Source organism: Virgibacillus sp. DJP39, assembly GCF_049310925.1.
Lineage (GTDB): Bacteria > Bacillota > Bacilli > Bacillales > Amphibacillaceae > Virgibacillus_F.
In genome coordinates, this window is sequence record NZ_JBMERP010000025.1 from 1 (window position 1) to 49,108 (window position 49,108).

The following is a 49,108-nucleotide window of genomic DNA, read 5'->3' on the forward strand; positions in this document are numbered from 1 at the left end:
CTATCATGCATCTGAGACCATGCAAAAAGCAAAGAAGGAATAGTAGACTCATAATTACACTAGTAAACTCATTTTTCAACACTAAATGGCGAAGAGCCAAGTTATATCGCCTAACGATACGAAACACATTAAGTTTAACCCGTCCTCATCTATGGGGAATTAATAAGTGATTACGCCTGATTTTAACTTTGGCTCTCAACTGTTCAATTTCCATTTCATAACTATATCGCGTACCACTTTAAGCGATACGTGTAAGATTGAACAACGATACCCAGTCCCGTGTTTTGTTCTATAATTCAGCCTAAAAGTTCAGGCATTGCGTATTTCAATCCCAGTTATATTAGCACATAAATCGATGTATCTTGTCTATTAAATATGAAGGTTTTTCGATGACTTTGCAAGTTATATCGCGTAGCAATATGAATCAAAAAGAAATGCAAATTTGTCTCTTCCCGTATCGCTTACCGCTATACACAATTCGAAAGTTTAAAGATCATATCGCTCTCTTTAAAAACTCAATCTATTTCATTCTAATACTAGCATACTTTCTAACAGTAAGTGTTTCAATCCTACTACTTTACCATTTCTCCTTGGTGAAAAGAAATCGTTCATATAGTTGTATCGTTTTTCATATCGCATTGAAAATGAAGGCTTTCGATATTTGTATTGACCCATATCGCCCGGCGATACGGATTAAAAATAGTGGCGCAAGTCCTTCTATATCGCTATTTTGTATCAGATTTAATACAAACTCACTAAGTGAATTGCCTCTTACTCTCCCTTTAAACTATTTAAAATACCCTCTGCTTCTTCAAGATTCATCCTTTTAGCCTTCCAGTTGATTCCACCTTCAATACCCTCAAGATGATTCTGGTCAATAAGTTTAATAGTCATTACACTGTCATTTTCGCCAGTAGTATAATTCACAGTAACCTCAAAACGGTCGTCAATCTTATCTGCAGCATAGGTCCCTTCAGAAACAAATCCTGCATTTTGTTCAATATAGCTATAGGTGTAATCGTCTCTTAGTATCATGTAGAAGTCATCTAAATCATTCCAATGCCAAGCTCCCTTTAAATAATTTTCTGTAAGTGCAGACTGTTCTGGACTGGATGATTCGATTGCAGACAGGCTAGAACCTTTACCACCCGGCAGCTCCTCACTATCACTAAGTTCTAATCCAGCCTCATTCACCACTGGTTTTTCTATTACCTCAATATCGTCTAATACCCCCCAATGTTTGCCAATATACCATTTGTTATCACCCTTCATTTGATAGAGTTCCAGATTATAGCCGACACTTCCTGTGCTGCCATCATCGGCAGCAGTAGCTTTTACATAACCTTCAATCCACACTATTCTTTTGTCTCCTACAGGCTTGTCATAGTCAGATATGTTATTAATATACTGGTCAGAAGTTACATTATTTTTCGTGATTTCCCAACTCTTTAACCCAACTTGCTTTGACATCTCCTTCTCGACCAATTCCCTCGCAATCTTCAGTGGCTCTGTTTCAGTGCTCACCGTTGCCTCACCTTTTGATTTTTCTGCAAGAGTATGTACTTCTTCTTGATTAGGTACTGTACTTGTTATTTTTTCTTTTAAATCAGGTACCATTAACACAACACCTGTTAAGAGTGAAATAAGCCCTACCAATAATAATGGTAATATCCCCGGAGCAATTTTTTTGTTTCCTTTAGGGGACTTTATTAAAATCAATAATAAAGATACTAGCAACGACACAAACCCAATACCCAGGCAAATGATAGTCAAATAATCCACTTTCTCAAACTCCTTACTAGTTTAATTTTACTAATTCTATTTTTTTATTACAAAATAGAAACCGTTTGGTACTTCAACCTATCTTTCTTCACTTATTATTGTGAAAAGAAAAAACGGATTGATTATAATCAACCCTATGCAAATCTATAGTAAATTAAGAGAATCGTTGCAAGAACAAAAATGAAATTCAAGAATACAAAGACAACCTGGTCAATAATTGTTTTATGTATTCTGATAGGGGGATTGTAAAATGACACCCCTTCAATTATAAAAATAATTAATACAATATGAATCATGAAGTGTCCAATAATTTCAGTATAACCAAATAGCATAGTTGTTGAAATAAAAATCAGAGTCAAAACAAATGCTAGAATCCTGTTTAAAACACCCACGACTAGTAAATATCCGACTACAAATTCGATAAATGCTGCTAAAACAATGAAAACCTCTGGTGCAAAACCAAACGTCGGAACTCCATGATTTTGAATGATATCTATGCTCATTGAGGGATAAACCCATTTTTCTACAGCAACCCAACAGAGAGAAAGCCCTGTTCCTAAATAAAGAAATGGAAAACCCCAATTTTCATACTTTGTTTTACCTATAAACAATACTAAAATAATTGCTAAATAGAACCCATAGTCAAGCATATGGAAGATTCCAACATCAGACAGGGCATTTATAAATAGAATCAGCAATAGAAATGCTCCGACTTTGGTTGTATAGTGGACTGGAATCAACAGAAAGATAATCGTTATCCAAACTAAAATAATTTCCCACGTTTCTACTAGCACGAACTCCGGTGCAAATAAAGATCGTGATAAAACCTGTATAATTAAAGTTAATGCCGTACCATACTTTAATATATACCTTGAATAAACTCGGTATTGATCTAGTTTTCCATCTATTTTCTTAGCTACCGGTATCTCCATTACATTAGGTAGTAGTTGAGGTAAGACTGCTAATATGATAGCCGCAAGAAACGCACATAACATAAATAAGGGAGAAAGAATATTCTCAATTGATTCTTTCTCAGGCTGAACTTCAGTAAACCATTTTACATGAGCCTCGGTAATAAATGGAGTTAGTAAAAAAAGTAATAATAGTAGGGCTGGTGGTATCCACTTTTTATTCAATTATGACCCTCCGTCCATACTTGCTTATTATATTATTTGCTAAAGAACATCTTCTATGCGGCATATAAAAGTTTTTTCCATTAAAGCTAATCTTGGCTATTTGATTAATTATTTCCAAAGTGGGTGCTGGCCCTAAGGTTTAAACTTCCACTCTTTTACTTCTCCGCTTTGAGTTTAACCTGAATCCCATTTCATATGGGTCAAGGTGCCTGACTTCCATTTAAATAGTATAGACCACCCACACAATCGAATATTTGTGACAAAAAGTGACTTTTTTATTATATTATATCGGAATAAGGACCTAATTTGTTTAACAATTTTAATAAGGATTTCTTGAGGGGTGTAAACGTAGGACAAGCACCTTAGTTAACAGTGCCTGTCCGGACATTTATTAATGAAATGCCAATTCATTGGATAGTGGCGACACCAAGCACAGCCGAAATAAAAGGCATGCAATGAAACAATTTATGTTAAAATAAATGTTGCTTCATACTTCAAAGGTGGAGAGGATTTTCCGCCTTCTAACTTACAAATCAGGGGCAACTTAGGAGCGTATTTAATCATGAATAAAAAAGATATAGCAGATATTCGAAAACAATTTAAAAAAGATAATGAGTTACTCAAGATCTCCAGCATTTTTAACGTCTATATTATGAAGGAATCAAGTGAAATTTATCATCACGAGAGTCAACCTTTTGAAATGCTTGACCAGGAACAACAGGATTTATTTATGAAGAACTTTAAAAAATTGCTTGCCGGGAAATTAGATGAAAAGCTCTTCGAATTAAAATTTCAGAGGGAAGCTGAAGATAGCAGTCAGTTAATTTTGCATCAGGGATTGCTCAATAATGATGTTGAAGACTGGAAAGAGAAAATGCTGCAAATGGTAGGCAAAATGATCTTAAATCGACAATACGAGAAGGATATTGTCATTACATTCATTCGCGGGGAATATTTAAAGCCAACGAAACGTGGAAATATAGAGGCTGAGGAAAGTGGACGCGATGCCGTTTACTCCCATCCCTTTATTCTTTGTAGTGTAAACAATACTCAAGAGCCGAAAAAAGAACTGCTTTTTGACTATATTGAAAAAGAGTTCAAATACAATTTTGTTGTTGACCCAATTATCAATCTCAATACACCAATCGCCGGTTTTCTATTTCCTACCTTCACCGATAATTCAGCAGATGTTAACCACATTCTGTATGCAGCAGGAAAAGTACATGAGCCTGATCATCAATTCATAGAAGAAGTTTTAAATGGCGAAGAAACGATGACTGCAAAAGATGACAAAGCCGTTTTTGAAGAAATTATTAAAGACGTAACAGAAGACCAATTAAACACATCAACTCTCTATAATGTGTACGAAGAAATAAACCGCATGTCCGAAGAAAATGAAGAGGACGAACATCCAAAGTTAAACTCCAAAGACGTTGAACGTGTGTTAAAGAGCAGCGGCCTTGAGGATATAAGCACAGAAAAGGTAGAATCAGCCTTCGAAAAAATAATTGATGATAACAATTATGAAATAAAAGCAAGTAGCATTGTTCCGAAATATACTTCAAAGTCGATTAAAATTGAAACAAAAGTAGCTAACATTTCTATTAGTCCACAAGATTTAAGATTCGTCAAACAAGTTCATCATAGCGGTAGACGTTACCTGATGATTGAAGTGGAAGAAGATACTGTCATTGAAGGATTTACGATGATTCCAGAAGCTTTTGGTGGAAACTAGAGAAATAGTATGAAAAACTTAAAATTGCTTTGCTAAAGAAGTTTGGATTCTACCGTTCCCATTCTTCTACTGTTTCCTATGCTCTTCAGGACAATATCCTTTTCCTATAAAAGATATTCATAACAGTTATCAGTCTATATTGAAATTGATATCCGAGCACATATAAAAAGGCCTGCACTATTGTCAGTGCAAGCCTCCATGTTTCATTTTAAATATGTCGCATAATAACGGGTAGTAGCTACCGCAAAATCAGCACGTGTCATGGTATCTCCAGGTTCAAAATCTGCTTCAACAGATGGTGTTAAATCATAACTTCCTTGGGAAACTGAAAATTTGGCGTTCAATATATTTAAATTAAGGGCAAGTTGAACATAACCTTTATATTGTTCAGAAATGCTATCTGAATCGTTTAAAGTTATTCTTTCATCTTTATATTGAACAGTGACATCTCCAGTATGACCTTCTGCTTCTTCCTGAAGACCAAGGCTTTGTACAAGACTGTATGCCAGTTCTTCCCTTGTAACGTGTTGATTAGGTACAAACTTGTTGTCCTCTACTTCAAGCATTACCCCATTAAACACCTGGTTAATGTCCTTTAAGGCTGCTCCTTTACCTGTCACTGCCTGGACAAAAGCTGCATCTTCATCTTTGACGTCACTTGATGGTTTTTCACCTGACTGGCGGATACCGTTTCCAAGTACTAAATATTTTGCCAAGTCTTTTCGGGTTAACGCGTTATCTGGTTTGAATTTACTATCAGTATAACTATCTAACAATTGATTATTTACACCACTCTTAATTGCATCTTCTGCTTCATGACCTGCAATATCGTCTAGGCCGGAAATTTCCCCTGCGCGTTTAAAGGTAAGTTCTCCTTTAATCTGCTCTGGTAGTGCTAATCCTTCTAATCCTTCAACCTTCATTTCCCATGTTCCCGGTATAGGAGAAAGTACTTGAACAGTTCTGTCAGTGTAAAGAGTGAAAAGAGCCGAAATTCCTGAGCGGTATTCGGTACCTTCTGGATCTACGAGGGTTAAATTTACTGGATTACCCGTTTCCCCTAACAAGCCTTTTGCATTTACCCTTGCAAGTAATTCCGTGAAACCTTCACCTACTTCAAATTTGATACTGTTACTGCTCAAAGAAAGAGGGTCGTAGTCAATCGTAACATCATCTCTTTGAACTTCCATTTCTGTACTTGCATTAAAATCATAGTTCATTTTCAACGTGTCACCGTATTGGGTACCATTTAAAATGTGATCTATAGCAGCGTAAGCATTCACGTAACCAGCACCAACTTCCCATGCATCATAGCCTGGCATATTGGTAGCAGTCATTTGAATAATTTCTTTTACTTCCAACGGTGAAAGGGTAGGATCTGCTTCTAGCATTAATGCAACAATACCAGCAATATGAGGTGCAGCCATAGAAGTTCCGCTCATAGTTGTATAGTATGGCAGATATGCTGTTTCAATCATTTCAACATCCTTTTCTAATGCCAATGAAGAAATAGGTGCTGGTACACGAGTAGAAATAATATCTACACCCGGGGCAGTAACTGTTGGACGGTCTTCCCATGTCCACTCTTCTCCGTCAACGACTACAGTTCCTGACTTACCTTGCACACCTCTTGATGAAAAATCAGCCAGCTTACCATCTTTTGAACCTGCAGCAATTGTAATAACCCACGGGGCTTTTTTATAATTTCCCGAGATAGTGGATTCACCAGGACCTGAGTTACCAGCAGAAAAGACGGTTACTATTCCTCTGTCATACAACCTCTTTGTTGCAACGTTAATCGGGTCATCAGGATTAAAATCCGTTCCTGCATCTGAAGTTGCTCCCCACGAGTTTGTTATTACACGTATATCATAATTTTGCTGATGCGTTAACGCGTAATCGAACCCTCCAATTGTATCTAAAATTGCGACCCCTGCTCCAGATCCATAACCTACAAGACTTGATCCGGGAGCCACTCCTTCATATTTTCCTGCTGATTGTACACCAGTTCCCCCAACTATGCCTGAAACATGGGTACCATGCCCTGAATTCGAATCAGTGTTCGGAACATCCTCCGTATAAGTAATAGGCATAAGTGTACTAATAGCATTTAAGTTTGTTGCACCCAAAACATTTTGGATAAGATTTTCACCAAATTTAAGGTCATTATGTGTCCCATCAACACCACTATCGTTAATTACTACACCTACACCTTCTCCCGATACTGGAAATCCACCATTAGCTTTTCTAAACTGGTCATCAGTTCGAACTTTATCTACTCCTGTAAGCGATGTAGATGTAGCGTTTTCATATTCAAGCTTTTCATTCAGGAATAATGAGCGAATTTGATCAGAATCTTCCAAGGACAGAATCTGACTTTTCGTTGCTAATACCCCTGCAATGGGAAGATTTTTCATTGTAATTCCCGTATCAATACCTAGATTTTCCAATAAATTTACATTCTCTTTTGAAGGAGCTCCTTCACCTTGGAATGTTACGATAACTTCTAAAGGGCCGATTGAAGTAGTAAGCTTCTCTTTTAAATTTTCATCGATGACTTCATTTAAACCTGTTTCTGCATTTGCTTTTGAAACCATTCCTATTGACGTCAATACCGAAAAAGCTAATAAAAGTACAAGTGCTATTTTTAGCGAATTTTTCATATTGTTACCCTCCGATATTATTTTTTTAATATTATCCCTATTATTACAATTTAAATAAAAATAATCTATTCACCAGAAGAATTAAACTAAACAGCAGAAGTTCTATTTTTATATATAACTAAAGTAGTATACCGAGTCATTCAGTATCACTTACAGCTTATTTTCAGATTTAGGCGCAAATAGAATTTGGGGGATTTACGTTATGAAAATATCTAAATTCCATAATGAACTACGGTCTATATTGCAGTTCCTAAATATTACAAGAGCGTTCTTGACTTTACAGAAAGCTCTCATTAGTTGAAGTTCACCGTATAAATCATCATTTTGACAAAAAACCGTCCAGACGGTACAATAAATATAATAGAAGTTAGTATTAAATAAGGAGAGATTTCTAAATGAAATCAAAAGCAGATATAAAGCGTCAGCTTATTTTAGATACAGCAAAACAAATTATACTTGATAATGGTTTAGGGTCCCTGACTTTGGATGCTATTGCTAAAAAAGCTAGTATTAGCAAAGGCGGATTGCTATATCACTTTCCAAATAAAGAGTCTTTAATAAAAGGATTAGCACTACACATTTTCAATGACTACGCCTTTCATTTTTATGATTCTGCTGAACAGGACACGAACGAGACAGGGAAATGGTCTCGTGCATTAATTGAAGCTACAAAAAAAGACTTAGAACAAAATGCGGAGTTAAATGTGGGGATTCTCGCGGCCTCTTTTTTAGAACCAGAAATAAATGAAAAAATATCTGAAAGTTATATAGATCTTTTGAAAAAATTAGAAGATGACAAAATAGATCCATTAACTGCAGATATTATACGATTTGCGTTAGATGGTATTTACTACTCAAAATTGTTTAATGTGGCTTCTCCCAAACAAGAAAAGATAGATCATGTCATGCAACAATTATTGGAAATGACAAGAAAAGAGGGATAGATATGAATGCCTATATGCTACTGGGACTATCTATTATAAGTGAAGTGTTCGGCAGTTCCATGCTTAAAGCTACAAACGGATTTAAAAATCTCTTGCCTACTATTGGGGTAATCGTTGGATATGGAATCGCTTTTTATGGTTTATCTTTAACATTAAAGACTTTATCGCTGGGGACAGCTTTTGCCATTTGGGCGGGATTAGGAACAGCACTTACATCATTAGTTGGAATCATCATATATAAAGAGAAAATTAATGGAAAAATAATCTTTGGTTTAATGCTGATTATAGTCGGCGTTGTATTGTTGAATATTGGTGGCGTTCACTAAATTTATAGAAAGACTGTTTTTCTAAAAGATTTTTGACACAAATTCGATAAACTGCGACGTAAGCGCTAAGTTGTTTTGCGTTACGGCCGTTGCTTTCCGCGGGCACGGCCTCAGCCTCCTCGAGAAAACCACTCTGCGGGGTCTTCAGACTCGTGCTGTTCCCGCAGGAGTCAACGGTCCTCCACTCCAATCAACTATCGAATAGTAAGTAAGGCGTACAGCACTGATGAAACATCACGCTAGCGAAGGAAAAACACGAAGACTCCTGCGGGAAAGTGAAGTGTTGAGACCCCGCAGTGAGCGGTTTTTGCGATCGAGGAGGCTCAGCGCAAGCCCGCGGAAAGCGTAGTGATTTTTACGAAGCGAAGCGAAGGTCGATATTTTCGCGTAACGGGTGATTCCTGGGCCACGACGGTCGATTTTCTTGCATAACAGTTGATTCTATTCGAGGAGACACCCGCGGGAATCAGTGCAGCAGTTACGTCGCAATTTCCATCAACTGCGACGATTAAAAAGCAATAAAACTTACGAAATGAGCCTATAGAAAGAAGGAATTATGATGAAAGATTATCATGCATTAGCAATTTCGATTACTGCAGATATTTTTGCTTCTACATTGCTCAAAATGTCAGCAGGATTCACCATACTATTACCTTCAATAGGAGTAATTATCGGTTATGGCCTTTCATTTTATTTCTTATCATTAAGTGTAAAATCCATCTCCTTAAGTTTAGCTTATGGCATTTGGGCAGGGGCATCAACAGCGTTAATTGCTTTTATAGGTGTCGTTTTATGGGATGAGGTTTTGAGTACCTTCAAGATATTAGGAATTATCATGATTATTGGTGGTATTTTACTGTTGAAGACCCCTGAAAATAATACAGAAGCGGTAAAAGAATCTTCACGCTAAGGTTCTTTTTCACCTGCTTCTTTTCATTTCACTATTTCAAGCCCTTTTTTAGCCCAATAAAGGTTGCCACCATCCCAACTTAAAAATATATAGGACCGACCGAAGATTCCAGTGAATATCATCCATATTATCCGTTTAATAGTATTAAACGTAATAAATATTAAGTTACCGCAAAAATACTCTATTATAAGACATTTTACATCAAGACGGTAACTTTACATTTCTTTATCGAACATGTACTCTGAAGTATATTTAGCAAGAGCACATTATATAGGATGTGCTTCAAAATTGGCTTAATTGTTACGACTGGATCAACAAACTCATCGACAGTTTTGAAACAAAAGAAATTCTGAATTTTATTCCAATTGATCAGCGGAAGGATCAGGAAGAATAAGAGGAACAGAGAGGCAAATTCATCGTCTCACAATTAATAAAACGCCATACCTTATGTGGATTGTTTACGACAGATATGGCACTTTTTTATTCTAAATGAAAATATTATGAACGCTTCATGTATTGAACCATTATTTATTATTTATAACAATCGATAATTTGTAGCTCACATAATTACTCATGTTTGTCAAAAATTTATCTAATATTTCATTGGATGGAAATTTGCATTCGAGAAGATAACAACTTTCTCCACTGACTTTGTAGTTATTTATGACATATTGACTTTGTTTATTTATGAAAGACAAGTAGGATTGATGATTTGTGCTTTTCGTATAGATGTGTATAATTGCATGAACAGAATACCCCATTTTCACTTGGTTAATTTTAATTGTATAACCCTCAATCACTCCACTATCCTCTAGTTTTGCCACTCTTGCTGATGTTGCTGGTCCAGTCAAGTGGACTTTCTCTCCTAGTTCCTTCATTGTAATCCGACTATTCTTGGATAGTAAGTCTAAGATAAGAGTATCTGTTCTATCTAACATTTCTCTAACTCCTTTCATAAATAAAGTCAAAAGGATAAAAGACTTTATTTACTCTATGTAACGTTTTATAGGTCTAGTTTAGAATATACATTGTACGAAGGTTTTTTCAAAGAAAAGGAGTTTTTTAATATGAAGATACATCAAATTGGAAATGCAACAATTTTAGTAGAATACGCAGAGAAAAAGTTCTTAATCGATCCATTTTTAGGGAAAAAAGGGGCTTACCCTCCAATTCCAAATTCAATAAGACAAGATCAGAACAATCCTTTGGTAAGCTTACCAACATCCGTTGAAAATATTATTCAGGATATTGATGCAGTCATTGTCACTCATTTGCATTCTGACCACTGGGATGATGCTGCTAAAGAAGCATTGCCAAAAGAAATAAAGTTATTTTCACAAAATGAAGAAGATGCGACAGAAATTAGAAATGCTGGATTCCAAAATGTAGAGGTCTTACAAGAAGATACAGTTTTTAAGGATATCCAATTAATTAAAACTAAAGGCGAGCATGGAAGAGGAGAAATATTAAAGCTTGCTGGTTTAGTTTGCGGTGTTGTCTTCAAACACAAGAATGAGAAAACATTATATGTTGCCGGCGATACGGTTTGGTATGATGAAGTTCAAGAAGTAATCGACACACATAAACCAGAAGTAATTGTCGTTAATGCTGGAGATAATCAATTCAATGAAGGCGGTTCTCTCGTAATGGGGAAAGATGATGTCTATGAAGTGTATAAAGCTGCTCCTAACGCAAAAATTATTTCTGTCCACATGGAAGCTGTAAATCATTGGACATTATCAAGAGAAGAATTAAAAAACTTTATTATTGAAAAAGGAATCACCTCCAATGTGCTAGTACCAGATGACGGTGAATCTTACACACTTTAGACAATTTTAGTAACTTATACAAAAGCTGGCTTTCCAAAAGGAAAACCAGCTTCTCTTTATAGTTAGGCATTAACATCATAGCCTTGATCTTCAATAGCTTCTTTCATAGCGTCAACATTTACTTTGGATTCATCAAAAGTAACATCCACACTGTTCGCTTCTAAATTAACTTCAGCTGCTGTTACGCCATCTATTTTTTTTAATGCACCTTCAACTGACATCTTGCAGTGCCCACATGTCATGCCTTGCACATTTAACGTTTTCTCCATGACTTTTTCACCTCCTTAAAATTGGTCTTATTATAGTTTAACGCGTTTTAAGCGTAATGAGTTAGAGACAACACTAACCGAACTTAATGCCATAGCTGCACCAGCAACCCATGGAGCAAGTAATCCGAGTGCTGCAATTGGGATCCCGGCTGTATTGTAACCGAAGGCCCAAAAGAGGTTTTGACGGATATTTTTAATCGTTGCTTGGCTTATTTTGATCGCTTTTGGTATAAGTAATAACTCACCACCAAGAATCGTGACGTCAGCTGCTTCAATTGCCACTTCCGTTCCTGTGCCAATAGCAATTCCAATATCGGCGGTTGCTAAAGCAGGAGCATCATTCACACCATCGCCAACCATTGCTACCTTTTTACCCTGCAACTGAATTTCTTTGACATTATCCGCTTTTTCTTCAGGTAAAACTTGGGCTATTACTCGGTCGATGCCAACCTGTTTCGCAATCGCCTGTGCAGTTCGCTCGTTATCCCCTGTTAACATGATAACTTCAAGACCTAATTCTTTTAACTCTCTAATTGCTTGTGGTGCTGTTTCTTTAATCGTATCTGCAACAGCAATAATTCCACGATACTTTTCATCAATCGCAATTAACATCGCTGTTTTTCCATCAACTTCATAATCAATCAATTCTTGTTCTGCACCACCAACATCGATTTGATGATCTTGCATTAGTTTTCGATTTCCAACTAGAATGCGCTTGTTAGAAATCGCAACTTCGATACCGTGTCCAGGTATAGCATTGAAATCATCTACTTCAACTAAATCAATATCTTGTTCTGTTGCATAGGCAACAATGGCTTCTGCTAGTGGGTGCTCTGAACCTTTTTCCGCACTCGCGAGTAACTGTAATGTTTCCTCATCACCGGTAAAGTTTGTGACTTCAGGTTTGCCTTTTGTGATGGTACCCGTTTTATCTAACACAATTGCATTTAATGCATGCGTACGCTCAAGATGTTCTCCACCTTTAAAAAGAATTCCGTTTTCTGCAGCCTTTCCTGTACCAACCATAATGGATGTTGGCGTTGCAAGACCTAAAGCACAAGGACATGCAATAACAAGAACAGCTATTGATGCGATTAAAGCAGGTTCAAATTGACCAGGCTGGACAAACATGATCCATACGGTAAATGTTAGAATGGCAATCACTACAACAATCGGTACGAAATAGCCAGAAATGACATCAGCTAATCGTTGGATTGGTGCTTTCGATCCTTGTGCATCCTCGACTACTTTCACAATCGATGCAAGTGCAGTATCTTTACCAACCTTTGTCGCTCTCATTTCAATCGATCCATTTTTGTTTATCGTCGACCCAATGATAGCTGCGTCTACACCCTTTTCAATTGGAATGGATTCCCCTGTAATCATCGATTCGTCTACAGATGTTCTTCCCTTTACAACCATACCGTCTACAGGTATTTTCTCCCCTGGTTTAACGACTAACCTATCACCAACAACAACTTCCTCAACTGAAATCATGATTTCCTCACCATTTTTTATAACGCGAGCTTCTTTTGCCTGTAAATTAAGCAAGGATGATAGTGCATTCGTTGTTTGGTTTTTTGCTCTTGCTTCCAAGTACTTACCAAATAAAATCAACGTGATTAATATAGCACTTGTTTCAAAGTATAAATGTGGCATATATTCTGGATTGCCAATGGTTTTAACTGCTTCGTACAAACTATAGAAATAGGCCGCACTTGTGCCTAATGCAACAAGCACATCCATGTTCGCTCCACCACTTTTAAGGTTCTTATATGCACCAACATAAAATTGCCAACCGATGATAAATTGAACGGGTGTTGCTAAAGCAAATTGGAACCACGGATTCATGAAAATATCCGGTGTCGTCATATTAAATAAGTGAACCAACATGGCTACTAACAAAGGTGCAGATAACACGGCCGAAATAATTAGCTTTGTTTTCATATGTTTAATTTGTTTTTCTTTATGTGTTTGCTTTTCTTCTGCTTCAGCTTTAGGTTTCGCATCATAACCGAGATTTTTAATTTTATCAATTATTGCTTTAGTGTTTACTAAACCAGGGTTATATTCTATCGATGCGGATTCTGTTGTTAAATTTACAGACGCAAACTTAACTCCTTCTTGCTTATTCAATACTTTTTCAATCCGGGTTGAACAGGCAGCACAAGTCATTCCAAAAAGATCTAACTCCGTCTTTTCCATTAAAACTCCGTAGCCAACATTTTCAATTTTTTTCGTAATATCTTCAATCGTTGTTTTCTCTGAATCATAATCCACGGTTGCCTTTTCCGTTGTTAAATTGACTTGGGCTTCGACACCATCCATTTTATTCAATACTTTTTCAACACGAGTGGAACAAGCAGCACAGGTCATTCCTGTTATTCCAAGTGTTGCATGATTAGTTTCGCTCATAATAGTCCCCCCCTTATTTGGAAAACTGCTTCATGACATTCATTAATTCCTCAATGGTTTCCTGACCATTACCTTGCTTGATAGCGTCACTGACACAATGGTTGAGATGTCTTTCAGTGACAGAGAAACCTACATTCTTTAACGCGGATTGTATCGCGCTAATTTGCACTAAAATATCCATACAATAGCGTTCATCTTCCACCATTTTCTGTATACCGCGAACTTGCCCTTCTATACGTTTTAAACGGTTAACGACTTTTTGCTGTTCATCTTGTGTTCTAGGTTTACTTGGGTGATCCTGTAAGAATTTATCCAACTAAATCACTTCCCTTTATTTTATATTTATACTATACCCCCATATGGTATATTTATCAAGTGAAAAACATCAATTTTGGACAGGGAAAGTCTAAAACATTTCCTGTCCAGATGCAATTAAGGCATCCGCTCAACTATAAGCGAATGCCTTAATTAGATCATAGGGGTAAAACGGTACGACTTTATTTTACTTTCATTTCTTAATCAATCTTCAGCAATTGAGCATTAATTGCGCAAATAATGGTACTTAGAGACATCACTACTGCACCTATTGCTGGAGTTATCACAATTCCTATAGTATACAAAACACCAGCAGCTAGAGGTATAGCAACAATATTATATCCAGCAGCCCATCCTAAATTCTGAACCATTTTTCTACGACTTGCTTTGGAAAGCTTAACAATGTTTAGGATATCTACCGGATTACTATTTACTAGTACGACATCAGCTGTTTCAATTGCCACATCCGTGCCTGCACCTATTGCAATACCTAAATCCGCCTCAGCTAAGGCAGGCGCATCATTAATTCCATCACCAATCATGGCAACCTTTTTGCCACCTTGTTTTAAATCCTTCACATTATTCGACTTTTCATGTGGTAAAACTTCTGCAATAACTTTTGTAAGTCCAAGTTTTTCACCTACATAGTTTGCTACCCGGCTATTGTCACCGGTCATCATAACTGTTTCTATACCTTGATCATTCAACTCTTTAATTACTGTGTAAGACGATTCCCTGATAATATCTGCTAAGGCTATCATTCCCTGCAATACATTATCCTTGATTACAAAAACAACTGTTTTCCCTTGTTGTGCTAATTTCTCATAGATTTCTTCATCAAAAGAAATCTTGTTCGACCTCATAGCTCCAGGACTAATTACTGCGACTTCAGAGCCATTTACGTTAGCAGTTAATCCTTTACCAGTTAAGTTTCTATAATCAGTTACATCATAGGATTCTAAGTTACGTTCTTTTCCTTCTTTGACGATACCTTTTGCAATTGGATGACTCGATTGCATTTCAACAGAGTAAGCAAATTTTAATAATTCATCCTCGCTTATTCCGTTATTTGGATGTACCTCCGTAACACCGAAATTCCCTTCAGTCAACGTACCAGTCTTATCAAATACGACACGATCCACTTTCCAGGCACTTTCAAATGGAGTACGATTGCGAATTAATAATCCATTTTTTGCAGCAAGCGATGTAGATCTTGAAGTAACCAATGGACCTGCTAGACCCAGTGCGTGTGGACAAGCAATAATCAGAACCGTAACCATTCTTTCTAAGGCAAATTCAAAATCACCTGTAGTCATCCAATAAGCTAACGTAATGACTCCTGCTACTACTGCAACATAAAATAGCCATTTAGCAGCAATATCCGCAAATCCCTGTGCTTTCGATTTCGTTTTTTCAGCGTCACCAACTAATTTAATGACTTGAGACAGATAGGTGTCATTACCTGTTTTTTTAACATTCATCTTTAGAACACCTTCACCGTTCACCGCACCACCAATTGCTCCCATGCCAGGTCCTTTTTCGACAGGAACAGATTCTCCAGTAAGCATGGATTCATCAACAGTTGATTCCCCTTCAAAAATTTCGCCATCTAGTGGGATCTTTTCTCCAGATTTAACTAAAATTTGGTCACCTGGTAACAATTCTTCAACAGAAACTTCTTCAATGTTTCCAGACGCATTAATCTTGTGTGCTTCCTTTGGCATGAGTTTTATTAACTCTTCCAAAGCTTTCGAAGCACCCATGATGGATCTCATTTCAATCCAATGCCCTACCAGCATAATGACTATTAACGTTGCCAATTCAAAGAAGAAGTCACTCCCTTCAATAAAGAAGGCTGTCAACGTACTATAAACATAAGCTGTTACAATAGCTAAAGAAATTAGCAGCATCATTCCAGGTGTTTTTGCTTTTACTTCATCCCATGCACCTAGTAAGAAAGGTTTACCACCATAAAAAAAGACAATCGTTGAAAGTGAAAATAATAGTAAAGTGTCACCTGTAAAGTTAACTTCATACCCAAAAAGCATTTGTATCATTTCCGACAAATAAGAAATGGGAATAGATAAGACTAAGGATACCCAAAATCGCTTTTTAAAGTCTTTAATCATATGTTCATGGTGGCCTGCATGACCACCTCCATGTCCCCCGTGATCCTGGTGATCATGTTCGTTGTGGTCCCCATGTTCTTCATGAGAACTGTGTTCGTCGTGATGGGCATGTTCATGTTGGTTATGATTATGTATCTCATGGCTTTCATGCCCACTATCATGGTGTTGGAAATGACTTTGCTCGTCATGACTCTTCTGCTCATGAAGGTTTTTATTCTTTCCATTACCTGGCTTTTCCATTGTTTTCACTCCTTAAATCATCCTAGTTTCTGAAGATTTTATGTACCTTATACTATCTCCTTATATTAATTATATAATTAATATACCCCCCTTTGGTATAAATAAACTTAATGATTTATTATTTGTGAGAACGAGAAGTAGTTAGTTTACTTCTGGATTAAGAATGGTTAAACATTGCCTTCTATATGCCTCAAACATTGTCATAGAATTATGTATACCTTATACTTTTATTAATCCAAAAAAGATAACTCATGATATGAAAGGATTATTAAGATGGGTACGGAACAACAGTTTACAACGGACATGTCCCTCAAAGAGATAGCAGTGACTTTTCTACAGCTTGTAGCTTCCGGAAAAGTTCGCGAAGCATACCAGCGTTACATAAGTCCTGATTTTTGTCACCACAACCCCTATTTCAGTAGCGATGCCGAATCGCTCATGGTCGGGATGGAGGAGAATGCAGCTGAAACCCCCGAAAAGGTATTTGAGGTAAAGCTTGCGATTCAAGAGAATGACAGTGTTATGGTTCACTCCCTTGTGAAGCAGAATCCCGATGACCTTGGAGGCGCTGTTGTACATATCTTTCGTTTCCAAGATAATAAAATCGTTGAATTGTGGGATGTAGGACAACCAATACCAAAGGATTCCCCTAATGAGAAAGGGATGTTTTAACGTTGCTAAAGTAACTTCCGCGAAAAAAAGCACACTTTATAAACAAGTACCTGTCACCCAAAACTATTCAGTAGGTTTTGGTGACAGCACTATACTCTTAAAATGGTGATAGCCATACTTCCCTCAATATATTTATAAGCCCTTTAAAAATTTAAATTCAATCCTCTTGTTTCTATATTAAATGTCATTTAAATGTCATGGTCTCGTATGTTTTTTATGTCAAAATGATTTATACTATTGGAGTAGTGGAATCAACTAAACATATATTAGAAAACTTGGATTATCGCCAAGCCTTAATGGCGAAAGCCTTAGTTGCACTTATGCAGTAAGAAAGGATTTATACTTTCTTATCTGCCAAGAAACACCACTTGCTCAGTAATGAACATTAACTTAACTTCTAGGGAGGTTTTACACTATGGAGATGGATACGGTCTTAATTAGTAGACTGATTACCGCAATGACACTCGGATTTCATATTATATTTGCTACTATTGGCGTTGGAGTTCCTTTGATGATTTCAATAGCAGAGTTTATTGGAGTTAAAAAAAATGATTCACATTATCTACTGTTAGCCAGGCGCTGGGCACGTGGATTTGTTATTACCGTTGCAGTAGGTGTTGTAACTGGAACTGCTATTGGATTGCAATTATCTTTAGTGTGGCCTAACTTTATGCAGGTTGCCGGAAATGTCATCAGTTTACCATTATTTATGGAAGTTTTTGCATTTTTCTTTGAAGCTATCTTCTTAGGGATTTATTTATATACATGGGATCGTTTTAAAAAACCATTCGTGCATTGGTTCTTATCCATACCGATTGTAATTGGAGGTGGGTTCTCAGCCGTATTTATTACAACCGTCAACGCATTTATGAATACTCCAGATGGATTTACAATGAAAAACGGCACTTTCTCAGCCGTTAACCCTATTGCAGCTATGTTAAACCCAGCTACGCCATCGAAGGTGTTTCATGTTCTAAGTTCGGCATACCTGACTTGCGCAATCTTTCTCGCTGCTGTAGCTGCTTTTATGATTCTAAAAAGAAAGGTATCTCCTCTTGGGAGTGCCTATCATAAAAAAGCATTAAAACTTACGTTGACTGTAACATTTATATTTGCAGCCATAAATTTGGTGGCGGGTGATACTTCTGCCAAATTTCTTGCTGAGCACCAACCAGAAAAGTTAGCTGCTGCTGAATGGCATTTTGAAACAGAAAAAAGTGCAGACCTAATTTTATTTGGATGGTTAAATGAAAATAATGAGCCAGTTGGTGAGATTCGCATACCTGGAGCACTGAGCTTTTTGGCACATGGGGATTTTAATAGTATGGTAACGGGGTTAGAAGAGACCCCGAAAGACGAGCGACCACCACTTTGGATCCATTACATGTTTGATTTAATGGTAGTAATAGGCATGCTTCTAATAGCAGTTCCCTTACTTTACTTTATCGTTAGTAAAATTAAAAAATGGAATACGCATAACAAATGGATGTTATCGCTGATTGCTATAAGTGGACCCTTAGCATTTCTTGCGATTGAGTTTGGTTGGATTTATGCTGAAGAAGGACGACAGCCGTGGATCATCCGGGGTTATATGACAGTAGAAGAAGCAGCAACATCTTCCCCCTACATCGGTTTAATGTTCTTCTTATTTTTAGGGTTGTATATCGTATTAGGTACATTATGTGTTATAACCTTACGCAAGATGTTCCGTGACAATCCAGCTGAGGAAGAATTAGAAAAACATTACCCAACCATTGAAAAGGTTGATGAATAAATATAACTCTTTTGTGATTACTACCTGAGATCTTAAGTTGGGAGGTTGATACGTTTATGAATAGCCTAAAAGAATTGGCATACTCGCAGAAAAAAACCATGTTGTTTCTGTTAATTTCAGCTGTGGTTACAGGTATAGCAATTGTTGGACAAGCCTACCTAATCGTTAGAATAGTTGATGGAGTTTTTTTGAAGGATCAGTCTTTCCAGGCAATCCTCCCATTATTGGCAGGATTGCTACTCATTCTCTTGGTTAGAACACTATTCACCTATTTGAGCGGGCGTACTGGTGTCAAGATGGCCGCTAAAGCTAAGAGGGATTTCCGAAAATCCCTCCTAAATAAATATTCGAAGAATCCGTTACAAGCTGCGTTGCGAGGACAATCAGGGAAAAAGGTAAGTGTCATGATGGATGCTGTTGATGGAATTGACAGCTATTTTAGCCAGTACATTCCTCAAGTAATGAAAACTTCCTTCATCCCATTTTTAATTCTTGTAGTAGTTTTCACGCAACACCTTAACACTGGGTTGATTATGCTCATTACGGCCCCTTTCCTTCCTGTTTTTATGATTATTATTGGATTGCAAACAAAAAAGAAATCAGAAGAACAGTTGGAAAAGCTTTCGGCCTTTTCTGGACGTTTCCTCGATACGTTACAGGGACTTACTACGCTAAAATTATTTGGACGAGCGAAACAACAAAAAGAAATGATTAGCAAAACCAGTCTAAGTTTTCGTGATGCCACAATGGAAATATTAAAAGTAGCCTTTATCTCTTCTTTTATGCTAGAGCTGATTTCGATGCTCAGCATTGGAATCATCGCACTTGAAGTGGCAATTCAGCTAATCATCTATGAAAGCATCTCCTTCTTTACCGCTTTCTTTGTGTTAGTACTAGCTCCTGAGTTCTATTCGTCATTAAAGGAGCTGGGAAGCACATTTCACAATGCCCGAGGTAGTATGGGGGCTGCGCAAAAGGTTGCAGATGAATTGGCAGAAACAGAGCAGGAAATTAAGTGGGGAAATACAAATTTAGCTAAAGAAGAAACACCGCCAAAGATCAATTTGCAAAACGTAACCTATAGTTATGGGGAAGATCAGTTTTCGTTAAAAAGTATCGATGCCGAAATTCCTTCAAATGGACAAATTGCAATTGTTGGCCGTAGCGGCTCAGGAAAAACAACACTTTTACATGTGATCGCAGGTCTGATTGCTCCTTCTGAAGGAAATATAGCCATCAATGGCAGAACTTTATCCGATTACAAAGAACAAGATTGGTTTGACCAATTGAGCTATATTTCGCAACATCCGTATATTTTCTCAGGTACCATTGCAGAAAATATTGCAATTGGCGGAAAATTGGATGCCTCGCGTTTCGAATTAGAACAAGCTGCGAAACAGGCGGGAATTTCAGAAATGATACAATCACTCGAAAAGGGCTATGATACCCCCGTCGGTGAAGCAGGAAGAGGACTTTCTGGTGGAGAAAAACAACGCGTCGCAATAGCTAGAGCTTTTCTGAAAAGGCCTTCCGTTACTCTTTTTGATGAGCCAACAACAGGACTTGACCTGCAAACAGAACGAATTCTGCAAGCTTCGATCAAACAATTGTCGCAAAGTTCAACAGTGATTACTGTGGCACATCGCCTCCATACGATTAAAAATGCCGATAAAATACTGTTCTTAGAAAATGGAAGCTTAGTTGCAGTAGGAACACATGATGAACTGATCGATACGGTGGCAGAATATCGTGATATGGTTTCTGTACAGCAAGGAGGGACTGCGGAATGAAAGATTTAGCGATTGTTATTAAACTGCTGATGGTTGAAAAAAAAGATATTCTTTACTCGATTATCTTTGCCTCCATTGCTGGAATGGCAGCTGTGGGTCTCTTTGCCGCCAGCGGATATTTGATTTCAAAGGCAGCCCTTGCACCTCCTTTATATGCATTGATTGTTTTAACATCAACTGTGAAATTGCTCGGAATCACGAAAGCAATCAGCCGTTATGCGGAAAGGTATTTTTCACATCGAGCGACATTTACAATCTTACGTAACTTGCGTGTTTCCTTTTTTGAAAAACTTGAACCATTAGCACCAGGAATTTTTCAAAGGTATCGCAGTGGGGACTTACTTTCACGAATTGTTGGAGATGTTGAAAGTCTACAGAATTTCTATTTAAGAGTTTTTTACCCTCCTATTGTTATCGTCACTGTATTTTTAAGTACGATTCTATTTACCGCTTTCTACTCCGTTTATGTGGCACTTGCATTACTTGGTGGCCTTATTTTGACAGTTTTTGTTGTTCCGGCTTTGTTTGCGTTAAGACAAGCAAAAATTGACCATCATGTTCGAGAAGGAAGAGGCGAATTATCAACAGAAGTCACCGAATTCCTTCATGGCTTTCGTGATTTAAAAATATATCAAAGACTTGATGAAAAAGAACAGCGGTTAATCCAATCATCTAATGCGTACATTAAAGAGCAGGAAATTGAAAATGTGAATACGATATTTAGTCAATCCGTGAATACATTTGTATCGCTTCTTGTGTCCTGGTTTGTCTTGGTAATGGGCGCTTACTTAGTTGTGAACGGCCAATTGGATGGGATCTTCTTGGCGATGCTCCTGATGATTTCACTAACTGTTTTTGAGGATGTTTCCCCAATGGCCGTCTTCCCTATCCACATACAAGACAGTAAACAGGCAGCAACGCGGCTGTTCTCCGTCGTTCGTGATGATGGAGAAGCGGTGAAAGAGCTTGAGCAAATAGAACAGCTTCCGCGCAATACGACACCATCTATTGAAATGAACGGTGTCACGTTTGGGTTTACAGACGAATGGCGAATGGCTTTAAGAAATGTTGACATGAAGCTGCCAGCTGGTTCAAAGACAGCTATTGTTGGTCCCAGCGGATCTGGAAAATCAACCTTGCTGCAGCTTTTACTAAAGATTAATCCTGCCAATCAAGGTGAAATAAGTCTCGATGGCATTTCTATCGATCGATTAAATCCAGAAAATATTTGGAAAAAGGCTAATGTAGTCCTACAGGAAAGCCACTTTTTCTTTGGTACTGTACGGGATAACCTACTACTTGCTAATGATGAATTGACCGATGAACAAATGGAAGCCATGTTAGTAAAAGTAAAACTTGAACACTTTTCGTTAACTAATTCTGTCCTTGAGAAAGGTGAAAACCTTTCAGGAGGAGAAAAACAAAGGCTAGCTATTGCTCGCGCGATGTTGAAGAATGGACGGCTCTGGCTATTGGATGAGCCAACTTCCTCTATCGATGCGCTTACGGAACATTCCATATACGAACATCTTTTTGAACTAGCGAAAGACGACACGCTCGTACTTGTAAGTCATCGATTAACAGGGCTGGAAAGAATGGATCAAATTATTGTCATGGAACAAGGGACAATTATTGAATCCGGTACTTTTAATGAGTTGATGCAGGCAAAAGGCTACTTTTACGAAATGAAACAAATTGAAAAAAGTTTACTTTAAGTAGAACCCCCCCTGGCTCAACTTTAGAGTGTGCCAGGGGGTTTTTCAAAGGACTCTTTACGTAAATTTTGTTGCTTTTATAAAGCGCTATCCAAGGTAATATAAAACGAGTTACCCACTCCCCCCGAACTCTTTCTCAGAAAGAATATTCATATTAAATCCACCTTTGTAATTTTTTTGTGACATTTCCTTTGCTTTATTCGCTTCGATACCTTAATCAAGCTTTTACCTATACTTGTACATATGAACACTCATCGAGCATTTTTTAATCCATCCAATTTAGTTACTTTAGGATGCACAAGGACAGTCTCTATGCTTCTGAGAAAAACAAATGAAGCAGTAGAATCGTCCGTCCCCCATGCTTCCAAACAGGTTGGGATTCTCGGGCTTATTTTAACACCGACCAAAAAACGCCTAAATACACTGTGAAAACTAAAGTAAAAAATGCCAAAGCCCAAATTAAGTTTTGTTTTATATTTTTTCTGCTAAATGCAGAAATAATAAAAACTAATAAGTTTGCACATGCCCCAACAAAAGCAAGGGATAGTATAGCTTTTATTAATTCAATTTTTGGAGTATGGTCAGGTGCAGATCCAAATCCCATGATTCCGGTAAAGAACAACATGGGATGTACAAACAATAAAATTAAATTAACCAATAGATACTTTTTAAAAACACTCATTGAGATAGATATATACGTTTATCTGGAATAGTATAATCTGGATCATTTTTATAAAAAACTAAAGATCCTTCCCCTAAAAACTCATTATTTTCTATATAGATAAAAGTAATTCTGTTCTCGTTTACTATTTCATCATAAAACAGATTCACCATATCTGGATTTTTTGTCATATCCCATATATTGCTGCATTTATAATAATCTTTAGGTAATAACTTCTTTATTGTATAACGGATAATAATACCCCCCGGATTATATATTATAATTGTCTTTTTATAATTGATAAGTACCTGTCCCCTTACGTAACCTCTTCTCTTAATAGTTAGAATTAACCCAGTTCCATTTTTTTACAAGAGGATAATAGATTATGCAATTAATTTGAATCCTTTTCTGCCTTATCTATAGAAAGACTGGTCCCAATCAAGATAATTGAAACCACATCAAAAATAACCCATATTTCTTTGGATGCGTATATTGGAATAATAGGGTTAAACAAAATAGCCAATCCAAGATATAAATATTCAAATCCAGATTTGTTGACTTTTTGAAAAGAATTTATTGTTAGTATAACGGAAATAATAAATACAAAAATTCTTAAAAACTCGTAATATGAATAAGGTTGATTTAAAATACCAAAAAAAATAACAATTATTAACAGAATACGTGCTATCATATTAATATTCAATTTTCATTACTCCCTTAACCAATATGTCCATTCATATATGAATTAACAAGTAAGTATAGTAGGTTTAATATCAAACCAGCTATACCCATCCATAACCCACTATGCACTTCTTTATTAAACTTTGTTAAACCAATTATAGAAAAAATTAATCCTACAAGTGGAATAATACCAATAAAACCGCCTAAAAATATGGAAACAATACCAATCCAAAAACTTGTCTTACACCATACATTTTTGGCCATCATAGAATTATGTTGTTTTAATGAATTTGCTTGTGACCTATTATTCATAGCTAATGTACCTCCCTTATGATCTAGTATGACAATGTCTACCTAACTCTAACATACACATAAGAAAGTCTAGTACTTTTGACAAGTTCCTGTCACCCAAACTAAAGACACGCGGTTCTAGAGAATAGTTCCGGGTGACAGGCACTATGCTTTATCAAGAATAAAAGAGGTAACATACCCACATGATTCAATTAATACTTCAGCGAGTAATGAACCTAATACTTGTCCTACTGCCAAAAGTAAAAATGGTAGGGTGTCCTTTAATTTGGTTCCCTTTTTATTCCAAAATACCAACATATGAATCTTCTTTTCTTGCGGTATGATAGTGTGTTTCGCACCCTCTTTAAAATCACTTGCAGCATGTTTTCCGTTACCTTTTAGATAACCCTTAAATGTTAATCACCTACTTTCATGATAGAATTGTTTTAAAAGAGAATGGAGTGTTTTAGAATATGTCTAAACTATTTAATGGAAATACTAGTAAAAATCCTGTGTTTATATGTCCACACTGTTTAGAGTATTATTCTCATACTTGGTATTTCGTACATGGTCCATTCGGTACTGATCCAGGAACAACTATAACTGAAAAAGATCCTGATCCATTTGGTTTTGATAATTTATCTGGAATAATTCAATCAAATTGCAATAAATGTGATAAAATCACCTATTGGTTAAAATCTATGCAAGGTGATGAATTACAAGTTTATCCTATGAATTTTGAGAACATTTCACCACCGCATAAAGATATGCCTGAACATATTAAGAAGACATATAAAGAAGCAGGTTCTGTTATGCATTTATCATTACGTTCATCTGCAGCATTAGCAAGATTAACACTAGAAAATTTACTAGCACATCTTGGATATGCCAAAGGTAAACTTTACGATAGAATTAAAGATTTAGAAGACAGTCATGATATCAGCTCTGTTCTAAAGCAAAAACTACATTTAGTACGTAAAGTAGGAAATACAGGAGCACACACTGGCTCTATTAGTTTTGAAGAGCATCCAGAAATACCAAAACATTTGTTAACTATAATTAACGACATAGTTGATGAACTAATAACCAAACCAAAAACTTTAGAAGAACTTAAAAAATTTATAGATGGATAAACTCACTCTCCAATAATTGACTAGGCACTATGCTTTAAAGATCAGATGACTCTTAGTATTTGCAGAGCTCGAAGTGGGTAAATCGAGTAAGACTACTAGTGTCCGAAAGCTTCAAGATATAGCAATGGTGAAAACAATTCCACACAGTTTTAGGAAAATTCCCTATAGCTGAGAAAAGTTTCTTTCGTTCCTTCATGGTATATCTTTGCCAGATGTTGGAAGAGAAGTACAAATGAATTTGGAAGCTATTGAGAAAACACAAGAAAATTCAATAGAAGCGCGCTATTTTCCAACTAAAAAAAGAAGGCACTCTTACAATTTAAAAGAGGCCTTCTTATTAAAGTATTATTTAACTTAACCTTTTACTGTGCCTGCGTCGGCTGGATGTACTCCATGACGATAGAAGTCAGCATCAATAGGATCCATTGGTTTACGTCCAAGGATTAGGTCCGATGCCTTTTCCGCCAACATAAACACAGGAGCATGGATATTGCCGTTAGTGATATAAGGCATGGCAGAGCACCGGCATGCATTTATTAGCCCTTTAAAAATTCAAATTCATATCCCTTTTCTTCCTCTTTATAGTGAGATTTCAATATAGTTACTGCAAACAACGCCTCTATTAAATTCCCTACTTGTTTATTACTATCTTCAGATAAACTAATATTGCCTAACCATAGGATTTTTGTTGGTTTCTTATCATCAGATTCTCTTATAAAATATCCATACTTGTCTAAGATGCTATATACTTCATTCCAATATTTCTTCGGTAATCCTTTTGCGTTAAACTTTAATTCATAATAAGGTAAAAGACTTTTATTATTTGTGCTCAAGTATTTATGAAATCCGTATTGAGTTGTTATTTGTTTTTTACCTTTCCCTACTCTCGCAACCATAAATCTAGATTTTTCATCAGCAAAAGTTGTTTTGTTTCCACGATATCCTATAGTTCCTAAGTAAACTTCACAAGGAATTGAATATTGTTCGTTACTAGCTTTTAAGGAATAACTGATAACGTCCCCTTGCCATGCACCTTTTGCTTTAACACTCCATTCAGAGGTTTTGTCATCGCTTCGCTTAAGGTGAATATTATTATTAAAAAAATGCCGGTCAAATGAATGATCCTTGATTATTCGAATAAATTCATCAGCTACTATCTGATTGTCTTTATTATCGTTACTTAATTCCGGACTAGCATCTTTTGGCGCAAAAAATTGGTAAGAGGTATAAGGCACCCCAAACGGGGAAGTTTCATTCAAGTAATCCTGAAAACTCATTTTAGAAATTGTAGCTGCTTCTTGATGTAATTTTCCTTTAACAAAGATAGAACGATATAATTTTGGATCTTGTTCTTTAAGATAATTGAAAACCATTTCAGTATTAATCTCTTTCCACTCTATGTTGTTAGTTAAGCAAATTTTTTGTATGTCAGAAGGAACTTTCTGTCCTATGAGCATTGCCCTTATCCTTTTATTGACCTTACTTTTTAATCTATCAATATAATCTTGGATTTGGTATACATTGTCAGTTACAATAACATCTCTCTTTAACTCTGTTAACAAAATATTGTCTTCTTTATCAGCAAAGATTAAGTCCGTTCTTTTATTTTCTAATTGGCCCTGCCTTTCAATTAACTGCAAACCATCTTCTATTAACTCTGGATGAACTACCAATATATCTTCGAACTCTTGCTCAGAAAGAATATTCATATTAAATCCACCTTTGTAATTTTTTTGTGACAGTTCCTACGCTTCACTTTTAGGGACTCATGTGAGTTTACCGATACTGATAGCGATTGGACATTTCCTTTGCTTTATTCGCTTCGATACCTTAATCAAGCTTTTTCCTATACTTGTACAATGTGAACACTTATCGAGCATTTCTTAACCCATCCAATTTAGACCCTTTAGTATGCATATTGACAGTCTCTTTGTTTCTGAGAAAAACAAATTGAGCAGTAGAACGGTCCCCCCATGCTACATTTCTAGTATTAACATTTTCAGTGCAATAATCTATTAATTTTCTACATAAAGAAACCGCTTGTTGGATTATATTTTAATATCCACGTTACAATCTCTTATTGCATCGCGATTTATTTCAACGTCAATAAGGTCAGAATTCACAATGATAGGAAAGGCGTATTCTTTACTTCCGTTTAATGGGAAGTCGCAAAATAACTTTGGCATTTTCTTTGTTTCAATTGTTCTAATAGTACCACTCTTTGTGGCTATTTTTTTAGCTTTGAGATTAAGTTTGATCATTTTCTATCTCCCATGTTCACAATCGCGCCTGATTGTGTAACATGGTTATCCAATAATTATAAATCAGATCAATCAACTTTTTTATCTTCTAATAATTTATGATTGAATTTCTCATCTTTATAACCTATTTTATAATCTAAATATATATCACCTTTTGTTTTTCTACTTGTCCAATATACACCCTGCAATACCTCAGTTTCATCCAATAAAAATCTACTAGTTCCGTACTGTATTGGATTAGTATCACTGAACTTACTTTTGGGGTTTGTAATATATGTATAATATAATACATAATTCCCATTTTCCTTCACTATCTTACTAGTAATAGTTGTACTTATTATTTCTTCAGTTACTAACTTAATATCTAAATTAAATAAACTTTGCCTTACATATATCTTCAAGTTCTTATGTTCAACACTTCCATTATAGCTATACTCTATAGTACCGTTATAATGTTTAAATAATTTAGGTGTCTTTTCAATGGGATTAAATCTCCAAACCCATTTTTCGTATAACACTGAAATAATTGTAGTTAGAAAAACGGCTAAACCCGCATAACTAGAATAGTCCCTAAGCGAATTAGGCTTGAGAATAAATATACAAAAAGTAAATAATGCAATACAAGCATAAAAAGCAATCTTCAAATGCCTTTTTACTTCCTCAGTCATATAAACTCCCCCTAGATATCATATTCATAAAAGTTGTACAAATCTTTTATAAATCTAGTATAATTTTCAAAATCAGCACTTGAAGAGCATAAAGGTTTTAATCCATTCGCTTCCTTATAAGAAGGTAAACTACTATTATTTCCCCAAAGATATTCTATTACATCTCCTAAAACGAACTTATAAGTTGTATATTTTGTAAATACCTCATTAGGTAAATTCCATAGAAGAGATTCTAGACCAAATGAACTAACGTTATTTGCAGCTTCATAATTTTCTTCTTGCATAATATATCTCATCTTTTTAATAATCCTAACCATTTTTTTATAATATGTATTAGTATGATTATTTTTATCTCTTCCATTTTTTATGTGTTGTTCTGGATAATTAATAATTGTTTCACCTTCATCAGAACTTATTACGATACCACCAACATAATTTGTTGACTGGTTTGTGTAGTCATTTCTATAGTCTCTACGTCTCATACAAGGAACACTATCTGCGTCTACCCGATATGTATTACCGTGTATTTTTATTGATTTATTTTTACGCTCTACATCTCTACCAAATTTACTTCTTAAAGCTTCTTCAACTTCGTCTTTAAATGTTTTTTCACTTACATCAGAATTAGAAAATCCATAAGTATCGTCAGTAATACCAGCCCTATATACTACTTTAAAAGTGGACTCTAAAACTACTGCAATATCCACATCACTTTCTGTTCTAACATTTGTGTTGTTAGCATATGAACCCTTAACAAACATTTTCAACTTCCTATTTTTTGCATTATTCCTCATTTCTATAGAATATGAAAAAGTGTCTGAAAACATCTTTTCAATTGTTTGTTCATCATCACTGAATCCAATTCCTTTTAGTGCATCCCTTACCATTCCAATACCATTTTTACATTTTTGCTCCTCTGTCTCACTTAGAGGTGCTGCAAATAACTTCAATGTCTCTTCTGAGAACTTCATTGATACTCTGACTCCTTTCTTTATTAATCTTTTTTATTTAATTTAAATATATCCTATTCAGCATATTTCCATAAAAATTTTAATATTTCCTAAAAAACCAATAAGGTTATTAAAAGTACCTCCATTACTCTTCAACTGTTTAATTATAGCATTTATTATATTAAATTTACAAAATAATTAAAAAAATAGTAATATTCATTGTAGTACTTAAAAGAAGGTAAAAATTTCCTACACTTTTTTATCATTAAGTGGTAAAAACTATGTCATAGATGGTACATTTCATTGACTGTAATCATTTGGGAACAATTGAGGAAGCAAAAGGAAATTTAATAGAATCAGGCGCTATTTTCTAACTAAAAAAAAAAGAAGGCACTCTTTTATTTAAGAGTGCCTTCTCATGAAAGTATTATTTAACTTAACCTTTTACTGTACCTGCGTCGGCTGGGTGTACTCCATGACGATAGAAGTCTGCATCAATAGGCTCCAGTGGTTTGCGTCCAAGGATTAGGTCCGATGCCTTTTCTGCCAACATCAACACCGGTGCATGGATATTACCGTTAGTGACATAAGGCATGGCAGACGCATCGACAACTCGTACATTGTCGAGCCCATGGACCTTCATGGTTAACGGATCTACGACAGACATTGGATCTGAAGCAGGGCCCATCTTTGCCGTGCAACTCGGATGAAGTGCAGTCTCGGCATCTTTCTTCACCCATTCCAAAATCTCTTCATCTGTACTAACAGAAGGACCGGGTGAGATTTCTCCCGAATTGTAAGGTGCCATAGCTGGCTGAGACATGATTTCACGCGAAACTTTTATCGCTTCAATCCACTCACGTTTGTCCTGTTCAGTCGAAAGATAGTTGTATACCATGCTCGGGTGCTCTTTAGGGTTTTTCGAACGAATCTTTAATGACCCTCGGGCATCAGAGTACATAGGTCCGACGTGTACTTGGAATCCGTGAGCAGTGTCCGCTTTCTTTCCGTCGTACCGAACCGCTACCGGAAGGAAGTGGAACATCAAATTTGGGTAGTCGACGTCCTCGTTCGAACGAACAAAACCTCCACCTTCGAAATGGTTGGTTGCTGCTGGGCCTTTGCGTCCAAGCAACCACTGCAAACCGATGAAAGGCATCCGTGTTTTCTTTAAGTTGGGCTGCTCTGAAACAGGTAACGGACAAGAATATTGGATGTAGGATTCAAGATGATCCTGAAGGTTTTCGCCTACACCTGGAAGATCAACTACCGGTTCGATACCAATCGAACGCAAGTGTTCTGCATTGCCAACACCTGACAGTTGAAGTAGCTGCGGCGTATTAATTGCACCACCTGCGAGTACAACTTCACCTGCAGTAACTTGATGAGTCTTCCCGTCTCGTTGATATGTCACACCGTTCGCTCGGGTACCATTGAAATCGATACTTGTAACAAAAGCACGCGTTTTCACAGTGAGGTTCTGACGCCCCATTGCCGGATGAAGATATGCACGTGAAGGTGAATAACGTCTGCCTTTGTACACATGCTTATCAAACGGACCGAATCCCTCTTGTCGAAAACCATTTACATCAGGGGTTCGCGAGTAGCCAGCCTCAACTCCTGCATTGAAGAAGGCTTGGAATAAAGGCTTAGTAGCTGGCCCGCGTTCCAATTTGAGAGGACCATCGTGGCCACGTAATTTGTCATCTGGGTCCGAAGCTAAAGCATTTTCCATTCTTTTGAAATACGGCAGACAGTGTGAAAAATCCCACGTTTCCATACCTGTATCTGCTCCCCAACGTTCATAGTCCAATGGATTTCCGCGTTGGAAAATCATGCCATTGATTGAGCCCGAACCTCCCAGCACTTTTCCCCGGGCATGCTTGATACGTCTTCCATTCATATAAGGTTCAGGATCAGATTCGTATTTCCAGTCGTATAATGATTTCCCTGCTGGGAACGGCAAAGCTGCTGGCATTTGGATCAATAAGTCCCATGAAAAGTCTTTACGTCCTGCCTCTAAAACAAGAACACTGCGTTTCCCATCTTCACTTAGACGGTCGCCGAGTACAGAACCCGCACTACCTCCACCTACGACAACAATATCATATGTTTCTTTCATTTTAAGTACCTCCTTGGATGTTGAAAACTGAATCCAGTAATTAATTCAAGCTGAAAAGCATTCATCAAAAACTCTTCTTCAGTATTAAAAATCAGTTACTAGTTTGATAGTTACTTATTACTATTTTCTTAAACCCATTCCGTGGCTCGTGGGTTGAGATTTCATTCTTCGAAAACTGGCCTCGACCTAATCTCCTTTAAATTAACATTTACTTTATTTATTAACTTTGTTAAGTTTTTATTTAACGTATTTAATATATTTAATGTACCATACCATTATTTTTTTGTAAACCTTCGTCTATTTTACATACACTCAAGAAAAATGTTTTTATATTAACCTCCGTTAGTATGATAGAGTCTACAAAAAGAACGTTAACCCTTTTTGAATAACGGCGTCCGTTTGTTTAACAAGAATAAGATACTTAATTATTTCCACTATAGATCTCTTGAATTCTTGAACAAAAAAGTGTTGGTTTCGGGTGACAGGCAGTATGCTTAATATGGACTGAATAGACTCTTAGGAGTAAAAGGATTAAACAACACTAAAAAGGATTGCCAAATTGACAATCCTTTATTTAACTATTGATATATTCTTACTATAACTCTACATATTTTTACTTTGCTGAAGAAGTTTGGATTCCCCTTACTTGGATATAGCCAATCAAGCGAAAGATCCTTTTATTAAAGATAGATTTCGACATGCAGCAGCTGATGAACAAAATCACGCTGATTGGTTTATGTTTTTTATTTCAAATGTAACAGATAGTATCAAGGTTAGTCGTCAAGTTGAGAATTACGGAGCTAAAGTAGCATTAACTGATACAACATTAACATTCTCTCAAATGCTAACTTATGCTCTTCAGGATGAATACTTGGCAAGCAAGGTATGAGAATATTCTTGGAACCTATGGCGACATTCCAACTTATACAAGAATAAAACAAGCCGAAATTAGACATATAAGTGCATTATTACCCTTCATTTGAGCGGTATCAAGTACCAATACCGGAAGATATATCGCAGAATTTTATAACTACACCAGAAAGCATTAAAGCATCCTATCGATCTGGTGTTCAGGGAGAGATAGAGAATATATCTATGTACGAAAGATTTCTATCATATGATATTCCTACTGATGTGAGGACAGTTTTTCAGCAATTACCTAACGCCTCTTTAAATCATCTAGCAGCATTTGAAAGAGGCCTTTCTAGGACTTAATTATCTTCAAACATTAATCAATTCCAGTAAGAATAATAGAGCGTTAATTTGCCTGTTATACTTTTTTCCTTACATAACTCTAAATTTCACCTTGAATAACCTGTTTCATTAATTTAGTACATTAAAAAAACGATAAAGGTAATTCACTTACCTCTACCGTTTTTATTAAGTATTTATGAAAATTAAACGCTTTGATCAATACATACAATAAGTCTATTTTCAATATCTGCTGCAAATTCTTTAAGAGAATCATCATTAACCATTTCGATTAGTGCTGTTGGTCTAGGTAAACCGATTTTAATTTTTCCGCCATCTTCATAAACTACGATTTTACATGGTAAAAAGTACCCGACCATTTGATTCTGAGATAAAACACGTTCGGCTTCTTTAGGATTACATACCTCAAGTACCAGATATGGTTGATTAAAGTCTAATCCCTTTTCTTGTAACTTAGACTTTATATCAAACTTCCATAACACTCCAAATTGTTCATTCATTAAGCTTGCTTCTAAAGACTCAACTGCCTCTTCCATTGATTTATTCGTTTCTACTGTATAATGAAACATCTAAAATCCTCCTTCATACAAATTTATGATTACAAAATAGATAACAAACCCTGATCCCGCCAGGAACATTATTTTCTGAGCCGGTCATAACATTTTCCACATATTCTTCATTAACCTTGCCCCTCAATCCTCTTAATTAGTTCATACTTGCCCTGATCGCATAGTGTTGCTGATTTAAATCAATTAGTTCAACATCAAAATTCGCACTTTTAAAAGTATCGAGTAGATCATTAGCTGGAATCCTTTCGTGCAAAGGAGGACCCTGTTCTGTTTCAATTGCTTTCCATTCAATAATGAGTATCTTGCCACCTGGTTTTAAAATTCGTTTTATTTCATTGATTGTCTGATTAATACTAGTCACTTCATGAATAACCATAGACACAATAGCTTTATTTATGGACTCATCATCTAGCTTAATATTAACTAAATCGCCTTCGACATAGTTAATATTATTTATATTTTCTTTATCTGCATTTTCTTTTAGCATGTTAAGCATTTTAGGCTCAATATCAACGGCATAGACAGTATCATTGGTGCTTTTAGCAATTGGAATCGTAAAATAACCGTTACCTGCACCAAGATCAGCAACAATATCATTTGAATCAATGGCTAAGTACTCTAAAATTTTATCAGGTGGCAGTAATGCTTTTCTCTCTATACTTATTAGTTTATGCGCTTTATCGGGATTAAATTTTTTATCAGACATCCTTTTCCCTCTTTCTTAATCAATTACAAAAAGGGGCCCGGGTCCCCTAAGGGCCACCTTCTATCCTTTTTTAATCCAAAACTTTAGTAAGTCTCCTTCTTCAGTATCTTTTAGAAGTTCATGACCTCCAGATTTTGCCCATGCAGTTAAGTCACTTTTCGCACCTTTATCCGTAGCGTGCACTTCTAAAATGTCACCTGATTCTATATCATTAATAGCTTTCTTCGTTTTAACAATTGGCATCGGACATGCCAATCCTTTTGCATCTAATACCTTTGTTGTTTCCATTATAAATTTCTCCTTTTATCCATGAACCGCACAGCGGTTTGGTCCAATTTCCATGTCTCTTTGTTTTTCATCTTCAGGTGTGATTTTTCCCATGTTTGTTTCACGGATTTCTTGATATGCATTTGGTTGTGGTGGAAGATTTTCTGTCACCATTTTTCTAAAGACCTCTTCATCGTCTACTTGCAGCCCTTCATTACGTTGATAAAGATCGCCCAAGCGTGCAGATACACTTCCGCCTTTACCAAGTTCTTCTGCAAATGAGTAATGTGCAGGTAAGACGATTAAATCTTCGGATAATTCTTTGTACCGTTTATAAAGACTGTTACGAAGGTCTCCAACCCAATCTTCCGCTTTACCAGCTAAGTCTGGTCGGCCGATGGATTTAACAAATAAAATGTCGCCTGTTAAAAGATATTCATCATCAATAATTAATGATGTGCTTCCGATTGTATGTCCCGGTGAATAAATTGGTTGTACTTTCACCATTGTGTTTCCCACAACGATGTCGTTTCCTTCTTCTAATGCCTTGTAATCATAAGTTAATTCTGTTGCGTCTTTTGATGGTAAGTGATACGTTCCACCTACTTTATCAGCTAAAGCACGGCCACCCGAAATATGATCAGCGTGGAGGTGGGTATCAATTAAATGTTTAATTTTTACCTCTTTTTCTTTGGCGAATGCTTCGTATATATCAATCATCCGGTTTGTGTCAATAATAGCTGCTTCACCATCAGATTCCACCATATAAGATAAGCACCCTTTACCCAAACGTACAAATTGATATAAACTTCCGCCATCCTTTAAATCACCAATTTTAACGGGTTCTAAATGTTCACTCCATGCTTTCATGCCACCTTCTAGGTTATAGGTATTAGTGAATCCACCTTCATCTTCCAGTAACTCAGCTACCATTTGAGAAGAACCGCCTTTAGCACAAACAACAATGACTTCTTGATCTTTATCTAATTTTTCAGCAACAGGGTCAATTCCATCTAATAAATTAAAGTACGGTTCATTGATTACTTCCACATTTCCGCCTTCAATTTTCCAGTTATCAAATTCATCTGTATTTCGGACATCTAAGATCAGAGTCTTTTCATGATTAACAACTTTTTCCGCTAATTCTTTGGTTGTTATGGGTGTTGTCATTGTTAGCCTCCTTTAAATAAAGCATACATTATTGCAGTTAATCTAATTAAAATGTAAGGGACATATTAGCATCTTTTGCAAAATCGATAAATGAAGCAGCCCCACCAACTTCAATACCTTCTACGAATGCATCTTTTTCTAAACTCATAACATCCATCGTCATTTGACAAGCAATTAATTTAACACCCATTTCCTGTGCAACACCAACTAATTCCTCAATGGATGGTACATTTGCTTTTTTAAATCCTTCCTGGAAATGTTCTTTACCTTCTGGAATCGGCAAATTTTTGTGTCCTTCTTTATGAATTAAATTTAACCCTTCAAACGTAAAGAAAATACCAACCTCTGCATCTGATGCTGCTGCAGCACTTGCGATATTAAATACTTTATATGCATCAAAAAGAGAACCATTTGACGCAATAATTGCTACTTTTGTGTTTCCCATGTAAAAATTCCTCCTAAAATTTAATGATTGCCCTCTGTAGGGCCTTTCCAATTCGTCATGCCTGGCACTATATTTTTCACACTCTTGAAGCCTTTTTCCGTAAGCTTTTGTGCAGCTAAATCACTTCTACTACCTGTTCGGCAAATAACGTGTATATCTTGATCTTTTTTGAGCTCTTCAAAACGTTCTTCTAGTTCACCCAGAGGTATATTCACTGCACCAGGAATATGACCAAAACCATATTCGGCTGGTTCTCGAACATCAATAATAGAAATAGCTTCTTCCCCTTCTACTTTGTTACGGAGTTCCTCTACGTCTAGCACATCCTCATGTTTTGTATCACCTTTTGTCTCCTCTTCGCTTGCTTTTCTCAAATAATGTTTCAATACATCGCCATCATCTATGGTTCCAAGATATTGATGCCCTGTACTTTCTGCCCATGCTTTCATATCAGCGGTTGAACCTTTATCTGTTGCTTGCACTTCAATGACCTGACCTGCTTCCAAATTTTTAATTGCCTTTTTTGTTTTTACAATAGGCATTGGACAGGCTAAACCTTTTGCATCTAAAACTTCATTTGCTGTAATACTCACCAATATACCTCCTTATTTCTCAACTTCATCTTCCCAGCTCAACATGCCGCCTTCTATATTCGTGACATCATAACCTTCATTCTTTAAGAAAGCACATGCTTTTCCACTTCTACTACCAGAACGACAAACCATATAATGTTGTTCATTTTTATCAATTTCATTTAACCGCTCCGGAACTTGACCTAATGGTATATGTTTGGCGCCTGGAATTTTCCCTTGGGCAACTTCTTCGTCTTCGCGTACATCAATTACACTTAACTTTTCTCCTGCTTTTACTTTTTCTGCTAATTCTTTTGCTGAAATTTCTTTCAAGGTATCCCCTCCAAACTACTATCTTATTCTGCCCTAAGGACTTTAGATTATTTAGAATATACATTACCCCTATACGTATATAAATAAACTAAAGTCAACAATACCTATATAGGTATTTATTTTTATAAAGAATTGTTACTAACTTAATTAACCTTTCTTACTTTATAATCAGTATTGTCATGCTTATCGACTTTTTACTAGTAACTTCACTGCTTCTTTAATTAGGTCTTCAGAATTTTCACTAGTTTGTTTCTCATTACGAATACATTCTTCAAGGTTTGTACTCACAATTAAAGCTGCTGTACGATCAAGAGCACTTCTTACAGCCGACATTTGAGTGACCACATCCCGACAGTCCTTTTGTTCTTCCATCATTCTTAATAAACCTCTGACTTGTCCTTCAATTCTTTTCATTCTATTTCTCATTTGCGCATTGTACTCCATAGTTGTAACTATCCTTTCTTACTTGACTTGGTAAGTAAAAACCAACTACATTATATCCTTTTTTTCGTAAAAACCTTGCACCTAAGTTAACTTCTACTTGATCCGAAGCTACAACGATTATGTCTTTTTCTATTGGTAAATCAGTATAATGTCGATTTAAATATGGCAATGGTAAACAATAAGCATTTACTATTTGATTCTTAATAGACGTTTGATAATCCCTTATATCTAAAATCACCACATCGACTCTATCATATAAAACATTGCTTATTTCTCTTAATTCACCAATCCCCCATACGGGCATATGCCTTCGGTAGAGAACCATTAGAATAAAGAAGGTAATAATAACTAAAAAATACATGGTTCTCCCCCTTTTTAAATGTTACTAATTTCTCCTTATTCTTAATAACAAGAAATTATACGCGAAGTACCTGAAACTGCCCATTACCGAGTACATTCTTTGTATAGTCAATTTTAGTATTATTGAAATAAGCAGAATCCTTTTTGCTTACTAAAAATAGAACTCCATCTTCTTCCGTAATTTCATCATTATCTGAAGGTGACTCTTCCAGAGCCAACCGAAGCTTTGGGCCTCCTCAACCAATACCCATTGCAAAACGCACACAAGGTTGTTTCCCTTCATCAATAAGTGGCTTTACTTCTTCTTGAATCTTAGAAAGAGCAGCTGACGTGATTTTTACCATTTGAGATATTCCTCCTTCCGCTTACTCCATTTTACTTTTCCCGTATTAAAATATATCCATCCATATCTTTATTGCAGTACCTGCTATTAATAATGCTAAAGTAATTTGTAACACTTTCGTATTTGCTTTCTTACCTGTCATTGCACCTAGAGGGGAAGCAATTAAACTTGCAACAATCATAATCGCTGCAGGAAAGTATTCTACTTGCCCTGTAGAAACTTTTCCTATTGTCGCACCAATAGATGATATAAACGTTATAGCTAACGATGATGCAATGGTCATACGAGTTGGGATTTTAAGTACCACTAACATGATAGGAACTAATAAAAACGCTCCTGCTGCACCAACAATTCCAGCACCTACACCAACAATCAACGCTAAGATTGCAGCAAGCCATTTGTTGAATTTCACCTGGTCTAACGGGATGTCGTCAATCCCTTTTTTAGGAACAAACATCATAACAGCAGCAATTAATGCCAATATTCCATAAGTTAAATTAATCCCACTTTCGGATAATGATTTCGATCCAAATCCACCAATTAGACTCCCAATTAGTATACTAATACCCATATAAGCTATGAGCGTTTTATTTAAATATCCTCCTTTTCGATATGCCCATACACCGCCAATTGTTGCGAACAGTACTTGAACAGCACTAATCCCTGATACTTCATGTGCTGTAAATGCTGCTACACCAAGTAGAGGTGGAATATACAATAGCATTGGATATTTAATAATCGAACCGCCTATGCCTAACATTCCTGAAACATAAGATCCGGCAAAACCAATTAAGAATATAGTAATGATAAAAGCAAAGTCCATTTATTTTACCTCCTTAAGTAAAGAGAACCATGTATATGATTCCCTTCTATTTAATATTTCTTAATCCAAAACTTTAATACATCGTTTTCTTCAGTACCTTTTAACAGCTCATGACCTCCAGATTTTGCCCATGCGGCAAGATCACTTTTTGCACCCTTATCTGTTGCGTGAACTTCCAAGATCTCGCCAGTTTCTAATTCGTTCATTGCCTTCCTTGTCCTTACGATTGGCATTGGGCATGCTAACCCTTTTGCATCTAAAACTTTTGCTACATCCATTCTTAATTCCTCCTACTATTGTTTTAGTCGTATTTCATCTATTATTAACGTACCGCACAGCGGTTTGGTCCAATTTCCATTTCTCTTTGTTCTTCTTCTTTCGGTGCTATCTTACCCATATTTGTTTTACGAATGTCTTGATATGCATTCGGCTGTGGTGGTAAATTTTCTGTCACCATTTTCCTGAATTTTTGTTCATCATCTATATTCAATCCGTGATTTTGAGCAAATAGTGTACCTAATTTTTCTGCAACACTACCATCGTCGTTTAATTCATCAATAATCATGAAGTGTGCAGGTAAAACTACTAACTCCTCAGATAGTTCTCTGTATCGGGAATATAGACTTTCCCTTAAATCTCCTACCCAGTCATCCGCAAGTCCTGCTAAATCAGGTCTACCAATCGAATCAATAAATAAAATATCTCCGGATAATAAGAACTTTTCATCTATCACAAATGAAGTTGAACCAATTGTGTGGCCTGGTGAATAAAGTGCATGAATGTCAATTGCAGTATTGCCAATCGCAACGACATTTCCACCTTCCAACGCTTCGTATCCAAAGATTACTTCTTCTGCATCTTTAGGAGGTAACCAGTATGATGCATTTGTTTTATCTGCAATTTTTCTTCCTCCAGAGATGTGATCAGCGTGTAAATGCGTATCAAAGACGTTAGTAATTGTCGCACCTTTTTTTTCTGCAAAATCCAAGAAAATATCTATCATTCTTGTTGCATCGATAATTGCAGCCTCTCCATCTGAAATAACCATGTAAGAAAGACAACCTTTACCGATACGAACAAACTGATAAATTTCTCCACCATCTTTCAAGTCTCCAACTTTAACAGGTTCCAAGTGTTCACTCCAAGCTTTCATTCCACCTTGTAGAACCGAAGCAGTTAACCCTTCTTCTGAAAGCATCTCAGCTACCATTAAAGATGAACCTTCTTTGGCACAGGCAACCAAGATGTCTTTATTAGAAGGTATCTTTTCTAAGATTTCTTCTACACCGTCCAACAGTTCAAAGTAAGGAACATTCAAATATTCAAAGTTAACACCTTCAATTTTCCAATCTGCAAAAGCATCTTCGTTTCGTACATCTAAAATAAATAGCTCTTCTTTATTAAAAACCTTTTGTGTCACTTCATGCGCTGTCATCATTTTTACACTCATTACACATTTACCCCCCGTGGTATTATTTTTCAGAAAAAAATAATAGTTATTTAAGGAATCCATTATGTTGTTTAAGTCAGATCCTAGTTTCAACCCTCTTATCAGTTTCGTTAATCAATATCACTATGACAATAGCAATAATATACCCTAGTGGGTATATTGTCAACAACCAAATACGAATCATTTAAGTTAATAGTCTCTGAGATTTATAATAATTATTTGCTATTTCTTCGTAATGCCAGGAAAACTACTGGAACTAGGAGCAAAGCTAGTGCACCACTTCCAAGAGATAATACGGCATAGCTAGAATGAGCCATGACAACCCCTGATAAAGCTCCGCCTGCAGCACCTGACAGAGCAACTAAAACATCCACACTCCCCTGTGTCTTTGCACGGTTTGCTGGTGTTGTTGCATCGATAATTAAAGCAGTTCCACTAATTAATCCAAAGTTCCATCCTAAACCTAATAATATTAGTGCTAACGCGAGAACAATTATAGAATCAGTTGGTGAAAAGGCAGCTAGTGCACCGGCTAATAATAACGTTATACCTGAAGCAACCGCCATAAAGCTACGTCCTATTTTATCAACAAGTATTCCTGAAACAAGTGAAGGGAGATACATTGCTCCAATATGAAGACCAATAATCAATCCTACTTGATTCAGTCCATGTCCATGCCCTCCCATATGAACAGGAGTCATTGTCATTACCGCAACCATTATTAATTGGGTTAAAACCATCACAGTAGCACCAACAAGTATTCCCCGTTGGTTTTTTTTCGTTGTTTGTGCACTTTTATTATGAAATATTTTGTCACCCTGATGCTCTTTTATTGCAATTGCTTGAGCAACTTTAAGTGGATCTGGATAAAGCATAAGAAGAAGTACTAAACCCGCTAGAATAAATGCAGCGGCGGCCAGAATGAACGGCCCCGCAAGTGCAGGGATACCGAATAACTGAGCAAATTGCCCCATCACACCAACTAAGTTTGGCCCTGCAACAGCACCAAACGTGGTTGATACCAATGCAATACTTACAGCAGTTGCTCTTTGCTTTTCACTTGCTAAGTCCGTTCCAGCGTAACGAGCTTGGAGATTGGTTGCTGTACCTGCTCCATAAATAAATAGTGAAATAAAAAGTAAAATTACATTACCCGATACAGCCGATATGACTACTCCAATTGCACCCATACCACCAGATAAAAATCCAATTGCAAGTCCCATTCGACGACCAAATTGTTGTGACAAAGTTCCTACCATTAATGCAGCACCTGCTGACCCTAAGGTAAATAATGCAATTGGAATACCGGCCAAGCTATCCGTGCCTAACATATCCTCAGCAAGTAACGATCCCACAGTTATACCGGATGCAAGACCCGCTCCACCAAGGATTTGTGCAATAACAATTATAATCAATGTTCGTTTATATAACTGCTTTTGCTTATCAGGATGGTCAACATAATCTTGTATCAAGTCATTACTACTAGCTTCTATTTTTTTCTGTCTAGACAATTGAATACCTCCTCTCTATTTGATTAATAGAGTTCTATTTCTGTTCGTTGATAAAGCAATCTCTCAAGGATTGAGTTTGCCTCATGAGTACACTCCTTTTTGCTGAGATCACCTTCCTCATACCCCCATAGGTATATGATGGCTATTATAGAACTTAATCATGAACTTTGCAAGGTAAACAATCAGACAAAAATAAGTCCCCTCCATCATGGAAGGGGCTTATTTAACTAAGCATCATCTTTACGGATATATGTCACAAATTGCTTTTTATCTTGTTCGATTTCAACTTTCAAAACCTCAACTTTCTTAAAAAAATACTTTTTAATGGGCTTGAATATTATAGTCCCATGACATCTATTTCGTAACAATTACAGTAGCTGCATCAGACTTATTTATGCACTTTCATCGGAATTAAATACTGCTGAATACGTTTTCCAACCACCATCTAAGTTTTTCACTTTATAACCATTCGCAGTCAGGATTCGCGTTGCCAGATAACCACGTAAACCTACTTGACATGTGATATAAATGGTTTGGTCTTTTGGTATTTCATCTAACCGATCTCGAATTTCTTCTAACGGTAAGTTGATAGATCCTTCGATGAAACCTGCTTCTCTTTCGATAGTTTCACGGACATCAATCAGCATACCGCCTTCTTCAATAATTTGATCAATTTCATGCCATTGAACGGTTTCTATCTCTTCATAAATCATGTTGGAGGCAACATACCCTACCATATTGACTGGGTCTTTGGCAGATGAAAATGGTGGTGCATAAGAAAGCTCAATCTCCGTTAAGTCATGTACAGTCAAATTACCTTTAATTGCAGTTGCTATCACGTCAATTCGCTTATCCACACCATCGGTACCAACTGCTTGTGCACCAAATAGTTTTCCTGAGTTTTCATCAAAGATAAGTTTCAAAGCAATCGGAGCTGCACCAGGGTAATATCCTGCATGAGACGCGGGATGTACATGAGCGACTTTGTATTCTATTCCTTTTTGACTTAACACTTTTTCATTGTTTCCTGTTGTTGCAACCGTTAAGTCAAAAACTTTAGCAATACCAGTACCTAGTGTACCTTTATAGGCCTCTTTCTTTCCATAAACATTGTTGGCAACGATTCTGCCCTGGCGGTTTGCTGGTCCAGCTAATGGGATCATAGTAGGTTGACCAGTAATATAATCCGTAACTTCAATCGCGTCACCTAAAGCAAAGATTGCTGGGTCACTTGTTTGTAGATACTCATTCACTTTTATCCCACCGCGCTTACCAACTTCTAATCCTGCATCTGTTGCCAATGAATTCTCTGGTTTTACTCCAATTGATAAAATCGTCATATCTGTGTTGATTTCTTTCCCGCTAGACAGAACAATTTTGTTGCCGTTATCTTCAAATGCTTTCACGCCGTCTTCAAGGATTAAGTTTATGCCTTTCTCTCTAAGATGACGATGAACAATTGCTGCCATTTCATAGTCTAGTGGTGCCATAACTTGCTTCGCCATTTCAACAAGCGTAATAGCAACACCACGGTCTACCAAGTTCTCAGCCATTTCCAAACCGATAAATCCTCCACCGATAACAACCGCTTCTTTTGGCCTGCGTTCATCAACATATGCTTTAATTTTGTCAGTATCCGGAATGTTTCTTAGTGTAAAGATATTATCCGCTTCTTTAACCCCTGGAATTGGTGGAAAAATTGGTTTAGCACCAGGAGATAGAATAAGCACATCATAACTTTCCTTATACGATCCACCAGTTTCCAAGTTTTTTGCTTCAACTGTTTTATTCTCACGATCAATTTTGTTTACTTCTGTTAAATTACGAATATCTAAATTGAATTTTTTGCTCATGCCTTCTACTGTTTGAACAAGTAATTTACTTCTATCTTTAATCGTCTCGCCAATATAGTACGGTAGACCACAGTTCGCAAACGATACATATTCTCCTCTTTCAAATAGTACAATTTGTGATTCTTCATCTAATCTTCTAAGTCTTGCTGCTGCAGTTGCACCACCTGCTACACCACCGACAATAATTATTTTCTTCATTATTAAAAACCTCCAAAGTTCTTATAATTATTATACACTAATACCCATACGGGTATAAAAGAGATTATAATAGCACACTATCGTTTTGTATGTGATGAACATCACATTAAAAGTTTTTTGTGCTTAAGAGAAAATAACTGGATTGAAAATCATTGAACACGTAATGTGTGGAGGATACTATGGGAGTATTAACAACATCACCATCCAATATGGATACTTGATGCAATCGTACTATTTTCAAATTTTAGAAGTAGTAGCAGGCCAAAGTTAAATGACCTGCTCATCATTTTTTAATACATGCTGCCCATTCCTCTAAAATTATTGCTTTGAGATGCACCACCTGTTCCATGCATACTCTTATATAATTCTTCTAATTCTTGGTTATCTAAATTGGGATGCATTTCTCTCATATATGGTTTCATTTGCCCGAAATTCACATTACCTTCCTCCATGAACTTTTGCATCTCATCGAAGTCCATATTGCCAACTTCCATGAATTTTTGCATACCTTCATAGTCGCCTGTACCCATCATATCTATCATTTGATCATAACTAACTCCTTGCTCTTGGATCACTGTGTTCGGATTCTGCGTATCCTTTTCAGAAAATAGAGTTAATCCTGCTCCACCTGTAAAAGCTAAAGTTGCTGCTAGAATTCCATTAAGTAAATTCATTTATAATCAATCTCCTTTTAATAGTTTTTTATTAAATGCTTACTATCCTTACATTACATTTTTCTTGATTTGCTCGAACTCCTCAACCGTTATTTCACCTTTTGCTAGTCTAGACTTGGCAATTTCTAATGCATTTGATCCTGCTACTGGCTGGCTACTATTTTTGTTATCTTTATTTTGACTCTTTATCCCTAAATAGACTAGGAAGCCGATAAGTAAAAACACCACTATCATCATGAATGATCCACCTCCAGATCCAAACATTCCAAAACCATGCCCGTATCCCATCATTGCTTTATCTCTCCTTTCTTCTTAATTCAATCATACATTTTACTAATGGGGATTTTATGAGTTACTTATGTGGAAGTTATGTGGATTTGCTTTAATTATGATACTATTTATTGAAACCAAACATCATTATTATGACTAGCGGTCTATTCATAAACTATTTAGTTGGTTTAACTACCAACTTTCTTACAATGCTATAAAATATATCTTCTTTTTGTTCAATCAATAAGCCAGCCTGATTTATATTATCCAGCGTTTTTCGGTTAATATTTGCTCCCGACATTCTAACCGTAATAGGATTTAATAGGTCCATCATTTTCCCTACTACTTCATTCTTACTTCTCATATGTTCCAAAAGAATAATTTTCCCATCCGGTTTACAGACTCTGCCCATTTCTTTTAGTCCTTTTACAGGGTCAGGTACGGAGCAATATACACAGGTGGCCACGACATAATCAAAAGTATTATCAGGAAAGTCCATTTGTTGCGCATCCATTTCAATAAGATTTATTTGATAGGGAAAAGGTTGAATCTTCACCTTTTTTCTAGCGTGCTTTAGCATACCTGAACTAAAATCTACACCTGTCAAATGAATATCGTTAGGATAAAATGGCAAATTCCCACCAGTACCGACACCTACTTCTAAAACATCTCCTTTTACATTTTTGAGTGCATCTTTCCTCCAGCTTTCCTTTATCATTTTGTCCATTAAATCGTATATCCCTGACACCCGATTATATCGTTTCTTGATCTTTTCGGTTACCATCTTATCCATATTGAATCCCTCCTAGATTACTTAGTTCTGTCTCTTATAACGCTTAAAATAAATGGTGATAATATAAAGGATAACTAGTGTCCTTGCCTTATTTTTTTAGGAAATTGTACTTCTACCGTTGTACCAACATTTAATTGACTCTTTATCTTTATTTCTCCTTGATGTGCTTCTACAAGTGCCTTTACAATGGACAAGCCAATACCAACTCCTCCCGTTTTTCTATCACGCGATTTATCACCTCGATAGAATCTTTCAAAGAGGAAAGGAAGATCATCCTCACTAATTCCTTCTCCTTCATCTTTCACGATGAAAGCAATTTTATTAGCTTTTTCTTCTATAAAAATAGAAACTCTTTGTCCTTGCGGTGAATACTGCAGTGCATTATTCACGATATTGGTTAAAATTTGAATAATTTTATCACGATCTCCTAGAAACCAATGCTGTTCCCCGTTATTGTCTACTTCTAATTCAACCCCTTTTTTCATAAACATTGGGTTGAATTGCTCTTTTATAAAGGACAATAGTTTTCCTGTTTCTAAATTCGTTTTATCCAGTCTAATCTGAGGATTTTCAGCTGCAATTAACTTTTCCAGTTCATTTACTAACCTAACCAAACGCATTAGTTCTTCATGACATTGCTCTAATCTCTTTGAATCTGGCTCCCATATACCATCTTGAAAAGCCTCAATATGACTCCTTAATGTAGCAAGTGGTGTCCTAAGTTCATGTGCAAAATTAGCTGTGAACTGTTTTCGTAGTGTTTCTTCTTTTGCCAAGGATTCTGCAAGCTGATTAAACGCATCTCCTAAAGGTCTCATTTCATCTGTCAATTCATTAACAGGGACTCTTGTTCGCCATTGATGATTACGTAACTCTGCAATAGCATTTATCAGCTTTTTAAACCCTGAGGTTAAACGATTCGTAAATAATAAGCTAAATAAGATCGATAGAATAACAGTAACCAATAACGCAAGCAATATATTTTGTTTTATTGATTTCAAAAAGATAAAATCCTCACCCACTAAGCTTTCCGGGTAAAATACGGTCAAAGTTCCGATTACTTGGTTATCTCTTTTTAATTGATTAGAAACTGAACGATAATCATTAGGATCCATTGTGGATTGCATCCCATTCATCATTCCCATCATTGAGCGTAACGATGTTGAATCAATTAATAAATCACCGTTACTATCATAAAGTTTATAGTATAAGTTCTCTGTCATTGCATGCTGATGCATCATATTATTTAATTGTTCGTTAGTTAACTCACCAGTCTCATCATATTGTTGAAGTACTTCCTTTTTAATTGTCCCGATACGTTCTTCTCTATTTTTTTTGAGGTAATCAGTAAATTGATTTTCAACGCCAAAAAAGATAGTAAAACTAGTGATAAAAATAGCACTTAAAGAGACTACTAAAAGATAAATTAATATCCTTGACCTAAGTGTTAGTTTCATCCTTTTTTCCTCCAAACTTATACCCCATTCCAAATACTGTAACGATAAATTCAGGATGGCGAGAATCGACTTCCATTTTTTTTCGCAAATTCTTTATATGTGTATCAACATTCCTTTCGTATCCCTCGAAATAGGCACCATCTTCTTGTGATTTCTCTAATAAATCACTTCTACTGTACACCCGCCCTGGATAACTTGCCATCGTAAATAACAGCTTATATTCATTGCGAGTCAGAGTAAGAATCTCATCATTAAGCTTTACTTCCTTTTTGACATGATCAATCACAAGTTTGTAATTGTTAAAGCTCATTTGATTCACGTTTGCCATCTGCTGCGTTCTTCTCAATAAGGCTTTTACTCTTACAACCACTTCTCTTGGACTAAATGGTTTTGTAACATAGTCATCCGCACCAATTACAATCCCATTAATTAAATCATCTTCTGCAGACTTAGCAGTTAGCATGATAATGGGTGTATTACTATCCTTTCTTACTAACCTACATACTTCTTCTCCAGATATATCAGGTAGCATCAAATCTAATACGATAAGGTCAGGACTCTGTTCTTTTGCCTTTTTTAGTGCCTCGATTCCATTCGAAGCGAAAATAATATCCCAGCCTTCTTTTTCAAAATAAGCTTCCAATACTTCAAGTATTACTTTTTCATCATCAACTACAAGAATTTTTGTCATAAAGATCACCTCTTATATGCATAGTATCACCTTCTTTCTTAAAAAGGATAATCTCCATAACATCCACACAACTTCAACTTAAATAGTATTAAAATTATTTAAGGTAGGAGTTGCTGTAACTGCTAACTGCTAATATAAAGTAATCAGTTATTGCTCAATAAGATTGAACACTTTTTGCCCAGTATCTTAACCTTTCATAGTATGATAGGGACTGAAAAGCAAGGGTCATAAAGCAAGGGCATAAAGAAGGATATAGCTGAGTAGGAAAGTCTTGATGGTTGGGAACAGGAAACGTCATCAGCAGTTACTGCGTTATAACAAAGCTATGTAACATATTCTTTTTGTTTGAAACATGCCTTACTGTTGTCCCTAGTCTTGAGGTTCTAACCGAAGCATAAAAAAACCCCCTAATGGTTGGTGTGTGGTAATACCATCAGACCATTTGGGGGTTGCGGTTGAATCCAATAATTTCATACTTCACCGGCGAAATACCCTTAGAATCTATCTTACTAATTTTAGTTCTTAGCTCCAATTATTATTTTGATCTAGCAATATTACTATTTTCTAAGTGAAATCTTGTGGAGCAAACTCTCCGTCTTTAAAATCATGGTATAAGGATAATGTTGGGTGCGCACGAACATCAGCAAGCAATAATAAGCATTTCCAGAGTCCTAGTCTGCGAGTGATTGCTTTATTACAGAAATTATAATCTCTCCCTCTTAAACAGCTAATTCAATACGATTTCCAGAAGGGTCATACGTGACTAGTCTTCCGTCTTCTTCTGTTGCGGACATCCCAATTTTTTGCAAGTTATCAACCGTTTCACTGATTGCTTCTTTATTAGGTAAAATGAGTGTGAAAGATTCCATACCAACACTATTCTCTTGCGGCTTGGGTGCACCTACTCCATTCCAAGTGTTTACCCCAATATGATGATGGTACTTCCCTGTTGAAAGGAATAATGCCTGGGCACCGAACCTATTGACCAGATCAAACCCAAGGCCATTTATATAAAATTCTTCTGTTTTTTTTAATTCGGAAACATGTAAATGGATATGTCCCATAACCGTATCTTTAGGCATTCCTTTCCAAAGGTTTCTTGATTCGATGCTTTTTAATAAATCGTCAAAATCTAGTGGATCGACAGCCATTGCCACTTCTTCCCCATTCCAGGTCCATTCAGACGGATCCCGGTCGATATAAATTTCAATTTCATTTCCATCCGGATCATGTAAATACAAGGCTTCACTAACAAGATGATCAGATGATCCGAAACGAACGCCATTTTCTGATAGGTGAACAACTATGTTAGCCAAGTCGGATCTTTTCGGTAATAGAAGTGCAAAATGATATAAGCCAGTCGTTCTTCCTTGTTTAGGAATAACATTTTCAGGTTGTTCCAATGATAAGACACTTGTCTTCCCATCGGTTGTAAGTTTTGCTGTCGTTGTTGTTTTTTCTAAAATATCAAATCCGAGTATTTCTTGATAGAACTGTAATGACCTTTCTAAATTCTCTACCTTTATATTGACATGACCAACAAATGTCGTTGGTTT

General features: G+C 36.3%; 49 protein-coding genes. 12 read left to right on the top strand and 37 right to left on the bottom strand.

Annotated elements, in window-relative coordinates:
* Positions 1-771: 771 nt before the first annotated feature.
* Together ACOI1D_RS10085 and ACOI1D_RS10090 are read right to left on the bottom strand one after the other, a co-directional pair.
* A complete protein-coding gene (locus tag ACOI1D_RS10085) occupies positions 772-1,782 on the bottom strand; it encodes a hypothetical protein (RefSeq protein ID WP_422501155.1) in 1,011 nt (336 codons plus the stop codon).
* A 134-nt stretch (positions 1,783-1,916) separates the two neighbouring features.
* Positions 1,917-2,918 carry a DoxX family membrane protein gene (locus ACOI1D_RS10090; protein ID WP_422501156.1) on the bottom strand — a complete coding sequence of 334 codons (1,002 nt, stop codon included), beginning with the start codon at positions 2,916-2,918 and terminating at the stop codon, positions 1,917-1,919.
* A gap of 562 nt (positions 2,919-3,480) precedes the next feature.
* Here ACOI1D_RS10090 and ACOI1D_RS10095 point away from each other — a divergent pair.
* On the top strand, positions 3,481-4,653 hold the full coding sequence (locus ACOI1D_RS10095; protein WP_422501157.1) for a DUF4317 domain-containing protein: 1,173 nt from the start codon (positions 3,481-3,483) through the stop codon (positions 4,651-4,653).
* 203 nt (positions 4,654-4,856) lie between these two features.
* On the opposite strand, the gene ACOI1D_RS10100 is transcribed toward ACOI1D_RS10095, so the two are convergent.
* Entirely contained in the window at positions 4,857-7,316 is a 2,460-nt protein-coding gene (locus tag ACOI1D_RS10100; RefSeq protein WP_422501158.1) for a S8 family serine peptidase, read from the bottom strand.
* Between the two features lie 395 nt (positions 7,317-7,711).
* Here ACOI1D_RS10100 and ACOI1D_RS10105 point away from each other — a divergent pair, with 395 nt between their 5' ends.
* From ACOI1D_RS10105 to ACOI1D_RS10115, 3 genes are all read left to right on the top strand, one after another.
* Complete coding sequence (locus tag ACOI1D_RS10105) at positions 7,712-8,260, top strand: TetR/AcrR family transcriptional regulator (protein WP_422501159.1); 549 nt, start codon at positions 7,712-7,714, stop codon at positions 8,258-8,260.
* A gap of 2 nt (positions 8,261-8,262) precedes the next feature.
* On the top strand, positions 8,263-8,586 hold the full coding sequence (locus tag ACOI1D_RS10110; RefSeq protein ID WP_422501160.1) for a DMT family transporter: 324 nt from the start codon (positions 8,263-8,265) through the stop codon (positions 8,584-8,586).
* 559 nt (positions 8,587-9,145) lie between these two features.
* Positions 9,146-9,496 carry a DMT family transporter gene (locus tag ACOI1D_RS10115; protein WP_422501161.1) on the top strand — a complete coding sequence of 117 codons (351 nt, stop codon included), beginning with the start codon at positions 9,146-9,148 and terminating at the stop codon, positions 9,494-9,496.
* A 524-nt stretch (positions 9,497-10,020) separates the two neighbouring features.
* On the opposite strand, the gene ACOI1D_RS10120 is transcribed toward ACOI1D_RS10115, so the two are convergent.
* Positions 10,021-10,434, bottom strand: a complete 414-nt coding sequence (locus tag ACOI1D_RS10120; RefSeq protein ID WP_422501162.1) for an Lrp/AsnC family transcriptional regulator — start codon at positions 10,432-10,434, stop codon at positions 10,021-10,023.
* Positions 10,435-10,563: 129 nt separating this feature from the next.
* Here ACOI1D_RS10120 and ACOI1D_RS10125 point away from each other — a divergent pair, with 129 nt between their 5' ends.
* Positions 10,564-11,325 carry an MBL fold metallo-hydrolase gene (locus ACOI1D_RS10125; RefSeq protein WP_422501163.1) on the top strand — a complete coding sequence of 254 codons (762 nt, stop codon included), beginning with the start codon at positions 10,564-10,566 and terminating at the stop codon, positions 11,323-11,325.
* A gap of 62 nt (positions 11,326-11,387) precedes the next feature.
* Here ACOI1D_RS10125 and copZ read toward each other — a convergent pair whose 3' ends face one another.
* From copZ to ACOI1D_RS10145, 4 genes are all read right to left on the bottom strand, one after another.
* Positions 11,388-11,594, bottom strand: a complete 207-nt coding sequence (gene copZ / locus ACOI1D_RS10130; protein ID WP_422501164.1) for a copper chaperone CopZ — start codon at positions 11,592-11,594, stop codon at positions 11,388-11,390.
* Between the two features lie 30 nt (positions 11,595-11,624).
* Positions 11,625-14,009, bottom strand: coding sequence for a heavy metal translocating P-type ATPase (locus tag ACOI1D_RS10135; RefSeq protein ID WP_422501165.1), 2,385 nt, complete (start codon positions 14,007-14,009; stop codon positions 11,625-11,627).
* A gap of 13 nt (positions 14,010-14,022) precedes the next feature.
* Positions 14,023-14,325: a metal-sensing transcriptional repressor gene (locus ACOI1D_RS10140; RefSeq protein WP_422501166.1), complete on the bottom strand. Its 303-nt coding sequence runs from the start codon at positions 14,323-14,325 to the stop codon at positions 14,023-14,025.
* Between the two features lie 199 nt (positions 14,326-14,524).
* On the bottom strand, positions 14,525-16,693 hold the full coding sequence (locus ACOI1D_RS10145) for a heavy metal translocating P-type ATPase (RefSeq protein WP_422501167.1): 2,169 nt from the start codon (positions 16,691-16,693) through the stop codon (positions 14,525-14,527).
* A 273-nt stretch (positions 16,694-16,966) separates the two neighbouring features.
* On the opposite strand from ACOI1D_RS10145, the gene ACOI1D_RS10150 reads away from it, so the two are divergent.
* The 5 genes from ACOI1D_RS10150 (at position 16,967) to ACOI1D_RS10170 (ending at position 23,357) form a co-directional block, all read left to right on the top strand.
* A complete protein-coding gene (locus ACOI1D_RS10150; RefSeq protein ID WP_422501168.1) occupies positions 16,967-17,365 on the top strand; it encodes an ester cyclase in 399 nt (132 codons plus the stop codon).
* 415 nt (positions 17,366-17,780) lie between these two features.
* Complete coding sequence (locus ACOI1D_RS10155) at positions 17,781-19,139, top strand: cytochrome ubiquinol oxidase subunit I (protein WP_422501169.1); 1,359 nt, start codon at positions 17,781-17,783, stop codon at positions 19,137-19,139.
* 56 nt (positions 19,140-19,195) lie between these two features.
* Positions 19,196-20,929, top strand: coding sequence for a thiol reductant ABC exporter subunit CydD (gene cydD / locus ACOI1D_RS10160; protein ID WP_422501170.1), 1,734 nt, complete (start codon positions 19,196-19,198; stop codon positions 20,927-20,929).
* Positions 20,926-22,644, top strand: a complete 1,719-nt coding sequence (gene cydC, locus ACOI1D_RS10165; RefSeq protein WP_422501171.1) for a thiol reductant ABC exporter subunit CydC — start codon at positions 20,926-20,928, stop codon at positions 22,642-22,644. The genes cydD and cydC overlap by 4 nt, the downstream gene beginning before the upstream one ends.
* 425 nt (positions 22,645-23,069) lie before the next feature.
* Positions 23,070-23,357, top strand: coding sequence for a hypothetical protein (locus tag ACOI1D_RS10170; protein ID WP_422501172.1), 288 nt, complete (start codon positions 23,070-23,072; stop codon positions 23,355-23,357).
* Between the two features lie 339 nt (positions 23,358-23,696).
* Here ACOI1D_RS10170 and ACOI1D_RS10175 read toward each other — a convergent pair whose 3' ends face one another.
* The 3 genes from ACOI1D_RS10175 to ACOI1D_RS10185 form a co-directional block, all read right to left on the bottom strand.
* Positions 23,697-23,996, bottom strand: coding sequence for a DUF6804 family protein (locus tag ACOI1D_RS10175; RefSeq protein ID WP_422501173.1), 300 nt, complete (start codon positions 23,994-23,996; stop codon positions 23,697-23,699).
* A 26-nt stretch (positions 23,997-24,022) separates the two neighbouring features.
* Positions 24,023-24,298, bottom strand: a complete 276-nt coding sequence (locus ACOI1D_RS10180; protein WP_422501174.1) for a hypothetical protein — start codon at positions 24,296-24,298, stop codon at positions 24,023-24,025.
* Positions 24,299-24,442: 144 nt separating this feature from the next.
* Positions 24,443-24,595, bottom strand: coding sequence for a hypothetical protein (locus ACOI1D_RS10185; protein ID WP_422501175.1), 153 nt, complete (start codon positions 24,593-24,595; stop codon positions 24,443-24,445).
* A gap of 155 nt (positions 24,596-24,750) precedes the next feature.
* Here ACOI1D_RS10185 and ACOI1D_RS10190 point away from each other — a divergent pair, with 155 nt between their 5' ends.
* A complete protein-coding gene (locus ACOI1D_RS10190) occupies positions 24,751-25,410 on the top strand; it encodes a DUF4145 domain-containing protein (protein ID WP_422501176.1) in 660 nt (219 codons plus the stop codon).
* Between the two features lie 536 nt (positions 25,411-25,946).
* Here the strand turns inward: ACOI1D_RS10190 and ACOI1D_RS10195 are convergent.
* From ACOI1D_RS10195 to betA, 5 genes are all read right to left on the bottom strand, one after another.
* The gene (locus ACOI1D_RS10195; protein WP_422501177.1) at positions 25,947-27,119 is read right to left on the bottom strand and encodes an endonuclease NucS domain-containing protein; all 1,173 of its coding nucleotides are present in this window, start codon (positions 27,117-27,119) and stop codon (positions 25,947-25,949) included.
* A gap of 339 nt (positions 27,120-27,458) precedes the next feature.
* A complete protein-coding gene (locus tag ACOI1D_RS10200; RefSeq protein ID WP_422501178.1) occupies positions 27,459-27,671 on the bottom strand; it encodes a hypothetical protein in 213 nt (70 codons plus the stop codon).
* A gap of 68 nt (positions 27,672-27,739) precedes the next feature.
* Positions 27,740-28,339 (bottom strand): hypothetical protein, encoded by a 600-nt coding sequence (locus tag ACOI1D_RS10205; RefSeq protein WP_422501179.1) that lies wholly within the window; start codon positions 28,337-28,339, stop codon positions 27,740-27,742.
* Between the two features lie 11 nt (positions 28,340-28,350).
* The gene (locus ACOI1D_RS10210; RefSeq protein ID WP_422501180.1) at positions 28,351-29,310 is read right to left on the bottom strand and encodes a nucleotidyltransferase domain-containing protein; all 960 of its coding nucleotides are present in this window, start codon (positions 29,308-29,310) and stop codon (positions 28,351-28,353) included.
* A gap of 415 nt (positions 29,311-29,725) precedes the next feature.
* Positions 29,726-31,411 (bottom strand): choline dehydrogenase, encoded by a 1,686-nt coding sequence (gene betA / locus ACOI1D_RS10215; RefSeq protein WP_422501181.1) that lies wholly within the window; start codon positions 31,409-31,411, stop codon positions 29,726-29,728.
* A 631-nt stretch (positions 31,412-32,042) separates the two neighbouring features.
* Here betA and ACOI1D_RS10220 point away from each other — a divergent pair.
* Complete coding sequence (locus tag ACOI1D_RS10220) at positions 32,043-32,300, top strand: ferritin-like domain-containing protein (RefSeq protein ID WP_422501182.1); 258 nt, start codon at positions 32,043-32,045, stop codon at positions 32,298-32,300.
* A gap of 508 nt (positions 32,301-32,808) precedes the next feature.
* On the opposite strand, the gene ACOI1D_RS10225 is transcribed toward ACOI1D_RS10220, so the two are convergent.
* The 21 genes from ACOI1D_RS10225 to ACOI1D_RS10325 all read right to left on the bottom strand — a co-directional run.
* Complete coding sequence (locus tag ACOI1D_RS10225) at positions 32,809-33,192, bottom strand: DUF302 domain-containing protein (RefSeq protein ID WP_422501183.1); 384 nt, start codon at positions 33,190-33,192, stop codon at positions 32,809-32,811.
* A gap of 136 nt (positions 33,193-33,328) precedes the next feature.
* On the bottom strand, positions 33,329-33,898 hold the full coding sequence (locus tag ACOI1D_RS10230; protein WP_422501184.1) for a class I SAM-dependent methyltransferase: 570 nt from the start codon (positions 33,896-33,898) through the stop codon (positions 33,329-33,331).
* A 60-nt stretch (positions 33,899-33,958) separates the two neighbouring features.
* Positions 33,959-34,186 carry a sulfurtransferase TusA family protein gene (locus ACOI1D_RS10235; protein WP_422501185.1) on the bottom strand — a complete coding sequence of 76 codons (228 nt, stop codon included), beginning with the start codon at positions 34,184-34,186 and terminating at the stop codon, positions 33,959-33,961.
* A gap of 15 nt (positions 34,187-34,201) precedes the next feature.
* A complete protein-coding gene (locus ACOI1D_RS10240) occupies positions 34,202-35,335 on the bottom strand; it encodes an MBL fold metallo-hydrolase (RefSeq protein ID WP_422501186.1) in 1,134 nt (377 codons plus the stop codon).
* 46 nt (positions 35,336-35,381) lie between these two features.
* Positions 35,382-35,780 carry a DsrE/DsrF/DrsH-like family protein gene (locus tag ACOI1D_RS10245; protein WP_422501187.1) on the bottom strand — a complete coding sequence of 133 codons (399 nt, stop codon included), beginning with the start codon at positions 35,778-35,780 and terminating at the stop codon, positions 35,382-35,384.
* Positions 35,781-35,800: 20 nt separating this feature from the next.
* Entirely contained in the window at positions 35,801-36,373 is a 573-nt protein-coding gene (locus ACOI1D_RS10250; RefSeq protein WP_422501188.1) for a sulfurtransferase TusA family protein, read from the bottom strand.
* A 12-nt stretch (positions 36,374-36,385) separates the two neighbouring features.
* Entirely contained in the window at positions 36,386-36,685 is a 300-nt protein-coding gene (locus tag ACOI1D_RS10255) for a rhodanese-like domain-containing protein (protein ID WP_422501189.1), read from the bottom strand.
* A 183-nt stretch (positions 36,686-36,868) separates the two neighbouring features.
* The gene (locus tag ACOI1D_RS10260) at positions 36,869-37,129 is read right to left on the bottom strand and encodes a metal-sensitive transcriptional regulator (protein WP_422501190.1); all 261 of its coding nucleotides are present in this window, start codon (positions 37,127-37,129) and stop codon (positions 36,869-36,871) included.
* The gene (locus ACOI1D_RS10265) at positions 37,101-37,490 is read right to left on the bottom strand and encodes a hypothetical protein (protein ID WP_422501191.1); all 390 of its coding nucleotides are present in this window, start codon (positions 37,488-37,490) and stop codon (positions 37,101-37,103) included. Before ACOI1D_RS10265 ends, ACOI1D_RS10260 begins: the two co-directional genes overlap by 29 nt.
* A 55-nt stretch (positions 37,491-37,545) precedes the next feature.
* Positions 37,546-37,707 carry a hypothetical protein gene (locus tag ACOI1D_RS10270; protein ID WP_422501192.1) on the bottom strand — a complete coding sequence of 54 codons (162 nt, stop codon included), beginning with the start codon at positions 37,705-37,707 and terminating at the stop codon, positions 37,546-37,548.
* 171 nt (positions 37,708-37,878) lie between these two features.
* The gene (locus ACOI1D_RS10275) at positions 37,879-38,655 is read right to left on the bottom strand and encodes a sulfite exporter TauE/SafE family protein (protein ID WP_422501193.1); all 777 of its coding nucleotides are present in this window, start codon (positions 38,653-38,655) and stop codon (positions 37,879-37,881) included.
* A 50-nt stretch (positions 38,656-38,705) separates the two neighbouring features.
* A complete protein-coding gene (locus ACOI1D_RS10280; protein ID WP_422501194.1) occupies positions 38,706-38,933 on the bottom strand; it encodes a sulfurtransferase TusA family protein in 228 nt (75 codons plus the stop codon).
* Between the two features lie 44 nt (positions 38,934-38,977).
* Positions 38,978-40,105, bottom strand: a complete 1,128-nt coding sequence (locus ACOI1D_RS10285) for an MBL fold metallo-hydrolase (RefSeq protein WP_422501195.1) — start codon at positions 40,103-40,105, stop codon at positions 38,978-38,980.
* A 215-nt stretch (positions 40,106-40,320) separates the two neighbouring features.
* Positions 40,321-41,598 carry an MFS transporter gene (locus tag ACOI1D_RS10290; RefSeq protein ID WP_422501203.1) on the bottom strand — a complete coding sequence of 426 codons (1,278 nt, stop codon included), beginning with the start codon at positions 41,596-41,598 and terminating at the stop codon, positions 40,321-40,323.
* A gap of 410 nt (positions 41,599-42,008) precedes the next feature.
* The gene (locus ACOI1D_RS10295; protein WP_422501196.1) at positions 42,009-43,667 is read right to left on the bottom strand and encodes a CoA-disulfide reductase; all 1,659 of its coding nucleotides are present in this window, start codon (positions 43,665-43,667) and stop codon (positions 42,009-42,011) included.
* A gap of 290 nt (positions 43,668-43,957) precedes the next feature.
* A complete protein-coding gene (locus tag ACOI1D_RS10300) occupies positions 43,958-44,341 on the bottom strand; it encodes a hypothetical protein (protein ID WP_422501197.1) in 384 nt (127 codons plus the stop codon).
* A gap of 48 nt (positions 44,342-44,389) precedes the next feature.
* Positions 44,390-44,632 (bottom strand): SHOCT domain-containing protein, encoded by a 243-nt coding sequence (locus ACOI1D_RS10305; RefSeq protein ID WP_422501198.1) that lies wholly within the window; start codon positions 44,630-44,632, stop codon positions 44,390-44,392.
* Between the two features lie 154 nt (positions 44,633-44,786).
* Positions 44,787-45,404, bottom strand: a complete 618-nt coding sequence (locus ACOI1D_RS10310) for a class I SAM-dependent methyltransferase (RefSeq protein ID WP_422501199.1) — start codon at positions 45,402-45,404, stop codon at positions 44,787-44,789.
* A gap of 74 nt (positions 45,405-45,478) precedes the next feature.
* A complete protein-coding gene (locus ACOI1D_RS10315; RefSeq protein WP_422501200.1) occupies positions 45,479-46,861 on the bottom strand; it encodes a sensor histidine kinase in 1,383 nt (460 codons plus the stop codon).
* Entirely contained in the window at positions 46,845-47,552 is a 708-nt protein-coding gene (locus ACOI1D_RS10320; protein ID WP_422501201.1) for a response regulator transcription factor, read from the bottom strand. The genes ACOI1D_RS10315 and ACOI1D_RS10320 overlap by 17 nt, the downstream gene beginning before the upstream one ends.
* A 719-nt stretch (positions 47,553-48,271) precedes the next feature.
* A partial coding sequence (locus tag ACOI1D_RS10325; protein ID WP_422501202.1) for a VOC family protein occupies positions 48,272-49,108 on the bottom strand: 837 nt, incomplete at its 5' end.

Coding starts and splice junctions, on each gene's coding strand:
- cydC (WP_422501171.1), top strand. CDS start 20,926: ATGAAAGATTTAGCGATTGTTATTAAACTGCTGATGGTTGAAAAAAAA.
- ACOI1D_RS10300 (WP_422501197.1), bottom strand. CDS start 44,341: ATGAATTTACTTAATGGAATTCTAGCAGCAACTTTAGCTTTTACAGGT.
- ACOI1D_RS10155 (WP_422501169.1), top strand. CDS start 17,781: ATGGAGATGGATACGGTCTTAATTAGTAGACTGATTACCGCAATGACA.
- ACOI1D_RS10295 (WP_422501196.1), bottom strand. CDS start 43,667: ATGAAGAAAATAATTATTGTCGGTGGTGTAGCAGGTGGTGCAACTGCA.
- ACOI1D_RS10190 (WP_422501176.1), top strand. CDS start 24,751: ATGTCTAAACTATTTAATGGAAATACTAGTAAAAATCCTGTGTTTATA.
- ACOI1D_RS10265 (WP_422501191.1), bottom strand. CDS start 37,490: ATGTATTTTTTAGTTATTATTACCTTCTTTATTCTAATGGTTCTCTAC.
- ACOI1D_RS10135 (WP_422501165.1), bottom strand. CDS start 14,009: ATGAGCGAAACTAATCATGCAACACTTGGAATAACAGGAATGACCTGT.
- cydD (WP_422501170.1), top strand. CDS start 19,196: ATGAATAGCCTAAAAGAATTGGCATACTCGCAGAAAAAAACCATGTTG.
- ACOI1D_RS10120 (WP_422501162.1), bottom strand. CDS start 10,434: ATGTTAGATAGAACAGATACTCTTATCTTAGACTTACTATCCAAGAAT.
- ACOI1D_RS10210 (WP_422501180.1), bottom strand. CDS start 29,310: ATGAAGTTCTCAGAAGAGACATTGAAGTTATTTGCAGCACCTCTAAGT.
- ACOI1D_RS10205 (WP_422501179.1), bottom strand. CDS start 28,339: ATGACTGAGGAAGTAAAAAGGCATTTGAAGATTGCTTTTTATGCTTGT.
- ACOI1D_RS10095 (WP_422501157.1), top strand. CDS start 3,481: ATGAATAAAAAAGATATAGCAGATATTCGAAAACAATTTAAAAAAGAT.
- ACOI1D_RS10200 (WP_422501178.1), bottom strand. CDS start 27,671: ATGATCAAACTTAATCTCAAAGCTAAAAAAATAGCCACAAAGAGTGGT.
- copZ (WP_422501164.1), bottom strand. CDS start 11,594: ATGGAGAAAACGTTAAATGTGCAAGGCATGACATGTGGGCACTGCAAG.
- ACOI1D_RS10125 (WP_422501163.1), top strand. CDS start 10,564: ATGAAGATACATCAAATTGGAAATGCAACAATTTTAGTAGAATACGCA.
- ACOI1D_RS10175 (WP_422501173.1), bottom strand. CDS start 23,996: ATGATAGCACGTATTCTGTTAATAATTGTTATTTTTTTTGGTATTTTA.
- ACOI1D_RS10275 (WP_422501193.1), bottom strand. CDS start 38,655: ATGGACTTTGCTTTTATCATTACTATATTCTTAATTGGTTTTGCCGGA.
- ACOI1D_RS10260 (WP_422501190.1), bottom strand. CDS start 37,129: ATGGAGTACAATGCGCAAATGAGAAATAGAATGAAAAGAATTGAAGGA.
- ACOI1D_RS10240 (WP_422501186.1), bottom strand. CDS start 35,335: ATGACAACACCCATAACAACCAAAGAATTAGCGGAAAAAGTTGTTAAT.
- ACOI1D_RS10100 (WP_422501158.1), bottom strand. CDS start 7,316: ATGAAAAATTCGCTAAAAATAGCACTTGTACTTTTATTAGCTTTTTCG.
- ACOI1D_RS10315 (WP_422501200.1), bottom strand. CDS start 46,861: ATGAAACTAACACTTAGGTCAAGGATATTAATTTATCTTTTAGTAGTC.
- ACOI1D_RS10115 (WP_422501161.1), top strand. CDS start 9,146: ATGAAAGATTATCATGCATTAGCAATTTCGATTACTGCAGATATTTTT.
- ACOI1D_RS10245 (WP_422501187.1), bottom strand. CDS start 35,780: ATGGGAAACACAAAAGTAGCAATTATTGCGTCAAATGGTTCTCTTTTT.
- ACOI1D_RS10235 (WP_422501185.1), bottom strand. CDS start 34,186: ATGGAAACAACAAAGGTATTAGATGCAAAAGGATTGGCATGTCCGATG.
- ACOI1D_RS10285 (WP_422501195.1), bottom strand. CDS start 40,105: ATGAGTGTAAAAATGATGACAGCGCATGAAGTGACACAAAAGGTTTTT.
- ACOI1D_RS10185 (WP_422501175.1), bottom strand. CDS start 24,595: ATGTTGGTATTTTGGAATAAAAAGGGAACCAAATTAAAGGACACCCTA.
- ACOI1D_RS10305 (WP_422501198.1), bottom strand. CDS start 44,632: ATGATGGGATACGGGCATGGTTTTGGAATGTTTGGATCTGGAGGTGGA.
- ACOI1D_RS10150 (WP_422501168.1), top strand. CDS start 16,967: ATGGGTACGGAACAACAGTTTACAACGGACATGTCCCTCAAAGAGATA.
- ACOI1D_RS10230 (WP_422501184.1), bottom strand. CDS start 33,898: ATGTCTGATAAAAAATTTAATCCCGATAAAGCGCATAAACTAATAAGT.
- betA (WP_422501181.1), bottom strand. CDS start 31,411: ATGAAAGAAACATATGATATTGTTGTCGTAGGTGGAGGTAGTGCGGGT.
- ACOI1D_RS10145 (WP_422501167.1), bottom strand. CDS start 16,693: ATGGAAAAGCCAGGTAATGGAAAGAATAAAAACCTTCATGAGCAGAAG.
- ACOI1D_RS10180 (WP_422501174.1), bottom strand. CDS start 24,298: ATGAATAATAGGTCACAAGCAAATTCATTAAAACAACATAATTCTATG.
- ACOI1D_RS10195 (WP_422501177.1), bottom strand. CDS start 27,119: ATGAATATTCTTTCTGAGCAAGAGTTCGAAGATATATTGGTAGTTCAT.
- ACOI1D_RS10110 (WP_422501160.1), top strand. CDS start 8,263: ATGAATGCCTATATGCTACTGGGACTATCTATTATAAGTGAAGTGTTC.
- ACOI1D_RS10280 (WP_422501194.1), bottom strand. CDS start 38,933: ATGGATGTAGCAAAAGTTTTAGATGCAAAAGGGTTAGCATGCCCAATG.
- ACOI1D_RS10320 (WP_422501201.1), bottom strand. CDS start 47,552: ATGACAAAAATTCTTGTAGTTGATGATGAAAAAGTAATACTTGAAGTA.
- ACOI1D_RS10225 (WP_422501183.1), bottom strand. CDS start 33,192: ATGTTTCATTATACAGTAGAAACGAATAAATCAATGGAAGAGGCAGTT.
- ACOI1D_RS10105 (WP_422501159.1), top strand. CDS start 7,712: ATGAAATCAAAAGCAGATATAAAGCGTCAGCTTATTTTAGATACAGCA.
- ACOI1D_RS10310 (WP_422501199.1), bottom strand. CDS start 45,404: ATGGATAAGATGGTAACCGAAAAGATCAAGAAACGATATAATCGGGTG.